At 41.7% G+C, this 57671-nt stretch carries 43 protein-coding genes and 5 tRNA genes (1 of these 48 running past the window's edge); 32 read left to right on the plus strand and 16 right to left on the minus strand.

The features are described 5' to 3' along the window. Positions 1–141 precede the first annotated feature (141 nt). The 5 genes from EMP01_RS06255 to EMP01_RS06275 all read right to left on the minus strand — a co-directional run bounded on the left by EMP01_RS06255 (position 142) and on the right by EMP01_RS06275 (position 11077). Positions 142–600, minus strand: a complete 459-nt coding sequence (locus EMP01_RS06255; RefSeq protein WP_129020661.1) for a hypothetical protein — start codon at positions 598–600, stop codon at positions 142–144. Positions 601–1029: 429 nt separating this feature from the next. After that, positions 1030–1563, minus strand: a complete 534-nt coding sequence (locus EMP01_RS06260; protein WP_129020662.1) for a hypothetical protein — start codon at positions 1561–1563, stop codon at positions 1030–1032. An 11-nt stretch (positions 1564–1574) separates the two neighbouring features. After that, positions 1575–6062 carry a glycoside hydrolase family protein gene (locus EMP01_RS06265; protein WP_129020663.1) on the minus strand — a complete coding sequence of 1496 codons (4488 nt, stop codon included), beginning with the start codon at positions 6060–6062 and terminating at the stop codon, positions 1575–1577. A gap of 33 nt (positions 6063–6095) precedes the next feature. Next, the gene (locus tag EMP01_RS06270) at positions 6096–9530 is read right to left on the minus strand and encodes a hypothetical protein (RefSeq protein WP_129020664.1); all 3435 of its coding nucleotides are present in this window, start codon (positions 9528–9530) and stop codon (positions 6096–6098) included. 32 nt (positions 9531–9562) lie between these two features. Continuing rightward, complete coding sequence (locus EMP01_RS06275) at positions 9563–11077, minus strand: hypothetical protein (protein ID WP_129020665.1); 1515 nt, start codon at positions 11075–11077, stop codon at positions 9563–9565. Positions 11078–11441: 364 nt separating this feature from the next. On the opposite strand from EMP01_RS06275, the gene EMP01_RS06280 reads away from it, so the two are divergent. The 9 genes from EMP01_RS06280 (at position 11442) to EMP01_RS06320 (ending at position 16575) form a co-directional block, all read left to right on the plus strand. After that, positions 11442–11798, plus strand: a complete 357-nt coding sequence (locus EMP01_RS06280) for a helix-turn-helix domain-containing protein (RefSeq protein WP_129020666.1) — start codon at positions 11442–11444, stop codon at positions 11796–11798. Positions 11799–11960: 162 nt separating this feature from the next. Beyond that, positions 11961–12323, plus strand: a complete 363-nt coding sequence (locus EMP01_RS06285) for a CHC2 zinc finger domain-containing protein (protein WP_129020667.1) — start codon at positions 11961–11963, stop codon at positions 12321–12323. A gap of 21 nt (positions 12324–12344) precedes the next feature. Next, positions 12345–12881 (plus strand): toprim domain-containing protein, encoded by a 537-nt coding sequence (locus tag EMP01_RS06290; protein WP_129020668.1) that lies wholly within the window; start codon positions 12345–12347, stop codon positions 12879–12881. 157 nt (positions 12882–13038) lie between these two features. Next, entirely contained in the window at positions 13039–13416 is a 378-nt protein-coding gene (locus tag EMP01_RS06295; RefSeq protein ID WP_129020669.1) for a plasmid mobilization protein, read from the plus strand. Beyond that, positions 13406–14359 (plus strand): relaxase/mobilization nuclease domain-containing protein, encoded by a 954-nt coding sequence (locus tag EMP01_RS06300; RefSeq protein WP_129020670.1) that lies wholly within the window; start codon positions 13406–13408, stop codon positions 14357–14359. Before EMP01_RS06295 ends, EMP01_RS06300 begins: the two co-directional genes overlap by 11 nt. An 11-nt stretch (positions 14360–14370) precedes the next feature. Continuing rightward, complete coding sequence (locus EMP01_RS06305) at positions 14371–14931, plus strand: hypothetical protein (protein ID WP_129020671.1); 561 nt, start codon at positions 14371–14373, stop codon at positions 14929–14931. A gap of 105 nt (positions 14932–15036) precedes the next feature. Next, the gene (locus EMP01_RS06310) at positions 15037–15249 is read left to right on the plus strand and encodes a hypothetical protein (protein WP_129020672.1); all 213 of its coding nucleotides are present in this window, start codon (positions 15037–15039) and stop codon (positions 15247–15249) included. 2 nt (positions 15250–15251) lie between these two features. Further along, positions 15252–15890 (plus strand): hypothetical protein, encoded by a 639-nt coding sequence (locus EMP01_RS06315; protein ID WP_129020673.1) that lies wholly within the window; start codon positions 15252–15254, stop codon positions 15888–15890. A 118-nt stretch (positions 15891–16008) separates the two neighbouring features. Further along, entirely contained in the window at positions 16009–16575 is a 567-nt protein-coding gene (locus EMP01_RS06320; protein WP_129020674.1) for a hypothetical protein, read from the plus strand. A gap of 152 nt (positions 16576–16727) precedes the next feature. Here the strand turns inward: EMP01_RS06320 and EMP01_RS15600 are convergent, their stop codons facing one another. The 3 genes from EMP01_RS15600 to EMP01_RS06335 are packed head-to-tail and all read right to left on the minus strand — an operon-like array spanning position 16728 to position 19006. Beyond that, positions 16728–17177, minus strand: coding sequence for a DUF6527 family protein (locus tag EMP01_RS15600; protein WP_202616013.1), 450 nt, complete (start codon positions 17175–17177; stop codon positions 16728–16730). Further along, entirely contained in the window at positions 17161–18342 is a 1182-nt protein-coding gene (locus EMP01_RS06330) for a ThiF family adenylyltransferase (protein ID WP_129020675.1), read from the minus strand. Before EMP01_RS06330 ends, EMP01_RS15600 begins: the two co-directional genes overlap by 17 nt. Beyond that, a complete protein-coding gene (locus EMP01_RS06335) occupies positions 18317–19006 on the minus strand; it encodes a multiubiquitin domain-containing protein (protein ID WP_129020676.1) in 690 nt (229 codons plus the stop codon). Before EMP01_RS06335 ends, EMP01_RS06330 begins: the two co-directional genes overlap by 26 nt. Positions 19007–19232: 226 nt before the next feature. Here EMP01_RS06335 and EMP01_RS06340 point away from each other — a divergent pair, with 226 nt between their 5' ends. From EMP01_RS06340 to EMP01_RS06360, 5 genes are all read left to right on the plus strand, one after another. Beyond that, on the plus strand, positions 19233–19820 hold the full coding sequence (locus tag EMP01_RS06340; RefSeq protein WP_129020677.1) for a sigma factor: 588 nt from the start codon (positions 19233–19235) through the stop codon (positions 19818–19820). Continuing rightward, the gene (locus EMP01_RS06345) at positions 19817–21451 is read left to right on the plus strand and encodes an ImmA/IrrE family metallo-endopeptidase (RefSeq protein ID WP_129020678.1); all 1635 of its coding nucleotides are present in this window, start codon (positions 19817–19819) and stop codon (positions 21449–21451) included. Before EMP01_RS06340 ends, EMP01_RS06345 begins: the two co-directional genes overlap by 4 nt. Then, entirely contained in the window at positions 21427–23064 is a 1638-nt protein-coding gene (locus EMP01_RS06350; protein ID WP_129020679.1) for an adenylosuccinate synthetase, read from the plus strand. Before EMP01_RS06345 ends, EMP01_RS06350 begins: the two co-directional genes overlap by 25 nt. After that, positions 23064–23696, plus strand: coding sequence for a DUF7002 family protein (locus EMP01_RS06355; RefSeq protein ID WP_129020680.1), 633 nt, complete (start codon positions 23064–23066; stop codon positions 23694–23696). Before EMP01_RS06350 ends, EMP01_RS06355 begins: the two co-directional genes overlap by 1 nt. A 130-nt stretch (positions 23697–23826) precedes the next feature. Beyond that, positions 23827–24708 carry a hypothetical protein gene (locus tag EMP01_RS06360; protein ID WP_129020681.1) on the plus strand — a complete coding sequence of 294 codons (882 nt, stop codon included), beginning with the start codon at positions 23827–23829 and terminating at the stop codon, positions 24706–24708. A 980-nt stretch (positions 24709–25688) separates the two neighbouring features. On the opposite strand, the gene idi is transcribed toward EMP01_RS06360, so the two are convergent. From idi to EMP01_RS06395, 6 genes are read right to left on the minus strand one after another with little or no spacing between them, the layout of a single operon-like run. Next, positions 25689–26216 (minus strand): isopentenyl-diphosphate Delta-isomerase, encoded by a 528-nt coding sequence (gene idi / locus EMP01_RS06365; protein WP_129020682.1) that lies wholly within the window; start codon positions 26214–26216, stop codon positions 25689–25691. A gap of 15 nt (positions 26217–26231) precedes the next feature. After that, positions 26232–27470, minus strand: coding sequence for a lycopene cyclase domain-containing protein (locus tag EMP01_RS15605; RefSeq protein WP_202616014.1), 1239 nt, complete (start codon positions 27468–27470; stop codon positions 26232–26234). Beyond that, positions 27470–27922, minus strand: a complete 453-nt coding sequence (locus EMP01_RS06380; RefSeq protein WP_129020683.1) for a sterol desaturase family protein — start codon at positions 27920–27922, stop codon at positions 27470–27472. The genes EMP01_RS15605 and EMP01_RS06380 overlap by 1 nt, the downstream gene beginning before the upstream one ends. A 44-nt stretch (positions 27923–27966) precedes the next feature. Then, positions 27967–28803: a phytoene/squalene synthase family protein gene (locus tag EMP01_RS06385; protein WP_129020684.1), complete on the minus strand. Its 837-nt coding sequence runs from the start codon at positions 28801–28803 to the stop codon at positions 27967–27969. Next, positions 28787–30280, minus strand: coding sequence for a phytoene desaturase family protein (locus tag EMP01_RS06390; protein ID WP_129020685.1), 1494 nt, complete (start codon positions 30278–30280; stop codon positions 28787–28789). The genes EMP01_RS06385 and EMP01_RS06390 overlap by 17 nt, the downstream gene beginning before the upstream one ends. A gap of 7 nt (positions 30281–30287) precedes the next feature. Next, positions 30288–30953 carry a MarR family winged helix-turn-helix transcriptional regulator gene (locus EMP01_RS06395; RefSeq protein WP_129020686.1) on the minus strand — a complete coding sequence of 222 codons (666 nt, stop codon included), beginning with the start codon at positions 30951–30953 and terminating at the stop codon, positions 30288–30290. A 116-nt stretch (positions 30954–31069) separates the two neighbouring features. On the opposite strand from EMP01_RS06395, the gene EMP01_RS06400 reads away from it, so the two are divergent. The 4 genes from EMP01_RS06400 (at position 31070) to arsB (ending at position 35790) form a co-directional block, all read left to right on the plus strand. Beyond that, positions 31070–33499, plus strand: a complete 2430-nt coding sequence (locus tag EMP01_RS06400; RefSeq protein ID WP_129020687.1) for a TonB-dependent receptor — start codon at positions 31070–31072, stop codon at positions 33497–33499. Positions 33500–33774: 275 nt separating this feature from the next. After that, the gene (locus tag EMP01_RS06405) at positions 33775–34248 is read left to right on the plus strand and encodes a DUF6428 family protein (RefSeq protein WP_129020688.1); all 474 of its coding nucleotides are present in this window, start codon (positions 33775–33777) and stop codon (positions 34246–34248) included. A gap of 45 nt (positions 34249–34293) precedes the next feature. Next, a complete protein-coding gene (locus EMP01_RS06410) occupies positions 34294–34710 on the plus strand; it encodes an arsenate reductase ArsC (RefSeq protein ID WP_129020689.1) in 417 nt (138 codons plus the stop codon). After that, positions 34711–35790, plus strand: a complete 1080-nt coding sequence (gene arsB / locus EMP01_RS06415) for an ACR3 family arsenite efflux transporter (RefSeq protein ID WP_129020690.1) — start codon at positions 34711–34713, stop codon at positions 35788–35790. Positions 35791–35939: 149 nt separating this feature from the next. On the opposite strand, the gene EMP01_RS06420 is transcribed toward arsB, so the two are convergent. Both EMP01_RS06420 and EMP01_RS06425 read right to left on the minus strand, forming a co-directional pair. Further along, on the minus strand, positions 35940–37868 hold the full coding sequence (locus EMP01_RS06420; RefSeq protein ID WP_161971237.1) for a sensor histidine kinase: 1929 nt from the start codon (positions 37866–37868) through the stop codon (positions 35940–35942). A gap of 34 nt (positions 37869–37902) precedes the next feature. Beyond that, a complete protein-coding gene (locus tag EMP01_RS06425; RefSeq protein WP_129020692.1) occupies positions 37903–38547 on the minus strand; it encodes a LuxR C-terminal-related transcriptional regulator in 645 nt (214 codons plus the stop codon). A 262-nt stretch (positions 38548–38809) separates the two neighbouring features. Here EMP01_RS06425 and EMP01_RS06430 point away from each other — a divergent pair, with 262 nt between their 5' ends. From EMP01_RS06430 to atpD, 14 genes are all read left to right on the plus strand, one after another. Further along, positions 38810–40945, plus strand: coding sequence for a T9SS type A sorting domain-containing protein (locus tag EMP01_RS06430; RefSeq protein ID WP_129020693.1), 2136 nt, complete (start codon positions 38810–38812; stop codon positions 40943–40945). Between the two features lie 133 nt (positions 40946–41078). Then, positions 41079–43907, plus strand: a complete 2829-nt coding sequence (locus tag EMP01_RS06435; protein WP_129020694.1) for a T9SS type A sorting domain-containing protein — start codon at positions 41079–41081, stop codon at positions 43905–43907. Positions 43908–44041: 134 nt separating this feature from the next. Further along, positions 44042–49252 carry a T9SS type A sorting domain-containing protein gene (locus EMP01_RS06440; protein WP_129020695.1) on the plus strand — a complete coding sequence of 1737 codons (5211 nt, stop codon included), beginning with the start codon at positions 44042–44044 and terminating at the stop codon, positions 49250–49252. A gap of 604 nt (positions 49253–49856) precedes the next feature. Then, positions 49857–50540, plus strand: coding sequence for a BclA C-terminal domain-containing protein (locus EMP01_RS15610; RefSeq protein WP_202616015.1), 684 nt, complete (start codon positions 49857–49859; stop codon positions 50538–50540). A gap of 48 nt (positions 50541–50588) precedes the next feature. Then, positions 50589–51581, plus strand: coding sequence for a T9SS type A sorting domain-containing protein (locus tag EMP01_RS06450; protein ID WP_129020696.1), 993 nt, complete (start codon positions 50589–50591; stop codon positions 51579–51581). A gap of 138 nt (positions 51582–51719) precedes the next feature. Continuing rightward, positions 51720–51806: transfer RNA gene (locus tag EMP01_RS06455), tRNA-Leu, on the plus strand. Positions 51807–51842: 36 nt separating this feature from the next. Continuing rightward, positions 51843–51917, plus strand: a tRNA-Val gene (locus EMP01_RS06460). Between the two features lie 116 nt (positions 51918–52033). Then, the gene (locus EMP01_RS06465; RefSeq protein ID WP_129020697.1) at positions 52034–52948 is read left to right on the plus strand and encodes a beta-1,6-N-acetylglucosaminyltransferase; all 915 of its coding nucleotides are present in this window, start codon (positions 52034–52036) and stop codon (positions 52946–52948) included. A gap of 92 nt (positions 52949–53040) precedes the next feature. After that, positions 53041–53115, plus strand: a tRNA-Val gene (locus tag EMP01_RS06470). A 20-nt stretch (positions 53116–53135) separates the two neighbouring features. Further along, positions 53136–53210 (plus strand) — tRNA-Val (locus EMP01_RS06475). 18 nt (positions 53211–53228) lie between these two features. Continuing rightward, positions 53229–53303: transfer RNA gene (locus tag EMP01_RS06480), tRNA-Val, on the plus strand. A 117-nt stretch (positions 53304–53420) separates the two neighbouring features. Next, the gene (locus EMP01_RS06485) at positions 53421–54245 is read left to right on the plus strand and encodes an AraC family transcriptional regulator (RefSeq protein WP_129020698.1); all 825 of its coding nucleotides are present in this window, start codon (positions 53421–53423) and stop codon (positions 54243–54245) included. Positions 54246–54344: 99 nt separating this feature from the next. Beyond that, entirely contained in the window at positions 54345–55601 is a 1257-nt protein-coding gene (locus EMP01_RS06490; protein ID WP_129020699.1) for a YCF48-related protein, read from the plus strand. Between the two features lie 961 nt (positions 55602–56562). Then, positions 56563–57671, plus strand: the 5' portion of a protein-coding gene (atpD, locus tag EMP01_RS06495; protein WP_129020700.1) for a F0F1 ATP synthase subunit beta. The gene runs 397 nt beyond the window's last position; the window shows 1109 of its 1506 coding nt (coding positions 1–1109); it begins with the start codon at positions 56563–56565; its stop codon lies off the right edge, out of view.

Raw genomic sequence — 57671 nt, forward strand, 5'->3', positions numbered from 1 at the left:
CTTTTCATTGAATATAGTTATCAATTTATTTCTCTTCCTTCTTAAAGGATAAGAGTATCCTCTAAAAATACTAAAAGCAAGCCGAAGTCTGCTTTTGTAAGCAAAAATATTTATTGATTTTCAATATATATTTTTTAAAAATCAATTCATTGTAACTCTAAATTTATTTTGAAATGCTTTTCTTGTTTTATATGTATTTTTCATGTATTTCTGAAATTCATATAATCCTTCTAGTTCAACTATATAGAGCCTATTTTCATAAATGAGGAACATCTCATCTAATGGAGGTACAAAAAAAATGCTTCCTTTGTCTAAGGGAATCATCTTATTTAAGTATTTAATTTTCGCTATAAAATTCTTTCCTGTAGGCCTTATTGTTACGTCGAAAGAAGAGGCTTTGGAACTTGTTAAAGGATACCAATTCATATTTTTTACGGTGTCTATTACCTGATGATTACAATAGTATTCCTCATCGGGCATTAAATTTGCAACGAATTTTTGCTCATTTAAGGTAAAAGCCTTTTTCATATCAACTATTGTAAAATAATTGGTATTAATTGTTGTCCAGTCATCGGGCAATTCAAGTTGAGGATTTTCCAATAAAATCTTTGTCTTTATTGCGTCTTATATCTCTTTTTGATAAATTATTGGATCGAGTTTTAATTGTGAAAAACCAGGAAGCGAACTCAATAACAATGTAATTGGTACAAAAAAATACTTAGCCATCTTTTTATTTTTATTAGAAATGAGTATTTGGAATAATCATAAATTCCAGTCTCCAGTGCTCCTGTTCCCGAAAAATACTCAGATCTATATTCTATCTTTCCAGGTGCAGGATTGTACTGTTTATTATGGAAATCGATCCACTTCAGGCTTATGTCTTCATGATACTAATTGTCCAAAAGTACTAAAAGCAGGCCGAAGCCTGCTTTTAGTGAAAAAAATGCTGATTGTAAATCAATGAACTTTTTATTAAAATCAATATACTTACAAAACAAATAGTGTGATCTTGACACAAGTTAAGAGCAGCTACTTTGAAGCATTTCTTACACAAAGAAAAGTAACTCCATCCTCAAAAACCAATAAATATGTTCCATCATAAGCTAGACTATAAGTAGTCGTATAAAGAGCTCCCGTGGAAGAATTTTTCTTTCTGCCTTCAAAGGAGATATCATTAATCTCTTTAGATAATTTATTGTATTGATTATCATCAGGTGAACCAACATTTTGTTGTAAAAAATATGTAGTACTAGCTTTCTGGGATTGAAAATGAGTAAAAGAAAAAGAGTCTGAAAAATGAATTATGGTATTCTTATCTATATATATATTCATTTTCATATATTTTAGAATCTTTTCTTTCGTTAAAGCTTGCCCAATAGATTCATTATAAGAAATAGGATGCCAAGTTCCGCTAATTTCATTTATTAAATCTATCTCTTGGGTAACAGCTCTATCTTTAATAGAGTTATTATTAACAATAGGTATTTTCTTACTGCTGGAGGTTCTACAGCTACTTGTAAAAGTTGAAAGTGTAATCAAAAATAAATTTAATGTCGTTCTCATTTTAATGCTATTTAAAAGTCTCTATTATAATTTGCATTCTTCCATATTTGGAATTCATCCATTCTGCGATTTAACAATCCTCTATGGTAATTTGTACCAGGACTACTGTACATATACCAAATCTTTTCTAATTCTGCATTGTTTGCACCTCTATTTACAGCCTCTCTTATTGTATTATTTCTAGAAAGTCCCCCTTTAACATTCATATCAAAAATTACAAGTGCATCGTATTGTTGTTGTGACAAAGCAACAGAAATATTTCTAGACACCCTATCCTCAAAAAATGCCATATCTGATCTTAACAATTCAAGTGCTTCTGATTTTGTTAATGACTTGTTGTCAAAATTTTCGCCATTTTTAATTTTATGACCATATCCAATTGTCCAATCACCATATCCAGTTGCATCATATTTTCCTGGTTTGAAATCCTCCCAAGCCATTATAAATCCATATGCTGCTTCAGACAAAGAACGCCGAGTTATATTTGCTTTTACATTAGTGTTTTTGTCGGGACCCCAATGTTCTGGATTAGTCAAATCTAAACTAGAAACAAAAGGAGCTAATATCGCAAACGCTAATTGAGCGCTAGCAATTGCTTTAACTTTGTTTTGTACCGAATTACTTTGTGCATTACCACCACCATAGGTAGCCACAATTTGACTCCACAATTCCCTGATCTGCTTGTCATGGTGAGACTCATCCATTGTCTGGCTCAGACTACGCATCATATCCGATACCCCACCACCTAGCAAATTGGCTCCAAACATTATAGCTTGTCCTTCCACAAATGCCAGGCCTGCAGGTGCCATATTCACATTCGGATTGCTCAAAGCCGCTAAATACTGTGGTGCCAATCCCATTGGATCTACCATTGTCGATGGGTTACAAGCCATAGCATGATAAGGACTCATTGTTTGTTGTCCCTCTTCATCAGCCATTGGGTCCAGACTTAAAAATCTACCCAATTGTGGATCATACTGACGGTTATGGAAGTCCATCCAGTTTAATCCTAAATCTTCCCTGTATTCATTGCTCTGATATCGGCTTTTGTTCGGTAACATGCCAGATGCTGTACTACCCATACCCACAATCGGTAAACCATAAGGATAATAATGCTTTTCCTCCAGCAGTACACCCGGTTCCAAAGTTACAGTAAGATTATCAAAATACGTTGGTTCGGTGCTCTGTGTACTAATATATGTAGCTACAAAACCATTCTGTGGTACTGCTATGGTCTCGCTGCCATCTGTACCGATACGGCTCCAGGCATCGGAACCATCGGCCTGCCAGATGCGGCAGAATTCCGGCATCAGTTGCATTTGCTCATCAAAGAACAGGAAATTCAGGTAAGCTTTTGGTTTGCTGGGATCGGTATAACTACTCTGCAGCGCATCATAAGCTTGCTGTAAACTGCTGCTATTGAGCATTTGCGCAACCCATTCATTCGCCAAAGATCCTTCTGTACCGCTCAACTGACCAGCAGCCTTTGCCAGACTGTTCACCACATGCTCAAATGTACCGGCGCTTACACTGCTACTGTTTGGTGCGATGCCACTTTCATAATAGTTATCTGCATTCAAGCTCAGTTTATCCCCTGACATTACTTTCAGCATCAGGGTAGTACCCACTGTAGCTGTATTATCAGCCTGTATTTGTGCTGCCTTTACATCAGTAGCCGATGTGCTTTCCGGCTTATCTTCGCTAACGGATCCTACATTATCAAAAGACTGCTCTTCTTGAGCTATAGTATTAATCTCATAAGTGGCATTATACTTCTGCGACTGTGCAGCCATGTTGCCTATACCACCTGTACCGGCCGCATCAACCACTACGGAGCGTATATTACCTAAATGGTCTTTTACATAATACTGCTCTTGTGTACTGCCTTTACTCATATCGGTACGGCCAACGGGTGTGCTAATCGATTGCAGCGTATCATTTTTATAAATTGCAGTACCAATATAGTTGCTTATCGTTGCGGGAGCAGGGCTGGGATTGATTACATATTCCTGCAATTTATTTCCTGCTGCATCATAGGTATAGCCAATCTTATTCGCACCGCCATATGCAATTGTAGCCGGCTTATCAAACCAGGTGTAGGCTATATTGCTGATGTTCTTGGAGACATCTGCGGTAAGATTACCAGAGTAATCATAACTGTAGCCTTGAGTTGCAGTATAGAGGTAATCTCCACGACCATAGTTAGTTGTCGTCGCATCTACGACTTTTTGCAGTTTATTGCTATTCGCAGTATAGGTGTACGTGAGATTATCTACATTAGTAGAAAATACCATCTGGTTGGCCGCTACTACAGCACGGCGCTGCAGGGTAAGGATATTGCCTCCCTGATCATAAGTGACTGTTTCACTGTAATCATTGGTACTATTGCTCCATCCTGTAGCCAGGGTATAACCCGGAGTGGTATTGCTGCGCATATAGGCTCCGCGCAGCATGCGTCCGGCAACATCATAAATATAGCCATAGCTGTGTGCTCTGGCATTACCTGCTCCGGAACCTCTCCATATCATTCCAGCTGCCAGGCCGTCGTAACGCAGACTGTCATATCCATAATCGTACCGTAATACCTCTCCGAAAGTCATGGACTGGCCATTATTGTTGCCTGTGAGGGTATAGGTCTCATTAATACCCTGGAGTTCTCCACGAATATTAAAGGTAAAGTTCTGTGTTTCGGCATTGGTGCCATAAGTAATACTGCTCGCCCGGCCCATGGCATCATATGTAGTGCTGCTCATTACCCTCCAAGGCTGTGCATTCACTTTATGTTCGCTCAGACTTACCTGCCCGGTCTGGGCATCATAGGTATTACGATACCACTCCCGAAAGGAAGGGCCAGACCCATTCAGATACTGATGCCCATGGGCAGTTATCAATACCTGTCCGGTATAACTATACTGCATGGCCATAGTATCCTTACCGCCCTTTGCATGCTGAGTCACTGAATACACCGGACGACGCTCCTGATCAAAGAAGGTCTTACTATAGGTCCAGTCCTGCAGATTAGTAGTAAAGCCGGAAGGTTTAACGGTTTTTATAGCAGAAGATGTCTGCAGACCATACGTACTCCCTCCCACGGCATAAGGTTCTGCATCTGTTGCACTACTCAGGAAGGTTTGTATCAGGCTATTGGTAAAAGTTTCCGCTGCCAATGGCTGACCAGCTTCATAACTATCATAATAATTAAAGCTCTGTATTTCCGTACCGGAAAAACTGGCAGGTGGATAAGTGTATTGGCCGCCTCCCCAAAGGTAATAATTAAGGCTTCCGGACGCAGGGTTCACTTCTGTATTGGCCAGCCCCTGCCAGTATCCAATACCCTGGTCATCGGTAAATAAGCCCGTTGCCAGTACGCGACCTGCACGGTCATAGAAGATCACTTCCCATAAATCACTTGTTGCCTCTGTAGTGCTGCGACGCATGATGACCTGCCCCTTTCTATTATACACCAGTTCTGTCCTTCCCTCACCAGGCTTATGTGTTTCATATTGTCTGCCTTTGGCATCGTATTTATATGAAAAACACAGTTCATCCACTATGGCCTGACTTACTGTACCCGATGCTGCCTCCATGGCTTCTACTGCCTTTGGTGGCAGTACATAACGCAGTCGACCCATAGCATCATATACATAATAGGTGCGGGCATAAGTTTTAGGGCTGTTTTTGATCAGACTGGCTTCGTAGACTGGTTTACCGGCACTGTTTTCCAGCACCAGCTTCTCTCCACCCTGTGCGGTAGTAATCAGGTTACCTTTAAGTATATTGGCATTATAATAACCGCCACTCTGAGGTAAACCATTACTACCAATTGTCCAGATGCGGATACCTGCCTGGGGTAGACCTGACCCGGTATTGGCATCATTGAATACAACCATCGTTTTCGCACCTCTTCCCTGCCCTATACGGCTGCGACCAGCTGCATAGGCCGTACTACTGCGTTCGGTACTGTTGGAAGTATTGCGCAACATAGATGCCGAAAGGCCTGCCGTGCTGACCTCTGTACTTCCTTCTGAAGGGTATAGGGTGCCATTGTGGTATTGTGTAGATTTATACACCGGATTAAACTCATAACTGTTTGCCGCTACATAGGGCTGAAAAGTATATCCCTCCTGCATATTACGCACATCCGATGGCTGTATCACATAACTGCTATTTGTCCTGCGTACACTCACCTGGGTAGGTTTAGCCTGTCCGCTGAATACGGTTGTTTTCATAGCCGCTTTGTCAGCCGTAGTCGCTGCGGTAAACTGGGAGGAAGTAGTATCACGGTACTTTGGTGTCAGTTGGGTTGAAACCTGCACCATATTGGTGAATAGAGCATTGTAATAGGCTCCGCGCGGAATAGGTACGGTATTGGTCACACTACCGGACACTGTTTGGGTAGCTGTGTTGGGTGTATTATTTTGCCCGTAGACCTTCCCGCTGCTGAGCAATGTCAGGACCGGCAGCACATACCGAAAAATATGGTTAACTCTTTTTTGCATATAAAATATTTTGACGGGCCTGCACCCGGTAGATTAAGGATTGGCGGTTGTTATGGTATAGATATTTTTGCTGAGGATCTGTCCCTGCTGGTTGCGTGTCAGCGTCTGACGACCGAGTTTATCGTATTCAACATAGGTAATACGACCAAGGGCATCAGTTGCTGAACCTGAGCCAAATAAAGGAATATAATACCAGCTCTGCATGGCGGCCTCTACCGGGTGTATGCGGATGTCTTCAATGCCCACATTGGCTGTTGTATGGAAGCCTATTTTCTGTCCGGCAGCAGATGGACTAAAGAAGGCTTCATACTGTTTGAAGCGACCCACTGTAGCAATATGCTTCAGGGTAAACTGTGCTCCATTTTCAATACCGAAAGAAGGAATCACATTATCTGTAGCCCAAAAAGTAGCCCGGTACTGCTTACCGGTGCTCAGGCTTGTGGTATACAGGTCTTTCTGACTGGTAGCGGTCAATACATACAGTCCCTTGCCAGACATAGCTTTTACACCGCTTACGCTTAAGGCCGGTTCATTAGGATTGCTTATGCCGGTACCAGGGAAAATAATATTAGCCTGCGTGAACGTAACATTTCCCTGTACATTCTGGTCAAAATCGGCATAAGCCACATCTGTTTTACGGGCGTTCATGACTTCCACAACTTTTTTATCATTGCTTTGATCAAACATAATCGTTTTATACTGATCGGCTCCTGGTATGTAAGTTTCTGAAACATTACCGCGCCCGTCAAATTCCTTTACCTGTGTTACGGGCACTACATTGGCCGGAAGGCCGCTAATATTAGTATAAGACAATCCAACATTATTGTACGGCTCTTCAGCAGGTACGGAAGATTGTCCGGTATAAGCAGTATAGGCTACCGGATCGGTTGTCTCCAGGTTAAAGACACCTTTCGTTACCGGAACATCACCATTCAATCCCATCGTAAACATAGATGCAGAGAGTAGTTGTGCACTCAACCATTGTTGTTCAGCAGTACCCGTACCCATTTTCCATTCTTCGTTTCCAACCAGCACTTCCATTCCATTGTCTTTCAACCCGGTAAGGTCTGTATTCTGATTTACGGTTGCGGCAGGCAGATCATAGTTATAAATATTCACCTGCCTGATCGTTTCGCCAAAACTGTTTTGCACCAGGCTTGATTTGATGTTATAACGACTGTCATAGCTATACTGAACGGAATCTGCCATAAAGCGGCTGTCGGATGAATATTTCTTATTCACAACCTTTTTAGCCAGACTCTGGCCCCGATATGGTTTGTACGGGTCTACAACTACATTAAAGTCTGCAATCCAGTCTTTGGTGTACTCATTGGCATCGGCAAACAACCAGCCGGTTGGCTTGGGTTCTACCATGCGTCTGCTCTCGTTTAAACCGGCCGTTACGGAACTGGTGGTATCAATTATGGATTGGTATTCTGTTGCGGACTCCATTAACAACAAACCCTTATTATCATAGGTACGTACCTTCAATGGTAAACCAATCTCCCAGTCACGGATACGTTGTTTTTGGGTAAAAGGTTTTTCAATGGCTACGGCACCACCGCCAGTCACCAGGACTTTTGGATCTGAAGAGCCATCTTTAAAGTTGGAGAAATCATATTCCGTACGGGATAATAATTGACCATATTGGTTTGTCTGGTTTACCTGTACATTGCTATATCCATGATTGGAACCATAATACAGTCCCATCGGACTTACAAAGGTTTCATACCAGTTGCGTACCGTAAATAAAGTGGTTGGCGCATCGGGATTACTTTTAACCCAGTCTCCATCACGGTACACCCCTTCGTCACGAATAAAACCTTTAGGCAGGAAACGCTGGCCTCCAGAATAATTAAAAGAAGTAATCAAATGAACAGTAGTATCATTAATATCCCTGATTGTTACTTTTTCAATTCTTACCCCGTCATTGGCACCTGTACCGACGAGATCAGGATCACTGCTCATCAGGGCGGAAGGTACATCTGTGAGCTGGTGCGCCCCATAAGTAAAATCCGCCCATCCACCGGTACCACTGTATATAGTTTTGAGTAAGCCATACTGGCCATAAGTGGCATTGTCAGTTTTCGTAGCTTCAGGGTATACCGAATGTGCCGCTACACCCATATTCTGGCCATTGAAATAGCCATAGAAGTCAAGGCCACCACCAAAACGGCGCTGAATAAAATTATTATAGTCAAAAGCATACAATAGCTGAGATAAGCTACTATCGGCCGATACTTGTCTGATATTGTTCAGCCTTAAACTGTAACGATCCCTTTCATCACCAAGATATGAATTAGTGATCTCCATCGGATTAGTTGCGGTAGGATTATGGAAATAGGTATATCCGAATATATACCGCATACTGTTTAACCCCTCTTTTACTACGACTTCTTTTAGTTTAGGGTATGTATTCGCATCATAAGTGTTGTATGGGTTGGGTGTAAATTCAAAACGGTAATTCTCATATTGCAGATCCACACGGATGCCATTAGGATAAGTGATTGCGCTGACTAAATCAATGTCCGTTTGATTAAAGGCCGGTGCAATATTTATTGCAGGAGTAGGCTGGTTGGTGGTTACCCTTTTTACCCATGAAGAATCCTGGGCAATATCGCCCGGAATCTGGTAACGGGAATAGGTATAGCGCACCATTTTAGTAGCATCATAGCGTACGGAATCCAGGTTCCAGCTGTTGGTCATCGGTAATGTGCCACCGCTGTAATATTCGGTCTGGTAGGGCTTGGCCATAAACGAGGCTTCACTGCGGAAATAGGCGGCGAAAACTGCTTCCCGCTTCGCTCCAGGACCAAAATAATAAGTAACATTTGTTTTTTTATCCCGTATAGAAATCGGCATTGCCGCAGCATTTAAGTTCAAAGGCATTTGACCGTTTTGCTCAGATGCCAAACGATATGCACCGTCTCTATAGAAACGGATCTCATAATCGGAGAAGCTGTTGGTGAAAATACCACCATTATCCCCCACATAAAAGGTAAAGCGCATATTCCCGGCAGAAACGTAATACTCATCACTTTCCGTATCACGGAAAACCTTGGTATCTGCTCGTAATGCACTCGTTTCCATTGCAGACTGCAAACGGCCTTTATACATATAGTATGTTGCCAATGGTGAAATTGGTCCCACACTCAACATATATTGTTGATTAGTATCAACAGGAAGGCGAAGCTCGTCTGGCAATCCCTTAATCACCCTGTTTATGTTCCCTCCGGTATTAAGGTTCCAGTGCAGACCGGCCGGGCCGGCCAGCTCGCGTACAGGAACACCTTTGGTGTTGTAGGACAGGGAGACACCCATACCATACTGTTCATAAATGGGGATGTTGACATTGACGGTGCCGTCAAAGAGATTGGGACTATAGAGCTTGCCCACATCCTGGGCTTTGCTCATCCCGGCAGACATCATAAAGAGGCCTGCAAGTAATAATGGTTTTGTGTGCTTCATACTACAAATAGAATTAGATGAAATGTTGTTATTTATAATTTATAGCCCAGCCGGATGATCCAGGGGCTGTTGATACCGGTTTTATCGTTGAGAAAATTATAGCCGATCAGGAATGTACCCTGCTGATTGCAGTTAATGCGATAGGTCTTCATCAGGCCTATATAAGCTGCATCCTGTAATAATCCCATAGCCGTGCGTACATTGGAGGTATTGCCATAATGTTCCTGCAACTGTACATAAGGTCTGTTCAAGGGTTTGAGGCTTTTCTCATAACCACCCTGCAGGCTGATGCCCCAGATCAGTTGTCCGTCGAGGAATACTCTTCCGGTTAGGCCTTCATAACTTAATCTCAGGTGCTGCCAGTCGCGGCCCAGTCCCAGGCTGGCATCCAGCCCTATACCTATACTGATGCGAGGACTATGGCGATAGGCCGCATTCAAGCCTGCTTGCAACATGACAGGCTTCTGCCCATTGGGCGATGCACGTTGTGTCTGCAGATTATACTGATACTCCCAGCGTTGCCAGAATGGTATACCCCGCATCGGATTCTTCAAATCATCCATTGGATTACGGAGGCCTTTCTTTGCTTGCTTGACTTTATCTTTAGTATTCTTTATAGTGTTCTTTGCCTCATTAATAGTTTGAGTAGCCTGTTTTACTTTGGCAGCTTGTTTTTCCAGTCCCAATTGTTTGCTGTAGTCCTGTACCTGTTGTGCGGCCTGTTGCTGTACCTGTTGTAACTGGTTGCCAAACTGTTGTTCCAGTGCCGCATTGACTGAGGATTTGGTCTGGTAGCCCATTTGCTTCAGGTCCTGCTCACTCAGGTTTGCGGAAGACATGCCCGGTAGTGATGAGCGGGACAGCATCTCATTAAATCCTTCTATACCCTGCAGCAGATCAAGGGCTTTCTCTTCTGTTGCATCAGGATCCTGTACAATTTTCTTCCAGTACCCAGCCTGCTGGGTGCCGTAGCCATACGCTTTATTGAGTCTACCCAGCTGGTATGCGAATGGTGATTGACCCAGTAAACGGTTCAGGGCATCGCTGCGTTTTTTAACCTGGCTCTTTAGGTAGTCCTGTGCATTCAGTTGGCTATTGAGTTTATCTATACCCGGTACAGGCAAGCCTGTGCCATCAAGTATTTTTTGCTGTATAAAGGATTGTATTTTCTTTAGGCTATCCAGTGCTTTAACCGGTTGCTGGCCAGCCAGCTTATTCAGTAATGCCGTATCCATTGCCGTTTTACTGATACTGTCAAAATTGGCCGCATTTAATTCCTGATACTGTGCATATAAAGTACTGTCGCTGTGTTGCAGTTTAGTTGCCAGACGGCACTCCTGTCGCTGCAGTTTGCGCAGCATGCGTTGTTGTGCGCGGGAAGCTTTCTGCTGGTATTGCAGGTGCTGGTGGTATTGCTTCTGGATATACACCTCTGCTGCATGCACCACCTCGGTGCTATCCTCAATTGAGAGTTGATTATCTTGGGCATAACTAGGTACTATGCTACAAGCCGAAAGAAAACAAAGCAATAATATACGGATGTTCAACTAACGAAATTTAGAATAATGAAATGGCTTTTATTGTAGAATTATCGAATAGTAAGGAGGGACTATACCTTTTTTGTGGTAAAATTATGAGAATTTTAGGAAATAAATGTGATTTTAACTATTGAATTACAGTGATTTTTTAGTATATGTATTCTATTTATACCAATTTCTTGTAATCGGAATTGCTTTTGACCGCTATGCAAAACCTAGCTAATCGCATCAATATTGATGTATATCAAATTTTAAAAGCTCAAAATTCTCTTTCATGTGAGCAAAAGTAAGACGGGTTTTTATAAATACTAAAGAAACCAGCTGGAAGTATTTCGGTTTAGCCTTACCTTTGGTTGGTTAAACGAAACACAATATGAATATCAATCAATTAACTGCATCCAAAATCAAGGAAATACGTATAAAAAATGGTTTGACAGCTGAGGCCGTTGCCCAGGCTTTACAAATTTCAAGAGGTTCATATAGTCAATTAGAAAACGGACATGTTGAAATTACGATAAATAGGGTTCAATTACTTTCGGAGATATTCAATGTACCTCTGGGGGAAATTATTCCTTCTACAACAACATACCATCAGAGTTATAACAATAATAATGGAGGAGTTAATGGGAACCACAATAGCACAAATACGCTGAATAATTTTTTTGCTGATAAGGAGAATATGTCCAAGTTCGCGGAAATAATTAAAGAAGCCTTGACAGCAAAGAAGTAGGTACCTAAATTCTTCTAATGTTGATATTTTACACATTCTACCAGTTAGCTAAAATTCAGCTAACTGGTAGAATGTGTAAATAATATTTCGTATTTTTGGGAAAATAACTATGTCTTTATCAAGCATGGTTATAGGTTAATAGTAGAGAAAGAATTGTGAGATATGGATAGATTGACCTTTGATCAACTACGTCAGTATGACCTGGTTGATTACTTTACTTCTTTGGGACTAAACCCTGCAAAAATTCAAAACAACACTTACTGGTATTTATCTCCTTTCAGAGAGGAGCGAACGGCATCATTTAAGATAGACCGGGAACTGAACCTATGGTTCGATTTTGGAATGGGCAAAGGCGGCAATATTATTGACTTCGGTGTGCACTACCATAATTGTACGGCTATAGATTTTCTGCATATGATGGACGGCACGGATGCCAAAAGCTTATCGCCGATTCCAGTAAGGACGTATCAGACAAATCCAGTCAAAAAATCTCCTATAGAAATTACCCAGGTTCGACCATTGTAAGACAGGAGATTACTATCCTATTTGCTCAGCAGAAAAATAGAACTGCAGTTTGCACAACAATACCTTACCGAAGTTTCTTTTAAGCTTCATGACAAAAGCTATACAACCATAGGCTTTAAAAACAACTCCGGGGGCTATGAACTCCGGTCACAATATTACAAAGGTTCCAGTACCCCTAAAGATACTACGTTGATCCCAGGTAAGGACGATCATGCTATTCATGTCTTTGAAGGATTTATGGATTTTCTATCCTACCTCTCTATAAAAGGAAAAGAAGCACAGCAGGATGCTTTCCTTATATTAAACTCCACAATACATACAGCTAAAAGCATTTCATGCCTACAGCACTATAACAAAGTAAGCATGTATCTCGATCATGATGATACCGGAAGGAAGGCTACCGAAGAACTACTAGAAGCACTACCACAAGCTACCGACGCATCAATGCTGTATAACCATCACAAAGACCTGAATGATATGCTGCAACAGAGTAAGCGTATCCTATCAAAAGAGACATTATATCCCAAACTAAACAACAGTCGTAGACCGAAGCTATAAATCGGAAGACCACTGCTATAGGATTGCGTCCTGAAAGGAGCAAGTTAATGTTTTTGCTATACAAAAACCCTTGTGCTATACCCAGCATAAGCTTTCTACTCCCAATGGTCGCCAAGAGCAAAGATTATTATCGTAACAACAATATAATCAGTGAAAGATGGAACAAGTGAAAGGGCCTGAGAGAACGGCCGTAAAATCCAAAGGAGGCCGACCAAAGAAGTCGGTCAGTAAAACAGCCATCATAATGATCCGGCTCAGTCCTGCTGAGCGGATCATTATAACAAACCGGGCAAAGATAGCCGGGATAAGCGCCAGTGAATGGTTCCGGCAAGCAGCAAAAAAAGCAGCCGTTAAAGCACGCCTGAGTAAAGAAGAAGTCGACTACCTGAGAAGCCTATCTGGTATGGCTAATAACTTCAATCAACTCGTAAAGCTAGCCCATACACAAGGCCTGATTAGCCTGGTAACCGAATGCCGGAAGCATATCCAACAAATAGAATTGCTCATCGAAAAGCTCTCCGATCATGATAGGTAAACCAATAACCGGCAAAAGTTTTGGAGGATGTATACAGTATCTTTTAAACCGGGATGAAGCTGTAATTATAGATTCCGAAGGACTGCAAACAAAGAATGCACAAACCATTTCCAGGGATTTTAATATTCAAAGAACACTGAATCCGGCATTAGGAAAAGTCGTCGGCCATACCATATTAAGCTGGAGTACTGCCGATAATATAAAGCTTTCAGATGAGATAATGACCAAAGTATGCAAAGAATATATGGATAAAATGGGCATTAAAGATACCCAATATCTTATCGTAAAGCATACCGATAGACAGCATCCCCATATTCACCTGGTATATAACAGGGTGAATAATCATGGGCAAACCATTAGTGATCAGAACAACTACAAACGGAATATTAAGGCCTGTAAAGCCATCACAGAAGCATATGGTTTTTACATGTCTCCGGGTAAACAACAAGTTAATCGGGCACAGTTAAAGGGTAGGGATCAAATTAAATATGCCATCCATGACCAGGTAAATAAAGCAATAGAAACATCCCGTCACTGGACTGAACTGGAACACAAACTACAGCAATTCGGTATCAAAATCCATTACACCTACCGTGGTAAAACTAGCCAGGTTCAAGGAATATCTTTCGCAAAAGATGGTATAAAATTCAAGGGATCAGCTGTAGATCGTAGCCTTTCGTACACCGCAATTCAGCGCAAATTTGACCAAAAACTCAGTAAAACCAACACCATTTTACAAGCAAAACCACAAACATTAGGCTCCAGATTAGACACAGAAAAGCAACAAAACCAACCAAACGAATCCATAATACAGAGCGGAAACACCCGATCAGAACTGTTAGATCTGCTTATGGGATACACCAATACACAAGAATATAATCCCTTCCAACAGGGTTTATTAAAGCGTAAGAAGAAGAAAAAAGGACAACAATTTAAAAGATAAAGGAGGAAATTATGATAGAGGAAAGAGACCTGATTCAGTCCAATTTGGACTTACAAGAAGCACTGGTAATATTATATCAAAGGCTTGATGGGAACAGTCAATTAGAGCAACAACAAAAGGCAGAACAAGGCGAACTGATTAGCCAGACACGGAAGCTAATAGCCGAATTAAAATCCAGTTCAAGACAAATTGAGCAGGCATCACATGATATTCCCCGAACTGTTTCAGTGAATCTACACCACCGGTTTGATAAGGCAGCCAAGTATACAATATTGGGATTAGTGGGAAGCCTTATTATAACAGCTATTTCTGTAGGAGGCTGGATTGCGACCAGCAGAACAAATACCGCCTTGGAGAAAAACGATTTAAAATATCGTTACCTGTTACTCACACAACCCGGATTAACGATGAATCTGGATAGCTTATACAGTATTAATCCCGAAAGATTTGAACAGGTTGTACTGGAATCAGAAGAGAAAAACAGAGCGATTCAGAATGCAGAAGCCCTTGCTAGGGCAAAAGAAAAGGAAACAAAAGAAGCTCAAGAGAAAGTCGAAAAACTTAAAAAATAAAGATTATATGCATGTTGTAAATTATAATATGAAAGATGTTTTGTTTAAATTTACGAAGATAGTTATCAGTGTAAATATGTATCCACCATATAAAATTAATGAAAAATGGGAACAGAAATTAAAGACGAATATCTCTTTAAAAGAGGTAGGATGAAAAAGAACCCAATTACAATGACCCGGGAAGAAAAGGCCAAATGGAACGATCAGGTCGAAGATCAGATCAGGACCTATTTATTCTCTCTTGGTCAGCCGTTGGTATATTGTAAAGATGGTAAAATGGTAGCAGAATACCCTAACGGAACCATTAAAAATGTGTGATCATGGCAACAATATATGTAATAGCCGGACCACCCGGCATCGGAAAGAGTACTTCCGGTGCCGAATATATTCCGGAAGATATAAAGATCCTGGACCCTGATCTGGTTGTACAGCGGTACAAAGAGCAGGGCTTCCAACAGTATAAAGATATAGGTAACATAAGGTTTGATACTTTACTCCGCCAGGAACTCAATACCTGTGAAGATTTCGCCATAGAACTGAACCTTGGCTACCAAAGCCATTATGATCTGCTAAAGAAAATAAAGAATTATAGTCTGGATAATAAAATTGATGTCATTCTTTTTTATACAGATAGCCTTGATCTATGCCTGGAGCGTGTAAGGATTAGGCATGAGAATGGACTACATCTCGTACCAGCAGAAACTATTGAAGAGATGTATAACAATACTTTACCCTTATTAAAAGAACACTTTAAACTTATTTCAAACCTAACCCTCCTTGATGTTAAAAAAGATGTTATTCAACCGGAAATTGTTTTGCTATCCAATGAAAACAAAATTGATCACGGATCTAATTATAAGTTTCCAAATTGGATAAGCAAGTTGCATATAAAATTGCCAAATAAAACTCTAAAAGTAAACACTGCTTCAATTAAAAAAGTTCCTCGCCAAAAGCCCTAGGGGAGTATTGTTTTGAGTACTAGAATTAAAATTCTAGTTTTAGCACTGAAATGAATGGACATTCATAATTTGAATGTTCAATCTATTATTCAAAATTAATTTGTGTCAAACATATATAATGCAAGAAAATAATATTGACTTTACTAAAGAAGATGTTGTGTACTCAAAAATAGGTTCAGCCCTAGTATCTGCCCAACGAGTTGAATTTCTTTCAGGAAAGCTACTTGAATTATTGGAGGAAGATGGTGCCGTGTATGGTATTATGACTGAGGACTTTACCAGCAACTCGGAAAGGTCAAAGAAACTTAGAAAGAAGACACTTGGACAAATATTTTACTTCTTGAAATTAAACCCAAAGCTTGTAATTGCAGAAGAGCTGGATGAATATGCAAGACTGAGAAATATATTAGCACATAAATTTTTTCCTATTTTTCTAACTACAAAATCTGATGAGCAAATGTGGACAGCTATAAAGTTTTGCTATGCTTTTGGGAGATTCTCAAATAGAATAGAAAAATTCTTTAGCGGATTTCTTTACTTTTTGTCTCTTAGGTTTGTAAAAAATGCTGATTTTCTTCCTGCTGAAATGCAAAAAAGAAGAGGCGATTTTGAGTATTTTATGAAATCACTAGATTATCGAAAGTTACAGGAAATAGAAGGAGAGAGTATTGACAAATTTGATTAGAAATGATTAAAAGGTTTAACAGTAATTAAAATATATCTAAAATTACAGCCAAACCTATAAATAAATAGTTGGTTTGGCTGTTAATTAAAATAGTATTAATTAATAATAACTAATAGACTGACTTATAAATTGGATAAAAACAGCTTTTGTTTTTATATTTCCTTATTTTTTAAAATGAAATTTATTAATTTCTTTATGAAAGCAAAGGCTTGATTTATGAAGCCAGTCTTTATAAGCCTAATTAGCGCATCCTTTACTTCATTTCGTTCATTATTATAAAAAAACTTCTTTGCATTCAGATCTTCAGCTCGCCCTTTCAATATTTCCTTTTTACTCCAACAACCGGCAAATTCAATTTTGCTACTTCTTATCCAATAGTGGGACCTACATTCAAAATTCCAATTTCCCATAGACGGATGAAGCGTAATAGATTTTCCATTAAATTTCAGCTCCCACTCTGTAGGAGACAATGGAGTGACTACTTCATTACCACAGCCACATACACACTTGTGTATTGCTGTGCAGTATTCGATTGAAATGTATAAAAGGCCTTCTTTAACTTTTTCAGGAATGAATTCAACGAACTTATGTTCTAACAACATCTTCATTAAAAATTTTAGACGTACTAATAGTATATGAGCTATGGTGTTCATTTTCCAAATCAACATAAACTCCAGATATTTTCTTCCATTTTAATATCGCGAAGATTGCATTCAGCGCATTCAGTTCTGCAATCTGAATATTAGTTGCATATTCATTATTATCTGAACCTTGTGAAAAGATACGAAGAGGTAGATGGTCATTTTTGCCACTAGTGGAAGAAGTAACTCTTAGAGCACCTGTAAGCTTACCATCAACGATATTAACACCTAAACCGACATCAGAAAATGAAATACCTATACGAACCAAATAATCTGTTATCATCTTCCTTATCTCATTTTTATCAACACAAACAAATACATAATCCATTTTATCTAAATCTAGTAGATTTTCTTCCTTCAAATAATAGTCATGGACATAAATATACTTGTGCATGTTAGAATATAGCCTTTGATAATATTCAGCTTTTCTCAGATTTTCATTGAGGTCACTCTTTGATGCTGCGCCTGGTGAACGAAAAGCGTTGTGTTGGCCAAAGCTATCCCCATCAAAAAGATGGATTTCCTTTACAGGTGCTTTAGCTACCATATCCAAAATATATGCTCCAGTACCTCCCAAACCAATAATTGCAATTTTCTGTCCTTCCAATTTTGCATTAACTGCTTCTATATTAGCTCGGCTCGAATTGGTGTCAATATATTGAAATACAGTTTCATCGGCAATGTCTGCTATCACCTTAAAGGTTTTTTCGGTAACAGAAGGGTCTATATATTTCGCAGGTGCGGAAATAATATCTGCATACCTTTTGACTTTTTCATAATAATTTGGATATCCTGTAGTAGGCTTATTAGAAAAGGATCTGTTTACAGTAATCTGACTATTCAGTACAGAGTTCACATTACTATGCTGAATAGCTGTTATTATTGTACCATCAATACTACAGGGATTATCCCCTATAAAATATATAACATGATTATCTGGAGCTGTTGTCATGTTACTACCACTTAACGTTAGTGTGCTTACCAACACTCCATATTGTATTTGCCTATTTTGATCGACAAATGGTATATGATGGATAAGTAAATATCCACCACTTACCTCGATCTCATAACCCTCGTCTCTTAGACGTTTAAGGTCGGAACTACGATTTATCAGTTTCTGTGACATCGAATATCATTTTATTTTTAATGCGAACAATTGAACCTTTAACCAGAGTGCCTTCTGGTTTAGGATCCCAACCTCTACTGTATGTAACTGTACAACCTTTGTTTGGGTTATTATCGTATGACCCAAAAGCCAAAATAACTAATTGTTCAAAAGAGATGTTTTCTTCTTTCCATGTGTACTGACGTGCATTGACAATAATAGTTACCTCGACTTGTCTTGGTTTAGAGAAGAATCTCTCTTTGCCAGGACGGGCTAAATCAACTATTTCATCATCAAATATTTGATCATCTTGCCAGCCTTCCTTGATGTCAAGGAAGATGGCATCTTCAGCAGGTATGTTACCCAGCTCTCTTATTTGTATACCTCTGATGTATTGTTTGTACCAGGTAAAAGGCTTATCATTAATGGAAAATTGAAGTTTTTTCTTTACAAAGAAATATTCAATTTCAAGCCGAGCTAGGTTAACTTGTTTCTCATTTTCAATAAGCTCATCTTGATAAGGTTTGCTAATTGACAAAAACAATTCTGTTTCGATTGGTATGCCAGCTTTTAATTTTAGTTCTTTTCCACTCCAATACTGTTGATCTGTATAAAATGTGCGGTTTTCAACCTTAAATTCTAGAAGCTGCTTACGGTTTCCTTGCTGATCAATTTGATTTTGCATATATAGTAAAGTTTATGTTTATAGTGAATAATGCTAACCGCAATGTATTTTTTCCTATAAATAAAATAATATTTCTTAAACCAATACCTTAATTCATATGATTAAAAAGTATATGTTTTTGGTTTTGTATGCGGAAGTAAATATTTTTTGACACAAAAGGGAAAAAAATTAACTTTAATAGCATATATATTATTATACCCAACTATGTGTTGATAAACTCTCATGAATGGATACAGTTTTTTGGGAAAATGTGATCACCCAATTATTAGCATATGCAGATCAGCTTTTAAAAACTCATGCCTGGTTTCGCGGAAAAGCATCAGATACGTCAATTAAAGGAAGGCAAGCTGAAGACTATGTACAGGAAACGATCGCTAGATATCTAGATGATCCTGATAATTATGACCCATCAAAAGGGGAATTGATAAAATATTTAAAATATTACATACTTCGTCGCCTTGTAAGTAATGACTCTAAAAGCTTGGAAAACACTGTAAATATTGATCTTTTCGGCTGGAAAAACGATGACTTGGAATCTGACATGGAGTTTTGGGAGAAATTGATGCCGGTGGAAGACTGCGATTTCGACTCAAACATCGATTTTGAGCAAATTTTAAATGATATTTGCCATAATTTAGTCGATGATCCTGAATGCACGGTGATATTTAACTTGACACGGAAGAATGGTTATAAAAGACGGGAAGTTATCAGAGAAGTAAGCTTTACCGAGGATCAATTCGATAACGCAATGAAGCGTCTAAATAGAATCTTAAAGAAAGTAGCAAAAAAATATAGTATAAATCAAACGCTATGAGCAAGGTAAAAAAAACGGATAAGTACGACTTCCTGAAGCTCATAATGTCAAATATTGAATATAATAGTTCAACGACAGAAAGAGCGAAAGAATATTTGAAGGAGGTTGGATATAATGTTGACGCCGTAGTATCTCGGAATCTGGCTAAGGTTATGGAGCTTCAGATGAAAAAAACGAAGGAATCAACATCGGAAGAGAAGATTGTTCAACACAATGATCATAAGTATATATCCAACGAGTGGTACTGGACACATCCATCAGTACTAAGATTAATTAATGAATCACAAAATAGAGATCCAATCAGTGCAATAAAGGACCGCGCAAGGGAAGCTGTAATAAAGGGATTTGAAATGGGCTGGGAAGGTCCTCCATATGACCCAATTGCCTTGGCTAGGCTTTTAAATATTGATATTTTTCCTAATGATCAAGTAGCCGATGCTTGTATCAGGACAACTTCAGCTTCATCTTATCAAATTCAATATAACCCACAGCAAAAACAAACAAGAATCAACTTTTCAGTTGCGCACGAAATTGCGCATACTTTATTTAGCGATTGCGCACAAGCAGATATTAGACATCGAGAACAATATCCTACGGCTGAAAACCGTCAATTAGAACGATTGTGTAATGCTGCAGCCGCCGAGATTCAATTACCATATGCAGTGTTTTCTCATGATGCTGATATTGTAAATCCTTCTATGAAAGGCCTAATTGAATTGGCTATGAAATATAAGGCGTCTTTAGAGTCTGTTTTTATTCGATATACAGAGGTTATAAATAGACCTTGTGCTGTAATTATTGGCATATTCGATTCGGTTAATAAAATCAAACTTGATTATCATACTGCATCAAAAAGCTTCCCTGTCGATTTAAATAAGGATTTTAATGTTCCTATTGATTCTGGAGCTTTTGATTGTTATACACCTGGACATACTGCGGAAGATTTAGAACCATGGGTTTTATCTAATGGAATGCGCTTTTATGCATCATCGGTTGGGATATCAGCTTATCGAAAAGATAATAAACCTCGAGTTGGAATTTTACTTGTTCCAGAACATATTGCTGTAGCCAATATGGAGGAGCGAAAGGTTATTATTGAGTATGGTGATGCTACAAAGCCACGTGGTGGTGGAAATAAAATAATTGCACAAGTTGTAAATACTAGTGGAGCTTTGGGTGCGGGATTTGGCAAATCCCTATCAAAGAATTATCCTCAAGTTAAAGACGCTATACTGAAATGGAAAACAGATAAGAGTAGTTTTATTTTAGGAAACTCCAATTTTGTTGATGTAGGTGGCCAAGTCTATCTTTTCCAAATGCTGGCTCAAAAAGGGCTCATGGCAAAAAATAACGAAATTCCTTTAAAATATGATGAACTGAGAAAGTGCTTGATTCAATTGAGAATTAAAGCTTTAGAGATCGGAGCTTCTGTTCACATGCCAGCTATAGGAGCGGGTCAGGCGGGAGGAGATTGGAATTTGATTGTCGGAATGATCCATGATGAATTAAGTAATTACAATATAAAAGTACATATTTATCTTTTGCCTGGAAAACCATTTAATCCCAAGCAAAAATCATCCTTAACCCTCTTCAATGAACCTTCAACATGGGAGACAAAAAAGTTATTCTAGTTCTGTCGGGAGAAATTTGTACTGGGAAAAGTACATTAACAGAAAAGCTGAAAGATCGATTTGGTTTTAGGCATTGTAAAACGAAAGAAGGATTATATGATTTCGCACAAAGAGAATTGAAAGGAAAACCCCCTGATCGGACATTTTTACAGCAATTCGGAGAGAGGCTGGATAAAGAAGATGGTGGCAAATGGGTCCTTGAGTATTTTCAACATCTTTTTTCATCTAATTTTACAGAACATGCATTATATGTTGTAGACTCTGTAAGAATTTTAGAACAGATCCAACATATTCGGTCTGCTTATAGTTATTTCGTCTACCATATACATTTAGAAGCATCTTCGGAAACTCTTAAGAGAAGATTTTTGCAACGTCACGAAGATGGTGGCTTGGAAGAAAGTGAACAATATGAAAAATATAAAAAATATAAAGCTGACCAAACTGAAACACAAGTTAACAAGCTCAGTACAGAAGCAGATTTAATTATTGATACGGACAAATGTAATGAGGAAGATGTATTTATAAGGGTAGCGAGCTTTTTCAAACTTCTCCCATCTACAGAAAACAGTCTTGTCGATGTGTTAATTGGAGGCCAATTCGGCTCTGAAGGTAAGGGCCAGATTGCTGCACATATTTCTCCTGAATATGAATGTTTAGTTCGCGTTGGGGGACCCAATGCAGGGCATACAGTATATAACGAACCCAATAATCATGTTTTCCATCTTTTACCTTCGGGTACTTTCCGTGCACCTAATGCCAAAATTCTTATTGGCGCTGGGGCTGTATTAAATTTAGAGAGAATACTTGCAGAAATTCAGGCATTTGAAATTGAAAAAGGCCGTTTAATTATAGATGAGAATGTTAATATTATAACTTCTGAAGATATAGCTATGGAGCAAAAGATTAAGGAAAATATTGGATCTACCGGACAAGGAGTTGGTGCTGCCACAGCCTCTAATATTTTATCCCGTCTTTTTGCAAACGAGAATCATAAGGCTAAAAAATTTCAGGAGCTTAAACACTTCATTGGGGATACTGGTGCAGAGCTAGAAAAATTATATGCTCAAAATAAAAAAATTCTGCTCGAAGGTACTCAAGGATCTGCTTTAAGCTTACACCACGGTACCTACCCACATGTCACCTCCCGCGATACGTCAGTATCTGGATGTCTTTCCGAAGCAGGAATCTCCCCTAGACGAGTTCGTAAAGTAATAATGGTGACTAGAACATATCCTATTCGAGTTGGAGGAACATCAGGGCCTTTTGGTAGTAATGAAATAGATTTCGCTACCATTGCTCAACGATCAGGAAAAAAACTTGAGGATCTAGTAAAAAAAGAGATTACAACTACAACGAAACGGCCAAGAAGAATTGCCGAGTTTAGCTGGGACTTGTTTAGAAAGGCTTGTGAATTAAATTCACCAACAGATATTGCACTAACTTTTACGGACTATATTTCAGATTCAAATGAACTTGCAAGACGTTATGAAAATCTTACCGAGGATACACGTAAATTTATAGAAGAAATTGAGCGATGCTCAGGTGTAAAAGTATCCCTTATAGGGACTAAATTTAACTTCCGATCTGTTATTGATCGGAGAAATTGGAGCTAATGGAACTAAAAAAATTTATAAATGATAGATCATTCCTGTATCATTTAACTAATGAACAGAATGCAAGTAATATACTTAAAGAAGGCAAAATATATAGTGCGAATACTATAATAGATATGTCTAATGATAAAACTTATAATTTGCACAAACGTTCACGAAGAACTGGGCATGTACAAATTGTAAGTAAAAAAGGGATTATTTCCCTCCGAGATCAGAGGCCAATCTCAGAGAAAGCGTTGGCAAAATGTCTTACTAATGATTGGAGTGTTGGAGATTTCCTATACCATTTAAATGATCGGGTATTTATGTGGCCTACACTAGAAAGACTTTGGAGGCATTTCAAAAGATATGAACATGAAAAACCAACTATTTTTCGCTTCAGTACTAGCGAAATTATATCAGCAAATCCTCATGTTAAATTTTGTAGGCTAAATTCCGGTGCTACTAGAGCTAACTCTCATTTGGGGGGAAAGCCCCCAGCTCGTGGGATTGATACTTTTCTTTCTGCTGATCACTTTAAACAATCCGTCAGAGAGGTGGCTGAAGTTACATTTGAGGGTTGTTGTATTATTAATGGTCCTATTTGGATAGGAGAACGGCCTGATTCTGTATTTAAGCAAGTAGATACATAATTAATTATTTTTCCAATATCATTTTAAATTTAAGAATGATATAATTCTAGCAATAGCGGCGGAGCTCTTAGCGAACTAATGAGCTTTTATTGTAAAAGAAAATCTAATTTACGTGATATAAATTTAGTTAATGGAAAGACATGAAAAATCAGATTGGAAGTTTTTAGTCGGTACTTTAGCACTAATTTTTGTTCTGAAATTAATTGGTCTGAAATTTCCAGTTTATTTTTTTGACTTCTTTACCTTTCTTTCTGTACTGACTGGTATTGGTCTACTTGTTTGGATGGCCCTTAAAACTGATAAACTCGTAAGATTATCTCTAGCCAGTCTGTCTATTTTCCTATTCTTGCATTTAGTTGTATTTCCCTTTTTATATCTGATAATCATAAGCCGAAATCCTGAATCAGTGGAATTTGATGGTTACGTATATAAAACTGAAAAAGCGAAAGCCATTAATGCTCTAAATACCTTGTTCAGAATTGATAACCTTAAGAAGCAGATCTCCCTCTTGCGTTTAATAGAATCTGCTCCTGATAGTATACGAAATATTAAACTTGAGGAACTAAAAAAACGCAAGGTGTCTTACAGGGAATTTATTATTGGACTGAAAATGAAGCAGCCTATAGGAAGATTCAAAAGACCTAATCAGATGGAGTCATTAGTCTTTTATAATTCTAGAATGACTGAAATAACATATATTCTAAATAGACCTGAAATATATGTCGGCGATGACAATACGATTGATAATTACAGACTAAAATTTCAAAAAATTTACGAAAGAGCTTTCCGAAGCTACAATTTAGAATATCGGGCTATTAATCGATCACATTTTTGGGGATATAAAAATATACTTCCATTCACACTCAATATAACTCTTGGTGGGAACATAAAATGTCGAAGCGCAGGTGCCAATATTATATACTTCTTCCATTACTCCCTTGTTTGGATATTTCTTATTGGATTTCTCTCATCCCTAATGACCGATTTAGTTAAACGATTTAGTAAAATCTAAAACTGACAATCGACCGCACTAACAAGGGTTTTAAGCTCCAAGAATATATATCCCTGGTTTGTGGTACCCATCTTCTAAATATAAGAGTTGTGTAACTGTTGTGATGCCTCTCTTATGGTATTTTGCTATTATTTTGGGTGTAATATATCCTATTCGGCTAATGCAGTTGTTCTTTAAGTTTAATGCTACAATTGGAATTAAACGGGTATTCCTGGCAATGAGCAATCTTGTAAATGTCAGTGGAATGCTTTTGCAGAGTATTTCTTTAGTTTGTTACAGCAGTACTGCAACTTTTCTATCAGCAGATGAGACGTTGCTTCTTTTCTGCTCCAACCCACCCACATTTGCTCATCAGTGATGCTTTCTCTCCAATCCTTTATTGGTAGCACATTCTGTAGCTAATTAATTTGAAACAATTGCCACGCTTTGTAGGAACAATTGACAGAAGTATGCAATATTGAAATAGAAAGTTCCATGTCCTTGTTTTTATAACTTTAGACGTGGAGTTAACATGGAAAGGAGTCAAAAGTATATACATGCCTTAATAACTTTAACTGTTTATTTTTAGATGTGATTAAATTTTTTTTATTGATGCTAAACATTCCTAAAATCCTAGTTTCAAACTGCCCAAAAAACTTAAGATCGGTATTAAATGTTCGATTAAACTCCCTCTCTCTCCGCAAAGAGCTTCACAGAAATGTGGAGCTCTTTTGCTTTATGCACCATTTGCATATATGTCTGAATGCTGTTTTTTATTGGTGCTTCCTTCGGGAATGAACTGTGCACATAGCATTTCTTTTTGCACCCCCTAATCAAAGAACTGAGCAAAGTGGCGTATCTAAATATTTATTTCGCGAAGAATAAAATTTTATTTATTTCCTGAATGAAATGACGGCTTCCTGTTGTGATGGTATTGGGTACAAGATTTTGATATCATAAAATCTTACAATAGTCATCGATGAGAATGTTAGCTGTGCAAATTATTCTTGAAGATGCCCAATGTGATTAATAACCCTATTGTATGCTATCTTAAACCATGTAGTAAATTTTTCGGGGTAATGCAGCATGATTTCTTTTAATGGCTGTAACTTCATCCAGTAATAGTTTTGAACTTCTGAGGGATCAGGATTGGGATGTACATCTGTGTAGCCAATGAGTACATGATCGTATTCATGCTCTATTAAATTATTTTCTACAGGACTATTGTATATAAATGAAAAGGCATGTTCCAATGCACAATTTATACCCATTTCATAAAATAGCCGCTCCTGAGCACTGGCGATTACTTCCTCGCCCCACTGCGGATGTGAGCAGCAGGCATTAGTCCAAAGGTGAGCACCATGGTATTTATTCGCTGCCCGTTTTTGTATGAGCATCTCTCCTTTCGAATTAAAAATAAATACTGAAAATGCGCGGTGCAGCACGCCCTTTTCATGCGCTTCCAGTTTGTCCATTTGCCCAGTAGGGTTATCATGTTCGTCTACAAGTACTACTTTACACCTATCCATATTCCTGATTTATTTTTATTGTACATAGGGATTATCTTTATCCTGCTTTACCCAGATAAGCCTGGTCGTATCATAGCCTATGCTGGCTGCCTGATCAAGAAAAGATTTTCGCACGGCTGCAGGTATTGTCTTTTGGCGTGATAATACCCACAGATAATTAAGGTTGCGGCCGGCTACTAATGCATAGGTATAATCTCTGTCTATAGCGATCACATTATATCCGGCATAAAACGGTTTGAAAAATGTTACTTTCAGAGCGGCTATATCCGTATCGGATCTGAAGCGGGCACTACCTGTTGCAGATTTCCATTTTTTTGACTGTACATTAAATCCACTATTTTCTACCCGGATCGTTCCGTTGGGGTTAAGACTGTACTTTGCTACAGTATTGTCCAGGTTGCGTTCAAAGCGATAATCAAATCGGGCCAGCTCAAACCAGGTACCCAGGTATCTGTCCTTATAAAAATTGGAAACTGGCTTTGCTTTTGAAGGCATTCTGTTACAGGAAGAGAAGAACAGCAGTAGGGCTAGCAGGGGTGTTGAAAATTTAAGTGCAGTTGTTTTCATATTTTTTCTTTTAAAGAGGTTAAAGAAATATATAAGCCATAAAAACTGTGTATACCCATACACAGCATCTTCAACCGGTATGGTGAGCATACGGATATTCAGGATCTCTTTGGGATTGTAATTGACTATGGGGGACTCAAGACCGGTACCCGTAAGTATACCATTGACGGGAAAGAAACCAAGCATCAGCACCAGGTATACCAGTGATGCCTGTCCGATCCAGGGCTTACGGGCTATAAAATGCAGGTATACCATGCTTAGTAAAAGTGCCAGGGCGGTAACCAGCGTATACAGGCGGTCTGTGTACAGCAGGGCAACCAGTATAGCTACTACTGTTGAGGCGAATACAATGATATTGTTGAAAGCATTAGCCCAACTGAGGTTAAAGAACAGGGTAAAACAGTGATAGGTAAACGCACAGGAAAAGGGAATACAGATAAAAAATAACCATTCTTCCAGAGGTAGTCCGCCTATTATACTGCCAATAGTATAACTGGTGTTGAACCACCATACACCCTGTTGGGTAAACAGTATATCCCATATAATAAATGGTATACCCACTACCAACGCAGCTTTAAGAAAGGCCGGAAAGTAGCGGTGGAACTGCACTCTTCTGTCGAAAGAAGCAACAAAGCAGATAATTATGGTGAAGAAATTGATCAGTAAATAAGTAAATGGCTGTAACATTATTGCTTATTAAAATACATTCTGAAATATTTGACAGGTACCCACAGGAAGCCGAAGCATTCACCATCTTCCTTGCTCAAGTGTTTATGATGTTGTTTATGTGCTCTGCGGATCGCCAGCAGGTAAGGGTTTCGCGTATGCCGGAACAGATGCATACGCTGGTGAATGAAAATATCATGCACAAAGAAGTAAGACATGCCATACAGGAATATGCCTAAGCCGATATAAAACACATAGTTTAATCCGGCCTGAACACCGTAGTATAATAGGATAATCGTGGGCACCGCAAATATGACAAAAAACCAATCATTGCGTTCCAGATTTCCTTCGTGGCTGTGGTCGTGGTGGTCGCGGTGCAGGATCCACAAAAATCCGTGCATGATATACTTATGAATGAGCCAGGTCAGGCCCTCCATCAGAATATAGGTAACCAATATAATCAACAGATTCATGTTTTTACAAGTTTAAATGTGATGAGTACTCATAGTCTATCGCATTACAAAGTCGCTATTTTCATCTCCAGGTAACTACGCATTGCTAAAGACAACTTCTGTCCATTCGGGATGCGCACCCTTTCGCTAAGGATCTTCTGTGCAGGTGTATTTTTGATTTTCCGGAACAAAGACCAGTAATAGCGGTGGGCGAGGTAGACCCCAAAGCGGGAAGAAGCCGGCAGTTTTCTGATACCTGTTAGGGCTTCCCGAAATTCTGCTTCTATTTCTGCTTCGATCCGGCGCTTAACCTCATTGTCAAAATGTTTCATTTCAATATGAGGAAAATAGCTGCGGCCCAGGTCCTGGTAATCAGCATTCAGGTCCCGGAGAAAGTTGACTTTCTGAAAAGCAGAGCCCAGCTTCATGGCATAAGGTTTTAAAGCGTCAAACTGCTCTTGATCTCCATTTACAAATACCTTCAGGCACATCAGTCCTACCACCTCAGCAGAGCCCAGTATGTATTCCTGATACAACTCATCTGTGTACTGTACCGGGTTCAGATCCATTTCCATACTGTGCAGGAACTGCGCGATCAGCGACTGTTCAATATCGTAACGGAGTACCGTATCCTGAAACGAGTGTATAATAGGGTTAAGCGAAATGCCTTCCTCCAGCGCTTGCATGGTCTGCTCCTTGAACCGTTCCAGCAACTGAGGTTTATTGTACTGGTGAAAACTATCTACTATCTCATCGGCCAGCCGTACGTATCCGTAAATCGCATATATAGCTGGTCTGATAGTTGGGTTCAGGGCCATGATACCCATAGAAAAACTGGTGCTGTATTTCTGTGTGGTGGTTTTGCTTACCGAGTAAGAAAGTTCATCATATAGCTGTTTCATGTGGTTCTGCTTTAAGGTTATGTAATTCCCCGGCAACAATCTTACCCGAGATAATAGAAGGAGGGACGCCTGGTCCGGGAACGGTGAGCTGACCGGTATAAAATAAATTGGACAGCTTTTTATTCCTGATCGAAGGCTTTAATACTGCTGTTTGGCCCAGGGTATTGGCCAGGCCATAGGCATTGCCTTTATAAGCATTATAGTCGTGTACAAAATCCCGCACACAATAACTTCTCTGATAATCCAGCCTGGCCTTCAGGTCCTGAGCTCCGGTATGCAGCTCTATGCGCTGCAACATTTCATCAAGGTATCGCGCTCTTGTTTTTTCTTCATCATTGAGGCCGGGAGCAAGTGGCATTAGCAGGAAAAGATTTTCATGCCCTTCGGGTGCTACTGACGTATCTGTTACGGAAGGACAGCAGGCATAAAAAAGCGGTTTATCCGGCCATTGCTTATCGGTATAAATAGAATGAATATGATCGTCCAGGTCATGTTCAAAGAACAGTGTATGGTGCCGTAATCCGGGTATGCGCTCCTTAAATCCCAGGTAAAAGATCAGGCAGGAAGGTGCAAATACTTTTTTATCCCAGTACTGCTCACTGTAGTTACGGTAAGGTGCTTCTATCAGGCTTTCGGTATGATGATAGTCTGATGAGGCAATGACCGCATCAAAGTGCCAATCCTCTCCATTGATCAAAAGTGTATGCACCTTGCCCTGCTTCACCTTTATCTGCTCAACGTTATGGTTAAAATAAAAACGGGCACCCTGTGCCATTGCAATATGGTGCATGGCCTTGATCAGCTCGTAGAAACCTCCCATAGGATACCAGGTACCCAGTGCATAGCCTCCGTAATTCATCAGGCTGTATAGTGCCGGTATCTGTTGCGGTGAAGCACCGAGAAAGATTACCGGAAACTCCATCAATGTCCTGAGTTGGGGGTGGGAGAAATAACGCGCCACATAATCACGAAAGTTTGAGAATAAATTAAGCCTGAGGGCACTGAGGGCAATGCGTGGACGAACGAATTCCCACCAGCTCAGACAGGGCTTGTATACAAATTGCTGCATACCCACTTCGTACTTATATTTAGCCGCTTTAAGGAAAGCTTCAAGCCTCGGACCACTGCCTGGTTCTATCTCTTCAAATAACGCATACATATCCTCTATGCGCGAGGGCATGGATAATGTACGATCAGGAAATAATACATCAAATTGGGGCTGGAGGGATACTAACTTATAGAAGTCACAGATCTTGTAGCCAAAGTCTGCAAAAAAACGATCAATTATATCTGGCATCCAATACCAACTCGGCCCCATATCAAATGTATAGCCATTAGGGGTAGTAAATTGTCGGGCACGGCCCCCGGGTATATCATTCTTTTCGAAAACATAGACCTCGTGACCCTGCTTCGCAGCGTAAGCAGCTGCTGAAAGACCGGAAATGCCGGAACCGATTATTGCGATTTTTTTTGCCATGTGGGGCTTAGTTTTCAGTTAAAAACTCCTCTGTCACTCTTTTTATTAATTCATTGCTATCTATATTTTCCAGGTATATAGGCTTGTGAAAGTGATCCAATTTATACAACAGGCGTATAAGATCCATCTTTTCGGCGTGTGAGAGTGGGCCGGTAACAATTCTTGTGGCTAGCCTTATCTGGCTCATTTGCTGTTCCAATGCTTGCCTTCCGGAAGCCGTAATCTGTACAATTTTACTTCTCTTGTCTATTTCCGAATCTTGCTGCTCCACCCAACCCTGATGGATCAGGCGATTGATAATCTTCATGCCCGAAGTTTTTTCCTGGATATTATGCTTGATTAATTCCATCTTGCTCATAGGACCACTGGCTATGAGGTTGATCAGGTAAATAAACTCTTCCTGTGTTGCAAAGCCGGAGCCCTGTATAGCAGATTTTGAATAAGAACGGGCATACCTGTTCATATGCACTATAAGCGTATTGATGACACTATCCGGACCCCTTCCCGCATCCTTGCCTTCCCAGTCCGGTTCCGCGACCGTAGCATTATCTGAACTATCGGCGATCCACTTTTTGAAGCCCTTTATATCCTTTTCATAGATGCTGCCCAAGCCGGAATCGGCTTCAAAATCCTCTAATAATTGGATGAGGTCTTTCATAATGCTATAGTCCATAATAACTAAATTGATGATTATTTGGTATAATATTGTACCATTAATTATATCAAAGGTATAAAAATATACTTTATTTTACCAAAAGGAATAATTTTTGGTTTAATTTTGAACCAATTATGAGACACACAATTACCCTTTGCGCGCTTTTAGTTGCAGGAATACAATCATATGCTCAATCTGTAGCAGGACGTATTTCCGGCACGGTTACCGATAAAAACACACAAGAATACCTTGGTGGGGCTACGGTTTCTATATTTGGGGAGGATACAACGACTACCCTAACGGATGAGAATGGTAGCTTCAACGTGAGTGCGCCAGTAGGAAAATATAATCTCTCTGTAAAGCTCATTGGCTATGAAGAGGCCCTGGTCTATAATATCAATATCAATTCCGGCAATGCCCAGGTCCTAAGTGTAGAACTGCAAAACAAATCTGAGGAACTGAAAGAAGTAGAGATCAGCCTGGCCCGCTCGGCACAGGCCACTAATATGGTTACCCCCTTATCTACACAAAAACTTACTGCTGAGGAAATACGGGTAAATCCTGGGGGCAATTTTGATGTCTCTAAAGTGATACAGGTACTGCCGGGTGTGGCAGGAGGTACTACCGCTAACCGCAATGATATTATTGTACGTGGCGGAGGTCCGAGCGAAAATGTCTATTACCTGGATGGCATTGAGATTCCCGTACTGAATCACTTCCAGACACAGGGGGCCAGCGGCGGGGCAACCGGTATCCTCAATGTATCTTTTATCAATGATGTGCAACTCACTTCATCGGCCTTTGACAGCCGTTATGATAATGCACTTGCATCCACATTCGTTATTAAACAGCGCAATGGTAATCCTGATAAACTCGGGGGCAATATGCGCCTTTCGGGAAGTGAATTTGCCGCTACCCTTGAAGGTCCGCTCAGCAAAAAGACAACCTTCCTGGCTTCTGCAAGAAGATCTTATCTTAAATACCTTTTTCAGGTATTGGACCTGCCTATCCGTCCCGACTACTGGGATTTTCAATATAAGATAAACCATAAGATCAATGCTAAAACAGAGCTCAATTTTATTGGCATTGGTGCTATTGATCATTTTCGCCTGGTAGCCCCAAAAACAGCCGATGCGGAAAATGAGTACATTCTGCGCTCTAACCCGCTGATCGACCAATGGAATTACACTGTAGGCGCTACGCTGAAAAGGCTGGTGCCTAATGGATATTACACCATTGCCCTGAGCCGGAATATGTTCTTTAACGGCGCGCAGCGTTACGAAAATAATGTACAGCAAAGCGGCAATAAACTCTTTGACCTGAAAAGTCATGAAATAGAAAATAAGCTGAGAGTAGATGTGAATAAGTTTATTAACGGATGGAAAATCAGTTATGGTGCCGGAGCACAATACGTGAAATATGATGTAGCCAGTTTTAATACACTGAAGCAGGCGGTTAAGGATGCTTCTGGAAATATTATCAGCCCTGCGGTGACCGTTGCCGGCAGCAATGCTATTGAATTCTACAAAATGGGTGCTTTTGTGCACAGCAGCAAGTACTTTTTTTCTGAGCGCTTGCTGATCTCAGCCGGACTACGCACAGATATGAATACTTATACTGCCGAGGGTTTGAATGCACTTAAAAACCTTTCTCCACGCTTGTCTTTATCCTATGTCCTCAACCCCAAATGGAACATTTCCGCTTCTACAGGAAGCTATTATAAATTGCCTTCATACACAGCACTGGGTTATAAAGATGCAGCGGTAGTATTGGTAAATAAGGATCTGAAATACATCAATTCTATTCATTACACACTGGGTACACAATTCGTTCCCCGAAATGATTTCCGATTTACAGTAGAAGCTTTCTACAAACAATACCGTAACTATCCCGTTTCAGCAACAGATGGCATTTCTATGGCCAATATCGGAACTGATTTTGCAGCTATCGGTAATGATGATTATACTGCAATAGGGAAGGGCCGTGTATACGGGATGGAAGCATATGTACAGCAAAAACTGGTAAAAAGATTGTTTTACGTACTTAGTGCGACGGTCTATAAATCTGAATTTACAGGGGCCGATGGTGTCTACCGTCCATCAACCTGGGATTACGGATACGTGGTAGCCGCAACCTTAGGATATAAGTTTAAGCACAACTGGGACCTGGGGGCCAAGTACCGCATTGCAGGTGGGCAGCCCTATACACCTTTTGACCTGGACCGTTCACGAGCGGCCTACCTGACTACAGGTAGGGGAGTATATGATTACAGGCAATTAAATGAAGAGCGTCTGCCGCTGTTTCAGCAACTTGATCTGAGGGTAGACAAGAAGTTCAATTTCCGCAAGACCAGTCTGATCCTTTTTGTGGATATACAAAATGTGTTTTTATATAAAACACCGTCCTTACCCAATTACACTTTTGAACGCAATAGCGATAATACAGGCTTTGCTACAGTAGATGGCAATCCTGTGGCGGCAGATGGCAGCAATGCTATTCCCCGTATCCTGCAGGACCGCAGTGCAACAGTGGTGCCCGCAATCGGATTTATCTTCGAGTTTTAGTAAATAGCCTCGTTCCTTATTATTGTTAACCATCTGTTGGTACTACTGAAAGCATTGTATAGTCGATTAGACTTTCTTGCTCTTCGCCAAGGGCTCACAGCAATGTGAGCCCTTGGCTTTATAGTTCTTGATAAATAATAAAATTTTTCTAACGGACGATTGGCGTGCGCTGTCGAATTCGGCTATATTAAGCTCTTGAATTTTTTTTGATTGTTTAAATCAATTAATCGTAATATTGCAATTAAGCGATAATTTTAATCTTTAAAAATTTATCTATGAAACTTTCAGAAATTAAAACAATCCTTGCAACTGCAGGAAGCGTAAATTTTCAATTGCCTGATGGTACCCTGGTGCCAGAGCATTTTCACGTAACAGAGGTGGGTATAATCACTAAAGATTTTATTGATTGCGGGGGAACTGTCCGTCATGAAAAAGTGGCAAATTTCCAGCTTTGGGATGCCAATGATTATGAACATCGTTTGAAGGCAGGTAAGCTGCTCAGTATTATTGCCCTTTCCGAAAAGGTGCTGGGAATGGAGGATCTGGACATTGAAGTGGAATACCAGGCTGAAACTATTGGCAAGTATGATCTGGGCTTTGATGGAGTTCATTTCCAGTTACTGGCTAAACAGACTGCTTGTCTTGCTATGGATAAATGTGGTGTGCCAGAGAAAAAGACAAAATTGAACCTGTCGGAACTTCCCGTATCCGGACAGAATAGCTGTACTCCTGGCGGGGGCTGCTGTTAATCCGGGATTTTTATTATTATAAAAAGCATTAAAATCATATAAACAATGAAGAAAATATTAGTACTCTGTACCGGAAACAGTTGCCGTAGCCAGATTGCTGAAGGGTATTTGCGGTACTTTGCCGGCGACAAAGCACAGGTATATAGTGCCGGAGTAGAAACCCATGGTGTCAATCCCAAAGCTATAACAATCATGGCAGAAGATGGAATTGACATCTCCGGGCATACTTCCAACAATATTACCGAGTATCAGGGAGTAGATTTTGATTATGTCATCACTGTATGCGATCATGCCAAAGAGCGTTGCCCCTTCTTCCCCTCAAAAGCGAAAAAGTTTCATGAAAACTTTACAGATCCGGCTAAAGCTGCCGGTACTGAGGAAGAAATCAATGAAGTTTTTCGGGCGGTAAGAAATACCATTAAACAATATGCACAGCAATTCGTAACAGATAATCTTAAGTAAATGTCAGCAGATCATTGTGCTCCTGCGCACGAACGCAAAAAACTTAGTTTCCTGGACCGGTACCTTACCCTCTGGATCTTTCTGGCTATGGCAGTCGGTGTCAGTATTGGTTACTTTGTCCCTTCCTCTGCTTCCTTTATCAATTCTTTTTCCAGCGGTACTACTAATGTGCCCCTGGCGATCGGACTGATGCTGATGATGTACCCTCCATTGGCGAAGGTGCGTTATGAGCAAATGGGGAAGGTGTTTAAAAACACTAAGGTGCTGGGTACTTCTCTTTTCCTGAACTGGATCGTTGGACCAATCCTGATGTTCGTCCTGGCGATTGTATTTATGAAAGGTTATCCGGAATATATGACCGGATTGATACTGATCGGGCTGGCCCGCTGTATAGCCATGGTCGTGGTCTGGAATGAGCTGGCAGAAGGTAACCGGGAATATGCAGCAGGACTGATCGCATTGAACAGCATTTTTCAGGTATTGTTATACAGTGTATATGCCTATATTTTTATTACTGTATTGCCCCCATTCTTTGGTATAAAGGGACTGGAAGTAAATATTACTATTGGTGAAATAGCCAAAAGTGTAGGTATATACCTTGGTATTCCTTTTGCCGCAGGATTGATCAGTCGTTATGTACTGATCAGGCTGAAAGGATCAGATTGGTTTCAGCGTACATACATTCCTTTTATTTCGCCAATAACCCTCATTGCACTCTTATTCACTATTGTGGTCATGTTCAGCCTTAAGGGAGAATTGATTGTACAAATACCGATGGATGTGGTTCGAATTGCCATTCCGCTGGTTATCTATTTCATTATTATGTTTGTCGTGAGCTTTTTTGCGGGTAAGCGGATGGGGGCTGATTATTCCAAAAGTGCCTCAATTGCCTTTACTGCGGCCGGAAACAATTTTGAGCTGGCGATTGCAGTAGCTATAGGTGTATTCGGGATCAACAGCGGGCAGGCATTTGTAGGCGTAATCGGCCCATTGGTAGAAGTGCCGGCACTGATTGCCCTGGTCAACCTGGCTTTATGGCTGAAGAAAAAATATTTCAATTCTTCTGTAGCGAAACAATAACCATAGGACTCATCTTAACATAACAGGTCATTATTTGAATTGATACGGTTAAGTTACGGGCAATTCAAAAGGAGATAATAAAGGCCTCACAGCACTGTGGGGCCTTTTGCTTTTGGGCTGATCTTAGGTAAACAATTCGGATAGGTTCTTTACATTGACAGATGAAGTGGAATCGTTACTACAATTTCCGTTCCCTCCTTATCCGAGCTGATGCCAAGCTTTGCCTTAAGCTCTGCGCACCTTTCTTTGATGCTTGTCAGACCAATCCCCGATTTTGATCTGCTCTCAAGCCCTCTGCCATTGTCTTTTATGCGGAAGACCAGGTGCTCGAATTCCTCATATATAAGGAGCATAACTTTAGTACATCTTGCATGTTTGAGTACATTGGTAATAGACTCCTGGATGATATACATTAATTCTATTTTGGTAGACAGCGGTAAGGTATTCAAGTGGTAATCATCAATAGAAATCTCCTTTTGAAACAGCTCGTCCGGCAAGGCATTCTGCACAATGCCGCTTATTTTAGCTGCATAAGATGTATCTTCTTTGATCTTGTACCAGTCATGACTTTTATCCCGGGTTGTTTCGTAAGCAGTGTTTATTAATTCATTTATTTTAGTAAGAGTATTTATGGTACCGGGTTTGCCAATATCTAAAATGGCTATTTCACTAAGCATTTTCAGGTGTGCCAGCTGGTTTGCCAGGCCATCATGCAGTTCCAGCCCCAGCTTTTTCTTTTCTAATTGCTGCTCTATTCTGTTTCTTTCTTCCAGTTCGGCTATCTGCAATGCAGTCGCCCTGTTTAAGCCATCAATTGATTGCTTTGCCTTTCTTTCTTTGGCCTTGCCACGATAATATAGCAATGCAATGATCAATATGAGTATTATAGCGCCGAGCGTTGCGATGGCGCTTAATTTTCGTTTTTCTGCAAGGAGCAGCGTGGCCTCTTCTTTTTTATCTTCAGCAAGTGCCTGGGCATACATGTTTTCGGAGATCTCTACCGTTTTTCTTTTTAAAAGGGTATCCGTTTTCTGAAAGATGGACTCCATAGTACTGAATGCACTTTTATAGTCGCCGGAGAGGGCCTGTATCTGACTTCTGCTCATCAGCAATGCCACATCATCTTCAATAAAATCAACACCTGCCAGCGTTTCTGCAATTTGCTGATACTTTCGGGCACTGTCAATCTCTTTTATAGAAATGTAAAAGTCCAGCAATTGACCGGTAACATTTTGCAGCAGCTGTTGCTGTAGTTGTTGTTGCAGAATGACTTTTCCGGTCTCGAGCTTGTCTGTGGGAAGGCTGGCATAAGCGATTAACTCTTTTAATACCTTCTCCGCCGAATCGGTTTTATTTTGCTGCCGGTAGCCAAAGCATTTTGTAGCCCTTAACAACGCATAACACATCTGCTGATCCCAGGACGAAATTCCTTTTATCTTAATGAAGTTGTGATAAGTCTGTTCAGCCATGCTGATCAGGTGGGATAGCCGGGCAGAATCTTTTAACTCGAAAAAAACGGGTGCCATCTGGTAGAAAAGAAACTGATCAGACTGAGGGTCTCCTTTATAGGTTCCATTAGCGATTTGATTGGGTATGCGATTGTAGTATAGAGTATCTGCCTCAAAAGCGGCAGCAGCATTATTGATATCACTTGCAGCTACAAAGAGCTGCATTTTGATTACATTGCGGTAGTGACTGGGATCATTGGCTCCCGGTTCTTTTACAAACTTCTCAACATAATATAGTTCCTTTCCACTCTGACCATTGACCTTCGCATTAGCGATCAGGAAATAATAATACCTCCTGCGCCGCATATTTGTCGGATCATTTTTCCAGACCAGCTCTTTGTACGTTTGCAAATACTCTTTCAAATGAGGGTTTGCTATATCTGTCATAGTAAGGCTATCCACTATGTCCAGGTACCGCGCCGATTTTATGGCTCCTTTTTTATACTGCTGGTTGAGCCTTTGCCAATGCTGATCAATTGTATTGGTCTGCTGCGCATACAAGCCGGAAGGAAAACAGCAGGTAAATGTCAACATGCACAGTACCCATAGGAGCATACAATTATATTTCATAAAATATTGCTGTATTAAGTTGTTTGGTAAGCCGCTAGATAATCTTATGCTCAAAGGCATATTTCACCAGGCCTGCTGAGGTATGAATACCCAGTTTATTCATAATGCTTCTGCGATGAGCAGAGACCGTATGTGGGCTAATATGCAGTATAGCAGCCATTTTATCAGTATTGTGTCCGGCAGCGATCAGGCGCAGGAGGCCCAGCTCCTTAGGTGTTAAGCCCGATTCTTTTTCGAAAAACATGCTGGATACCAAACGACCACTCAGGTCGCTGCTTATATACGTCTGGCCTTTATACGTTTTTTCTAATGCCATTTTGAACTCAGAGAAGTTTGTCCCTTTACTCATATATCCGTTTACATTATAGCTGAAGAATTTCCGGACCGTATCGGTTTCAATCACACTGGTCAGCATGATAATAATCAGATCAGGGTAGTTTTTGCGGCAGTAAATAACAAACTCTTCTATATTGTCGCCGGGTATTATCACATCACAAAGCAGAAAATCGTATGCACTGAGTTTCATTGCAGCCTTGGCCAGGTCTACCTGGGCATACGCATTGATCTCCGCAGCAGGCATCATGCGCTTTAATAACTCGATTAAGCCTTCCGTTAAAAGTAAGTGATCATCTAATATAATGACCTTCAATTCATTAAGCTTGCTAAAGAAATCTGTCATCCGTTTTTACAAAGATTTATTGATTTTAAGAATATGGACATAGCATAATGTAAGTATGTGTCTACTATTATTATGGTATAAAATATACAAAATCGGGGGATAAAAAGTGTTTTTTTAGCCCGATAATTTTGTGGCCGTATAGAAGAGATAAATTATTTGCAAGACTTGTTACTATAAATGAAGAGATAGTAACAGTCATAAAATTACCGAAAAAAAGTAATTACCTGCAAATATTCATTAATTATTAATTGAGCAGATTTAAATGAGCAATTTTATCAAACACAGGTTTGAGCCAACTTTTATGGCGCAGACGATTATGGGTATCCCCCTAAGACCCAGCATTGTAAAATGGTCTATGTTATGTGCCATGCTGGCCATTCCTTTCAAAAAAACACTTGCAGCGGCCTCTGTACCATGTGCTACTACTGAACTCATGGCCGATACCAGGTTTATTTTTACGAACATTCCGAGCGGTACGGTTAGTATAACATCACTCAACTTTAATGGTTGGGTGGCTTCAGGGAGTGGGATCATTGATGTCGGATCCAATGATACATATATTCATGACAATTCCAATACGCAAACATTTACCCATGCTTTTACAGGCGTAAATCCGCTGGGTTCAGGTGCTGTAGTGACCGTAAACCTTGGCGTCAGAAACGGGATTGCAGGTTCTCCGGCAATTAGCAATTACGGCAAGGCGAGCGTACTCTCCGTTAAGTATGGTGGAGTTACTTATGCAACCGTTACTACAGATGGTACTACGGCTACCGACGGACATATTGCTACCGTTAATTATTTGAATGGAGCAACAGGGAGTGTCGCGAATGGATACACTTTTGACTATGGAGCAAGTCCGCAGCCATTTGGCGTCATTAATTTAGCCAACTGGGAGATAGCGCTACCATCCTCTGTGCCCAATAACAGTAATCTCGTTATGGAATTTGACCCGGGCGGTACTTCATCGGGCGATGCAGCAGATGACTTCGGTATTGCCTCGGTAAGCTTAACGGCATGTCCGATCACTATTTCCGGTCATGTGTATGACGATGCAAACGGACTGCAGGGTACACCCGCTAATACTGTAGATGGTACCGGTACAAATGCCGGAGGCCTGAACGCTGTTTTATATGATTTCACTACAGGAAAGGTCGTGGCCACTGTACCGGTAAGTGCCAGCGGTGCTTATAGCTTTAGTGTAAAAGCAGAAAATAATTATAGTGTATACCTTACTTCTAATATAATTTCAGTAGGACAAACCACGGTGCCGGTTATAGCTTTGCAAGCTGGCTGGGGAAACACAGGCGAGCAAAACTGTGTGGCCAGTGCAGGCTGTGCCGGTAACGATGGTGCTCCGAATGGGGTACTGTCTCTGGGTACGGTATCGGGCAATATTACTCAGGCCAACTTTGGGGTGGAGCAACTGCCAACCGCTACAGCAAAATCATTTACGGTAGCATCGGGCGCTTTTGCAAGTTTACCACAAGCAGGTTATCCGGCTGTGGCCGGATATGTATCCATTGCCACATCCAGTACAAACCTAACCGGGTATAATAATACCGGCGGACAACTGTCTGGTAGCGATCCTGAAGACTGTCTTGCAGCGGATGCCTGTAATACAGGTAAAACCTTTACTGTCGGAGCGATTAACAGTAATACAAAATTGTATTACAACTTCGGTGCAGGACCTGTATTGCTTACCGCCAATACGGTAATCAGCAACTATGATCCTGCGAAACTGGTGATCTACGGACAAGTGGGCAGCGGTATTTCTGGTAGTCCGGTTGGATTTACGTACTCCATTACAGATGCTGCCGGGAAAACAAGTCCACTTGTTTCCTATACGATTACCTCATCAACACCATTACCAGTATCACTCTTGTCCTTTACTGCACATGCAGAGTATGGTAATACTGTACTGAACTGGATAACGGCTCATGAGCAAAACCTCAGTCATTTTGAAGTAGAGTGGAGTGCTGATGGAAATGATTTCTATAAGGAGGGTACCGTATTATCTGCTCAGAATAGTATTGAACCTAACTATCATTTCAATTGTGCACCGCAATCAATCACCAGCTATTACAGATTGAGAATGGTCGATGAAGATGGGTCCTATACCTATAGCAATACCCTGAAAATAGGAGCTCCCGGTAACAGTGAACTAAACATAAACATATATCCAAATCCTGTAAAGGATAGGCTACATATAACGAATCTTCATAAAGGGGAGATGATTAAAATCTTCGGAATAACGGGTCAGTTAATACTGCAACAAATGGCAGCAGGAAGCAATGAACTGCTGGACCTGAGCAGCCTGGCCACCGGTACTTATCAGGTCATTGTTACCGACGGTACGGAACAAGTCATCAATATTAAGTTGGTAAAAGCAGGATCGTGAGTTGAGTGTTATTCTTCAATGTGGCTGGCTAGCATAATAGTCAGCTACATTTTCACACGGTTACATTGTGTTTAGTCAATAGGACTAAATACGATCCTGCCCTTATTATTCATAAACTAAATAATACCTTGAAATGAACGTAAAACAAAATCGCACTATGCTGATCGCAGGTCTTGCCTTCCTGCTTTCATTAATCGGCATGCCAGGCAGTTATGCCCAATGCCCTGCAAGCATCAGTATCAGCTCTGTAAATGTCACTACGGCATCATGTCCGTCTAACGGAGGCTTTACGATTAATGCCACAGCCGGTACAGGAGCTACTTACCAGATCACGAGCGGCCCTGCAGGTTATCCTACTTCGGCACAGAATAGCAATGTATTTATTGGCTTGTTGCCTGGATCTTATACCGTTAAAGTAGCCTGCCAGGCAGACCCTGGTATTTTTGCGACAACGGGCATCACTATTCCCAACAGTTATACTCCGGTGGCAGCCAGTTCTACAGTAACCAATGTATGTAGTGGCAGTGCTCCGGGCGGTACCATAACTACATCTGCGACAGGAAGCAGTACACCGTTTACATATGCCTATTGGCAGGGGGATCCTGCAGCTGCAGATGGAACATTAACCTACACTGCGGCCAACACGTTTACAGCTCCTGCTTTTGGTACTTATAATGTACGCACCAAAGATGCCTGCGGGGTATTTGTAACCCAACAAGTAACGGTAGCAAATCCTTACCCGGATAATCTTTGTATCGCACAATTACAGTTGGAGTTCGGAGATTTAACTTGTGCACAGTTGCAAGACTCTATTTATGCCCGGTTTTATCTGAGTAATGCAACACTTTCTTCCCTTCCACCGGCAGGGATAGACTTAGATATATATGAAAATACCGGAACCTGTACAAGTCCCATCCAGGGGGGGCTGATAAAAAACTATCATTACAATAATACCTCGACCGACGCTCGTGTAAAAATACCTAATGGCATAAACCTGTTGTTTAAAGTCACTACAGCATGTGGTATTTCCTGCACTTATTGCCATACCTATACTCCAGCAGAAACAGCATTTTTACAAAATGCCTCTCTGGTGTCCAATGGTTGTGTAACACCAGGCAGTCCTATTACTTATTCCCTGAATGTGAATGTCAACTTATTTTATACATTCCCGGTTGTCTGGGTAATTAAGAACAGTGCCGGTACTGTTGTTGGTACATATACTGCAAATAGTCTGGCAGATCTGCCTCATAGCTTTGATGGCTTACCAGCAGATGCTTATACCTCTACAGCTACAGATGCCTGCGGCAATACGGTTAGCGATGTATTTACATCACCTTCGGGTGCTCCGAATGAGCTGACCGTAGCATATATCGGAAGTAATGCAGGGTGTACATCAATAGAAGGAAGAACCAGTATGACTTTATATGTAGAAGGAGTTATGGCCAATTTTTCGAATGCTATAGCTACGATCATTGCTCCCAGCCCCAATATGATTGGAGTAACGAGTACAGGTAGTTCAGGTTACTTTGGTTGGCAAAATGTAATACCAGGTGCTACTTATTATATTAAGATAGAGAATGGTTGCGGTCAATCAGACACCGTTACTGCGGTAGTACCCTCTAATATAAGCGACATTTTAGTCCAGCATACCAATGCCAGTGTTACTCAGCTTTGCGGGGGAACCGGAGATATAGTTGTGGACGCAGCCTATAATGGTTATGGTGCTTTTAGCTACGTTATAACCAATAGTGCCGGTACTCCGGTAGGAGCGGGTGTTACAGGAAATGCTACTTATAGCAATCTGCCTGCCGGCACCTACACCATCACGACCAATATGGCTGGTTGCGGTCCTTATTCATACGCCTCACAGGTTACTATATTGCCTGGAGGTTCAGGTCCTCAAATTGTCAAAAAACTTGGTGTGGTTTGTGAAAATGCCGCTGGTACGCCACTCTCAACCGGCAGTGCGATATTCTCATTTATAGGAGCAGGTCCACTGAAGGTAGATTATAAAAAAACGTCGCAGACCGATGCCAGCTATATAAACCTGACTAATAACTCTGACGGAAGTGAGACCATAACAGGCCTTAGCGCAGATACTTCTTACACTGTAAGGATAACCGATAACTGCGGTACCGCTACGGTTACAGAAATCACTATTGGTCAACTCAGCCAGCTGCATAGCGTAAATACGATGCAACCTTGTGTCGGAAGTCCATATACACTTAGCGTTCCGGATATGGTAGATGCTACTTATAGCTGGAAGAAGAACGGAACACTTATCTCTAACAGCAGGGAGATTGTTTTCCCGAGTTATTCTGCCGGAGATAATGGTACTTATGTATGTACTGTAGTTATTGCAGGTGGCTGCGTTACACGCAATGTGGCGGTTACTTTAAATTCTACACTTTGTAATACACCGCTGCCTGTCAGCCTCCTTTCCTTTGCTGCAGCTACAATAGATTGTACCACCGAATTGAGCTGGATAACGGCTCATGAGCAAAACCTCAGCCATTTTGAGATAGAGCGCAGTGCAAATGGTGGCGATTTTTATAAAGAAGGTGCCGTTATGGCTGCCCGTAAAAGCACAGGGAATACTTATCATTTCAATTGTGCACCGCAATCGACTACCAGCTATTACAGATTGAGGATGGTCGATGAAGATGGGGCCTATACCTATAGCAATACCCTTAAGATAGGTGCTCCATGTGGCAATAGCCGGAATATAAGCGTATACCCTAACCCTGCAAAAGATAAGATACAGATTGCCAATCTGCATAAAGGAGAACTCATTAAAATCTTTGGAATAAATGGTCAGTTAATCCTGCAACAAAAGGCAACCGGAAGTAATGAACTCGTGGATTTGAGTAGCCTGGCAGCCGGCACTTATCAGATCGTTGTTGCCGATGCCAATGGTACAGAACAAATCATCAATATTAAGCTGGTAAAAGCAGGATCGTGAGGTGAGTGTTAGTATTCGATGTGGCTGGCTAGAGTGATAGTCAGCTACATTTCGATACTGTTATACTTGTGTATAGTCAATAGCAAAAACACGATTCCTGTCCTTTTTATTTATAACTAAAATAGTACATTAAAATGCACGTAAAACAAAAACGTACCATGCTCATGGCAGGTATTTTGATACTGCTTTCATTAATCAGTACGCAGAGAAACTATGCCCAGGCACCCACAATCAGTTACCCCACTGCAGCCGAGGACCTTACCCGGGGCTACAGTCAAGGTAATCTTACCGTTAAAGTTGTATTTAATGGTGCCTGCACCGGTGCTACAACCGTAAAGGTAGCCTTACCAGCATCAGTTACTTATGCAGCAGGTACCGTCATTAAAACAGGAGGTACTGCAGCAATTGGTATTGCGGAAAGCAATATTTCCGATCTGCGTAATCCGGTCTTCAGCATCAGTGGTATTGCAGCCACCGGTGATTATATAACTTTTACCATAGCGCGCAGAGCAACCTGTGGCAATCTTGCTACAGCTAAGGATAGTGTGTATGTATTTACAAGTGGTGGTTGTAGCAATGGCAGCGAGCTGGCGGCTATGGTAAACACTTATAACCTGCTGTCGCCATCGCTGGCACTTACGCCACCGGCAGCGCTTACCAATGCAGTAATCGGTACCACCGCCACCCGCACCACCACTATTACTAATGGTGGTAACGGTGCTACCGATACTGTACGGTATTACATGGTATACCCTGGTGGTGGCATGATCAATACCAGCGGTACCAATGCGATTACTGCCAATGGCGTATCGTTCACACCCAGCAGTACGAGCGGTGATACGCTGTTTTACAAAATATACGGAGCAACAATATTTGGTGGTGACAGCTGGCTAAGCAATGGTGAAACCGTAATTATTGCTGAACCCATTAAAGTGGCAAAATGTAATGCTGCTACTGCTTACGGTGCCGGATGGGGCAAAACAAAAGCTTCACAATGCCAGATTGCAACCGCCACCAGTGCGGTGACCATGGCCACAGGTGTACCCAACCTAAGCATAGCTACAAGCGATGTTACACTCGTGGGCGCCTGTGCTACTGCACCAGGTATTTCAAAATCGGTGTTTACCAATAATGGCAACGGCGGCAATGCCGGGGCTATGTACAATGTAATTGCCAACTTTGGTTTTACAGATATTTCCAGTCCGCTGTTTGTTTCCAGCAATGGTGAATTTTTGTCCAATTTTACTTTCGGAGCAGCACCTGGCACAGGCATTCCATTGATTGTGGATACCCTAGGCACTGCCTACTCTTCTAATGCAAGTGTGCGTGCAAGACTAAGCCAGTTTACCGCCATAACAGGTGGTGACCCTGATGGTGTTGGCGTTGGACTTGATGACCTGGATGGCGATGGCCAGTACGATGACCTTGCCCCCGGTAAAAGTTTTACAATATTCTTTAATCGCAATTATAAAACAAGCACCCTTTGCCCAAGGGCAAATTACAGCCACCAGGTTGGCGCTACCGTTAACTATACGGATATGTGCGGTACATCAGTTACCAGTCTTGTTGGTAATGGCAGCGGTGGCCAGCGTTCTTTATATACTATACCTAACCGTAACATCAGCACTGTTCCGCAAATTTTTAATGGTGTACCATTTACGGTTACCATCAGCCATTATTCAGCAATGATAACGGCGTTAAACCAATCTGTAGACAGTTTAGAATTGACCCTTACGTTGCCAGCGGGGGTTACTTATGTACCCGGTACCTTCTTTTTTAGGGGATTTGCCCGGGCCGATGCTGCTAATGTTACCGTTTCGGGTTCTACGGTGCAATTCCGTACCAAACTTAATGGAACAAATAACCTGTGGTATCAGGATGATTTTACGTTTGATTTAGTGTACAACTGTAGTGGCGGCAGCTCGGTAAGTTTTTCCTGGGAAATGGATTATGTAAACACCCGTAGCTGTGGCGATATTGTAGAGCGGCTGTATTGCGGTTCGCAAACAATACCTGCCGTTTGCCCTGCGCCATGCCCCGGTGGGCTGGCCAATATTTTCACCAAGGCCGAACGTACCTCGCTGGGCTTTACCGATGCCACGCTTGCTACAAGAATAACGCCATCTAGCATACCGGCCTTGCAACTGGCTACCGTATTGCCTTACGATACTGTGGTGGTGACCAACAGTGCACAGCAATCGTCTGTAGCGTATAACAATGTGCATTTTAATTTTGAGCTGGATAAAGTAAGCGGGCAAAACACGCTGGTGTTCATCAGCGGCACATACAATCATAAAGCGGCGGGCACCGGTACCATTACCAGCGTGGCCATGCCTGCGCCAACCGATCTGAGCACTGCCACGCATACACAGTGGGATTGGAACCTTACCGGCTTGGGCGGACTGCCCATCACACTCTTTACTGGGGATAGTGTATGGGTATCTGTTACCTACCTCGTTACCAATACAAACAGCGGGCAGTTGTTATATGGCACTGTACCCACTTATGCGCCCAATGCCAATTCTTATTTTTATAGTAACGATGCCAGCACTGTAAAGCAATATTGCCTGAACCTGGTACCCCTTATTCGTTTTATAGGTTTTGCAAACGTAGGAACCTCATACTGGGGAGGAGGAGCGAGTACACTGGTGGGTTGTGGACCAGTATCACCTCGTGCTTCCTACAGCAGTGGATATAGTGCAAATTACCGCGTATTCAACAATGAATTCCGCCCTAAGCACCGGGTAGATTCTGTAGTGGTTATATTGCCCACGGGCGTAATTTATGATGCCAGCGTTAACCCACAGATAAATTATAGTAGATGGGCAGATATATATAATGGGAGTACTGGAACATTTAATATTGCTCCACCAGTAATCAGCGGGCAAAGGCTCACCTTTATCAACCCAGGCAACTGGCCTTTGAATGACCTTTCTGCTGGAGGAAGTCAGGAAGATAGCCGCATTTTATACAGCCTCAAATCTACCTGCGAAGCAGGCAGCAGCACCGGCCCATTGCCATTGCTGGTGCAATATTATGGTAAGACTTATTATTACGATAATCCTGGTGTACCTATGACTGTTACTACCAGCTATGGCAACGCAACCACCTTGTTGGCTATTGATGGTAGCAAACGCCCCAGTGTAACAGTACAAAATAATACCGGTGTAGTGCAGGGCATACAATCCCAACAATACTGGGATGTGCAGATAAATAACCCCAGCACGCAAACAGCGCCTTATCTCTGGCTGGCACTGGAAAAAGCTGCCGCTAGTGGCATTACTATAGACAGCGTTGTGCTGAAGCCAAGTAATGTAGTGCTTCCTGTTGCATCTATCTATGGTACCGGCAACAAATGGTATCAGGTAAGCACAGCAGGTTTAACTACCGGAAGCACACAGCAGGCAAGAATATATTTCAAGTATACCAACTGTACATCAGATAGCATATTGCTGAAAGCAGGATGGAACTGTAGTGGTTATCCTGCGGGAGATCCATCTGCCTATGCCTGTACCGCAGCACAAACATGGTTGAACGTTGATCCTCAGCCGAGCCAGATTCAGTTGAGTGTAGCGCGTCAGCCAGGGGCAGGGAGCACTATTGATCTGTGTACTACAGACAGCACTTTACTGATCGTAAACAGTGCACAGGCGGCTAACCTGGTAAATCCTTATGTAATCTTCTATCCACCAACAGGTATAATAATGGCCTCTACCATACAGGTAGAATATCCATTGGGTAGTGGCAACTATCAGCCAGCAGCGATCAGCTCAATTGGTGGTGGCGGCTATAAGATAGACCTTACTGCTCATACTGCCATCGGCATAAACGGTATACTGGGTACGGCCCTGGCCAATCCCGCTTTTAGCCCGCTGGGTGGTGACAGACAAGCAAAAATTAAACTGGACTTTACAACGACCTGTGGCTTTACTTCAGGATCATCTTTCTCTTTTAATGCCTATGGCAACCAGCCTTGTGGCTCCGTTGCAACAGGTAATGGAGTTACGGCTACTACCGCAGCATTAAATATTAATGGCGTTACGGTTTCCGGATCGGCAGGTGTAACCATTGGTTTTGGCAGTGCCACCAGCGCTTCTTGTGGTACTACCATTCCCGTTTCGCTTACGACGACACCTACCAGTGTCGGCACCGCAGCCGGTGATACAATGATGTACACCCTGCCTGCAGGTATGAACTATGCGGGTGGACTGACCTCCGGATTTACTGCCGATGTAACTACTGCTGGAGCAACTACTATTGTGAAAGTAGCCATGCCTTTAGGCGTAGCCGCCAGCACACCGATTAATTATAGCTTTAATGTGGTACCCGGTGGTGGTGGTGGTTGTGGCAATGTAAACATTACTGGAGCCTACAAGCGCGACATTGCCCCCCTGAGTTGTAATGGCACCCCTTGTACCGGTAGTAGTGTCGTGATCGCATCAGCAATGTCGCCAGCTATTACCTTGAACAAGCCGAGCCTCAATATAACCGGTATGAGTACCGGCACAACAGGCTGGACTACCAGTACCAGTCAGACGATACACCTTACGTATAGTAATACCGGTACACAAGCATCAGTTGCCAATATCGATACCGTAGAGTTTTTCTGTGGCAGCAGTACCGTACCATTTGCAAAACGTGCCCTTACCAAAAGTGTAGCTATTGGTGGCAATGATTATGATGATTTTACCCTTACGGTGCCAACCGGCGGATTCTGCACTACCGGTGCATTAGTAACCGCCAGGATACAAACGACTACTGCAGCGGGTACAGCACAGTGCTTATGTGCACCTGGTAGTTATACCATGTCTGGCGTACCATTACCGGTTACGTTTATCAGAACAGGAGCTACTGCTGACAATTGTGCTGTAAATCTCAGCTGGGAATACAAGTCAGACAATAACAGCGTACCGCAATTTGTTATAGAGCGCAGCAGTAACGGACAGGCGTTCAGTAATGTCGCTACACTTCCGGCCACTGCAACCAGCTATATAGATGTTGTGCCTTCATCCGGCAAATGGTTCTATCGTATCAAAGCTACAGAAGCAGGCGGTAGTGCAGGTTACAGTCCTGTTATGAGTATAAATGCCGTAAAATGTACCAGTAACAACATAAGTGTGTACCCTAATCCTGCGAATACTGAAGTGCATGTCGTACTCCAGGGCAATAGTACCAGCAATGTATATGAGTTGCGTGATGCGCTGGGTCGTGTGCTGCGGAGTGGTAAGCTACAGGCCAATGCCAACAATATGATCAGCCTTCAGGGGATTGTATCGGGTGTGTATATGCTCAGTATATGGACAGATGGAATCTTGCATACACAACAGGTAAATGTTATTCAATAATGCTAATAATCTCCCTTCATAACTCTCTTCATTAGCTCTCTCATAAATCATGGACTAAGCAGATTTTTGGTTAATCTATGAGGAGAATGGCCGGCTATTTCTATAGCCGGCTTTTTTATGTTGAGCATTAGTTGCAGGTACACTGTTGCCTTTTCTGGTTCCAAAGTCAACCGAAAATGTTTTCACTGCTGCTTATTTGACGAGGATCAGTGGGATAAATGTTAAAGTATCTTTTTAAATCAGATGTATGTTAGTGATTTACATATCTTTGCTGCCAAGATTTTTGTCCCGCTGTTAGTATTTAAGAGTGTTTACAGCATACAAACTAAACAAAAATCTTCGGGCATAGCCGGCTGGCTATGCCCTTTATATTGCCCCTGTCATAGGACAAGCATTGAGCCTTTATTTAGCAATTATGTTATTTAATTCTCTTATTTGTGTAATTGCATTTTGATATAATTGCTGTAAATGTTTGCTGGTATTTATTTTATTGCTCCTTATTAACTTTCGTTAATCTTTAAAAAATAATTATGTTTCGCTTATTTGTGTGAAATATTGTTCTAATGGGTACCTTTACACCGAAACAATTAACCACTAGCAAATTATGAAACAAAAGTTTATCCTTTTGTCAGCCTTAGCCGGGCTGACATTCTCCGCCGCGCGCGCGCAGGTAGGTATCGGAACCCCAACGCCTAACTCCACTGCCGCATTAGACATTCAATCCACCACAAGAGGTCTGCTTATTCCTCGTATGACGGCCACACAGCGTACCGCTATTGCTACACCGGCACAGGGACTGATGGTGTATCAGACAGATGCGCCTATTGGTTTATGGACGTACGTTAACTCTCAATGGCTGCGTATGACCACTACCGCAGATGCAGGCTCCGGCTCTCTGGCAAAAGCTTCAGCAGCCAATACCAGCAGTTCGGTAGTTGCAGTTGTATTGGGTGGTACGAATGTTCCGCTCCCTGATGCTCAATACCTGAGCGGTATTACGGTTAATGGTAGCAACACTGCCTTTACGGTGTCTGCTGCAGGTGCATATCGCATCAGTTATAACGTGTCTACTACGGCCTCATTACTGTTAAGTACACGCGTTACTGTAAATGGTACCGGTATTGCTGCCCTGACAATTTCTCCGACGATTTCATTGAACAACTTCCGTTCAGAGGCTATCGTGACGCTTGCTGCAGGAGATGTACTGCAGTTGCAGATGTTCGGCCTGCTGGGTGCGGCCACATTAAGTGGTGGTGCAAGTAATTATATGACGATTCAGCAACTGTAATGGTTGCCAGACAGAAAAACTATTTGAAAATCATTAAATAATTACATTATGCACAACAAAATATGCGGCCTGTTGCTGGCGGCAGTTTTGCCTGTATCCTTGCATGCACAACTGAGCGTCGAAACTTCGGGTATGACGATATTGAGTGGTACAACCTTAAGTGCAGATGAACTGGTGTTGGTTCCTTCTTCGGATCTGACCCTTACATCAACTGTACTGACCAGGACAGCCACTCCTGTTGTCGGCACTAGCGGAGCTACCAGTATCGGAAGGGTATTTAACTTTTCCAGTCCGGTGGTATATAATGGTAATGCCGGCTTCTTTTATAATATTTCAGAACTGGGTACCAATACAGAAGCCTTAATGCAGGTGGCATTTACTTCTGCAGCACCCGGCTCTACCTGGACACAATGGACCACTACAACCGGTAGTACGGTTAATATGGGTTCCAGCTTTATCAGTCAGGACTTTGCAGGAACTACACTGGGTCGTGTGACCAGTACTTCCAGTGCACTGCCATTGCCACTGTATCTGCTTGCATTCAATGCAGAGAAAGGTAAAGGGCGTACAGCTGTTATCAACTGGACCGTAACCGAAGAAGGTTTTGTGCCGGTATACCAGATAGAGCGCAGTCGCGACGGCCGTACCTTTGAGCCCATCGGCTCACAGAAAGGTATCGGTAATGGTATGCAACAATATGCATTTACAGATGCCAGCCCGGCAGAAGGTAATAACTACTATCGCCTGCTGCTGACCGACGAAAATGGTGGCCGTACCTACAGTAATGTATCTGTACTGCAATTTGGCAGAGCTGATGCAGCATCTGTTGCGCCAAACCCTTTCGATCAGTCGTTTGTAGTGTCAGCTCCTGATGCTTCCCTGGTGGGTACTAAAGCAGTATTGACCGATCTTTCCGGAAAGGTTATACGCCAGGTTACCGTGAGTAGCAATGCAGTTCAGGTAAATACTACCGGACTGGCTTCCGGCCTGTATATCCTGACATTTGAAAATGGTACTGCAATTAAAATGATCAAAAAATAAAGCCTGTACTTTTTTATCTTTATGGCACTGCTGAACAGCAGTGCCATTTTTTATGCAGACGGGAATGCAGAAGTCAAAATATTTTTGTTATTCTGAATCTTATCCTATACCTTTGCAATCCACTTTTTTATGGTGTGAGCCCAGATGGCGGAATTGGTAGACGCGCTAGACTCAAAATCTTGTTTCGGCAACGGAGTGCAGGTTCGATTCCTGTTCTGGGCACCAAAAATAGTTTGAAAGAATTATTTTAATCAAAAAAAGGGAAGCATAGCTCAGCTGGTTCAGAGCATCTCGTTTACACCGAGAGGGTCCGCGGTTCGAATCCGTGTGCTTCCACAGAAAGGCAGATAGCATTCTATCTGCCTTTTTTTATGTCCGCTATATTCTATAACATGTTGCGCTTGGCACCTGCGTTGCTTTTTCCTATTTTCGTTTCCTAAACCGGATTATCCTTGAAACAGATTTACCTTATCCATGCACATAATCACCTGGAGTACCTTAACTACCTGATCGACTGTTTGTCCGGTCCGCAGTCAGTGGTGTATGTTAATATTGATAAGAAGTCTGCTATGGACTGTAGTAAGATCAATCCTAAAGCAGTACAGGTTAAACAACGTGTATCGATTAACTGGGGCGGCTGGTCTCAATGCGAAGCGACCATAAATTCGCTGAGGCAGATCAAGGCAGAGCAACCACAGTACGGTCATGTTATCTTCCTGTCCGGACAGGATCTGCCGGTGTACACTACAGCCGAGATTGCACAGCGTCTGCAGGAAGGGCAGCAGTATATAGATTATAGCAGCATTGATGAAGACTGGCCGGAGGTCAAGAAAAGGGTAGGGCACTTTCACCGTAGTGAACTGACACGCCTGTATATCCGTCGCAAAGGACTTGCCGGTTTTGCGGGTAAGGTATTGTATAAAAGCGTTTACTACCTGGTCAATGGTACTTACCGGCTGTTTAAGGGGCGCTGGCGTGTGCTGCCTCTGGGACTTAAGGCCTATGGAGGATCACAATGGTGGATGCTCGACCAGTCCTGCATTAATTATATACTGGACTATATAGACCAGCATCCTGAACTGATCCGGTTTTTCCGCACCACATTTTGTGCAGATGAAATATTTTTTCAAACCGTCATTCTCAACAGTACATTCAGAGACCGCGTAAGTCCGATACTGCGCTATATAGATTGGGCCAACTCTCCGGATGGTAAGAGTCCTAAAGTACTGGACCTTGAAGACTATGAAGTAATAAAGGCGTCGGGAGCATTGCTTTGCCGCAAAGTAGACCCGGTAAAGAGCCTGGCACTTATTAACCATACTGCATCTGCAAATGGATTGCCCCTATTTAATGCAAATCAGATTTAAGAATTGTAGTAAAAAATTTGGTTGTTCGGATTTCAGAGTTTACCTTTGCAATCCATTAGTGAAAACAGTATGTCACCATACAGTTATTACAAGGAAGCATAGCTCAGCTGGTTCAGAGCATCTCGTTTACACCGAGAGGGTCCGCGGTTCGAATCCGTGTGCTTCCACTAAAAGTTCTTTATTTCCCGGAAGCATAGCTCAGCTGGTTCAGAGCATCTCGTTTACACCGAGAGGGTCCGCGGTTCGAATCCGTGTGCTTCCACTACTTTCTTTTATTTCAGGAAGCATAGCTCAGCTGGTTCAGAGCATCTCGTTTACACCGAGAGGGTCCGCGGTTCGAATCCGTGTGCTTCCACTACATTTTTAAACCCTGCATATTGCAGGGTTTTTTTATGCCTGTATTTTTCCGCATCAGCCGCTTGTGTCCCAGCCGTAAATGCAGTAACTTGGTAGGCCCAATCAGTAAACCATCATGAAACAGGAGCATTACGAAGTATACAAATATTCGGAAGATGAAGTCCGTAGCAACATTGCACGGTATGTGTACCTGGACAATCCTGAAAGTTACCCCTTCGACCATTATCACGGACATGAATACAATGAGATTATGGTCTTCCTAAAAGGTGGTGGTACACACAACATTAGCTTCAAAGACTACAGCATCGAAGACCAGTCGATACACCTTATTGCTGCGCGCGATCTGCATTGGGTAGAACGCAGCATGCATTCTGAAGGATTCGCCATTGTATACAAAGATCAGTTGCTGGACAAGCTTTCCATCCTGAATGCAGAAATAGACTTCCAGGATATATTTAACCGCTCCCGCATTATTAACCTCAATGAAGAAGATCAGGTGAAGTTTGCCATGCTCTTTCAGGAAATGCAGGCCAATAAAAGCGACAAGCTATATATGCTTCAGCTCATCGGTGCTTTCCTGACCAGGATCGCAACTGTTTTTCATGATGTACCCGGCACTTCCCGCACCAATGATCCTTTGCTGAAGCAGGCAGTCTCGCTGATCCATAAACATTTTAAAGACCGCTGGACACCTGATCAGTACGCTGCTGCGCTGCATGTCACTGCCAGAACATTGCAGAATCGTATCAAACAAGCTTCAGGCAAAAGTCTCAGGCAGCTGGAGCAGGAACGCCTGCTTAAAGAAGCACGGCAACTGCTGATGACTTCAGGGCTGTCGGTCAATGAAATAGCACTGGAGCTGGGCTTCAAAGAAACCGCACATTTCAGTAACTGGTTTAAAACGCAGTCGGGACAGAGCCCTACGGAGTATAAGGCCTGATGTGTTTTTTTGCAATTTTATTACGGGTATTTGCAAACAGTGTACACCGATACTGCCGACCTTTGTAGGAGTAATTATAACCCTATAAATTCAGCGATCATGAAAAAATTATGCCTCATCCTTTTATCCGGGATACTCGCGCTTAACGCAAATGCCCAGTGGGTCATGCGTTCCCCTTCCTTAACCAGCGGTATCACAGACCTCAATGTACTCAATCAGGATACCATCTTTGCCAGTTCTTCAGAAAGCATGGGATTGCTGAAATCGGTAAACGGTGGCCAGACCTGGGATACCATTACCTTTGGTGCGACCACAGCGCTCAAAGTACATTTTACAGACCAGCAGCACGGATTCGCAGCAGGCTTTGCCTCCTTTGCTGTAGGCCCCAGCTGTTTCAAGACCAGCGATTGCGGGCAGACCTGGCAACCGATGTATGATACCATCAGTGGCGGTGCTTATTTTTATAAAATCCGTTTTCTGAACAAGGATACCGGTTTCATCAGTAATATGGGCACGCTGTCCCGTACTACTGATGGAGGCGCTACCTTTACCCGCCAGGAGCTGATACCTGATTATCATTATATAACCAATATTTATTTCATCAATCAGACGACCGGCTTCGTAAGTCTGGCCCAGTACGGAAATGTCACCAACCTGGATCGCATTTTTAAAACAACCAATGCCGGGGTATCCTGGACGGAAGTATACAGTGATACTACAGAACCTCAGCAGGTGTTTGTATATGATGGTATCAGCCAGATGCATTTCTCTGATGCGCAGCACGGATGGGCTGTAGCTACCGGTATGCCCGGCAAAATACTGCGGACGGTCAATGGCGGAAATACCTGGACAGAACTGACCGGCCATACCTTTACAGATATGTCGCTTACAGATGTTCACTTCACCAGTCCCCTGGAGGGATATATAGTGTATGCACAATCTATATATAAAACGACGAACGGTGGGCAATCATGGACCAAGCAACTGACCAGTCCGCAGGATATGCTGATACTGGAAATAGAAATGCTGAACGGGCAGCTTGGCTTTGCCAGCGGACACGGGCTGTTTAAAACCATTAATGGCGGTGCGCCGACTTCATTAAAAGGTATTCCTGCATCAGAAGGTGGTTTCCGTTTTTATCCCAACCCATCCCGGGATATTGTATATATCCAGAATGAGCAGCAGAAGGAGATTCAAAGCCTGAAGCTTTATGACATGACCGGCAGAGAATGCAAACGTTACGATCACCAGATACCGTCTGCGCTTTCCCTGGCTGGTATGGCAGATGGCATGTATTTTATGATGATACAAACCAATAAGGAATTATATACCGGCAAAATACAGCTGATGAAATAATATTATCTGACTATCCGCATGTAGTAACCTTTTTTCTTCGTCCTTTTGTCCGGCAACAAAAGGACCAAAAGTGCCTTTGTTTTCATCAAGGCGATTGCAGAGCATCGCCATTTTGTACCGTTGCGTGCATTGATCGTCTGAGCTTAACGTGCGATGCGTTCTGTGCTCAACGATCGCAGCTCCACTCCAAAATGGCTATCGCTGTGATGAAAACAATAAGCGATCCGTACAAGTACAGATCGCTTAGAAAGGCCTTATAAATCCGGCGTTAGTAAAATCATTGGCTCGGTCGATAAAGTCGGAAACCACTGTCTGAGCGCAGCGAGTCTGCGTTTGCGACCGACCGACACATTGATTTTTAGCCAGGGATTTATACAGCCTTGATTTTTTGGCGGTACCTTTTGCATCAAGGCAAAAGGTAGCAATAGATATAAATTGACTACTTAAATCATAATTTTAGACTTTGTTTCCTTTAAGCTGATACTCAGTTAATATTATTATCTCGATCCATGTTTAAAAATTGTATATTTATCCCCGCATTAATGCGGGGATATCGTTTTATTATTTTTTAATATCAAGTCAGGTGAAAAAGCTATTCTTATTGTTGTTAATGACTGGTGGTTGTCGTGAAAATGATTTCTGCGCCTGCCATAACGCTGGCCAGTATCAGTGATGAGGGCAAGATTAGTCTCCAGAAGCTGCTGGCCCAGATTTACTGCTGAGTATAACAGAATGGTCAATGAGGTGCAGGTGGGGGATGTCATTGTTTTTTCTGAAATACAGTGTTTAAATCCTCAGAATGAACAGCAGAAAAGCCTAAATCCTTACATAAGTGTAGAAATTAAATGACAATCCATTTAAATATGAATTAAATCAGAATAAAATTTTATTTTTTGCTAATAGAGTCATACTTTTGCACCCAAATTGAAATATTACAATTCTTAATAATTAAATTTTAGATATGCCAAACGTTGGTAAAATTAAACAGATCATTGGTCCAGTTATTGACGTACATTTCAGTGCTGAAAATAAGTTGCCAGAAATTTTCAACGCCTTAGAATTAAAGCGCGAGAATGGAGACAAATTAGTTTTGGAAGTGCAACAGCACTTAGGAGAAGATAGCGTTCGTTGCGTAGCGATGGATGGTACAGAAGGTCTTGTACGCGGTATGGAGGTTGTTGATACCGGAAAAGCAATTGCAATGCCTATCGGACCTCAAATCAATGGCCGTTTATTCAACGTAACTGGTGATGCTATTGATGGTCTGCCTCAGCCTAATAAAGAGAATGGCCGTCCTATCCACGCTAAACCGCCTAAATTCGATGAATTAAGTACCTCTACAGAAATCCTGTTCACTGGTATTAAAGTAATCGATCTGATTGAGCCATATGCAAAAGGTGGTAAAATTGGTCTGTTCGGTGGTGCGGGTGTAGGTAAAACCGTATTGATCCAGGAGCTGATCAACAACATCGCTAAAGGACACGGTGGTTTATCAGTATTTGCCGGTGTAGGGGAGCGTACACGTGAAGGTAATGACCTGATGCGTGAGATGATCGAAGCTGGTATCGTTAAATATGGCGAGAAATTCCTCCACTCTATGGAAAAAGGTGGCTGGGATCTGGATGCTGTAGATATGGAAGGTCTGAAAGAATCTAAAGCAACATTCGTATTCGGTCAGATGAACGAGCCTCCAGGGGCACGTGCTCGTGTAGCATTATCTGGTCTGACTATGGCTGAATATTTCCGTGATGGTGAAGGCGATGGTAAAGGTAAAGATATCCTGTTCTTCGTTGATAACATCTTCCGTTTCACTCAGGCTGGTTCTGAGGTATCTGCCCTGTTAGGCCGTATGCCTTCAGCGGTAGGTTACCAACCAACCCTGGCTACTGAGATGGGTCTGATGCAAGAGCGTATCACTTCTACTAAAAACGGTTCAATTACCTCTGTACAGGCGGTATATGTACCTGCGGATGACTTAACGGATCCGGCTCCTGCGACTACTTTCGCCCACTTGGATGCTACTACCGTATTGTCTCGTAAAATTGCCGATCTGGGTATCTATCCTGCGGT

Source organism: Edaphocola flava (assembly GCF_004118155.1).
Classification (GTDB): Bacteria; Bacteroidota; Bacteroidia; order Chitinophagales; family Chitinophagaceae; genus Edaphocola; species Edaphocola flava.

What these genes read in the sequence shown, in the direction of transcription:
- EMP01_RS06260 (WP_129020662.1), bottom strand. Translation starts at nt 1,563, where the DNA reads ATGAGAACGACATTAAATTTATTTTTGATTACACTTTCAACTTTTACA.
- EMP01_RS06265 (WP_129020663.1), bottom strand. Translation starts at nt 6,062, where the DNA reads ATGCAAAAAAGAGTTAACCATATTTTTCGGTATGTGCTGCCGGTCCTG.
- EMP01_RS06270 (WP_129020664.1), bottom strand. Translation starts at nt 9,530, where the DNA reads ATGAAGCACACAAAACCATTATTACTTGCAGGCCTCTTTATGATGTCT.
- EMP01_RS06280 (WP_129020666.1), top strand. Translation starts at nt 11,442, where the DNA reads ATGAATATCAATCAATTAACTGCATCCAAAATCAAGGAAATACGTATA.
- EMP01_RS06285 (WP_129020667.1), top strand. Translation starts at nt 11,961, where the DNA reads ATGGATAGATTGACCTTTGATCAACTACGTCAGTATGACCTGGTTGAT.
- EMP01_RS06295 (WP_129020669.1), top strand. Translation starts at nt 13,039, where the DNA reads ATGGAACAAGTGAAAGGGCCTGAGAGAACGGCCGTAAAATCCAAAGGA.
- EMP01_RS06300 (WP_129020670.1), top strand. Translation starts at nt 13,406, where the DNA reads ATGATAGGTAAACCAATAACCGGCAAAAGTTTTGGAGGATGTATACAG.
- EMP01_RS06305 (WP_129020671.1), top strand. Translation starts at nt 14,371, where the DNA reads ATGATAGAGGAAAGAGACCTGATTCAGTCCAATTTGGACTTACAAGAA.
- EMP01_RS06310 (WP_129020672.1), top strand. Translation starts at nt 15,037, where the DNA reads ATGGGAACAGAAATTAAAGACGAATATCTCTTTAAAAGAGGTAGGATG.
- EMP01_RS06315 (WP_129020673.1), top strand. Translation starts at nt 15,252, where the DNA reads ATGGCAACAATATATGTAATAGCCGGACCACCCGGCATCGGAAAGAGT.
- EMP01_RS06320 (WP_129020674.1), top strand. Translation starts at nt 16,009, where the DNA reads ATGCAAGAAAATAATATTGACTTTACTAAAGAAGATGTTGTGTACTCA.
- EMP01_RS15600 (WP_202616013.1), bottom strand. Translation starts at nt 17,177, where the DNA reads ATGTTGTTAGAACATAAGTTCGTTGAATTCATTCCTGAAAAAGTTAAA.
- EMP01_RS06330 (WP_129020675.1), bottom strand. Translation starts at nt 18,342, where the DNA reads ATGTCACAGAAACTGATAAATCGTAGTTCCGACCTTAAACGTCTAAGA.
- EMP01_RS06335 (WP_129020676.1), bottom strand. Translation starts at nt 19,006, where the DNA reads ATGCAAAATCAAATTGATCAGCAAGGAAACCGTAAGCAGCTTCTAGAA.
- EMP01_RS06340 (WP_129020677.1), top strand. Translation starts at nt 19,233, where the DNA reads ATGGATACAGTTTTTTGGGAAAATGTGATCACCCAATTATTAGCATAT.
- EMP01_RS06345 (WP_129020678.1), top strand. Translation starts at nt 19,817, where the DNA reads ATGAGCAAGGTAAAAAAAACGGATAAGTACGACTTCCTGAAGCTCATA.
- EMP01_RS06350 (WP_129020679.1), top strand. Translation starts at nt 21,427, where the DNA reads ATGGGAGACAAAAAAGTTATTCTAGTTCTGTCGGGAGAAATTTGTACT.
- EMP01_RS06355 (WP_129020680.1), top strand. Translation starts at nt 23,064, where the DNA reads ATGGAACTAAAAAAATTTATAAATGATAGATCATTCCTGTATCATTTA.
- EMP01_RS06360 (WP_129020681.1), top strand. Translation starts at nt 23,827, where the DNA reads ATGGAAAGACATGAAAAATCAGATTGGAAGTTTTTAGTCGGTACTTTA.
- idi (WP_129020682.1), bottom strand. Translation starts at nt 26,216, where the DNA reads ATGGATAGGTGTAAAGTAGTACTTGTAGACGAACATGATAACCCTACT.
- EMP01_RS15605 (WP_202616014.1), bottom strand. Translation starts at nt 27,470, where the DNA reads ATGTTACAGCCATTTACTTATTTACTGATCAATTTCTTCACCATAATT.
- EMP01_RS06380 (WP_129020683.1), bottom strand. Translation starts at nt 27,922, where the DNA reads ATGAATCTGTTGATTATATTGGTTACCTATATTCTGATGGAGGGCCTG.
- EMP01_RS06385 (WP_129020684.1), bottom strand. Translation starts at nt 28,803, where the DNA reads ATGAAACAGCTATATGATGAACTTTCTTACTCGGTAAGCAAAACCACC.
- EMP01_RS06390 (WP_129020685.1), bottom strand. Translation starts at nt 30,280, where the DNA reads ATGGCAAAAAAAATCGCAATAATCGGTTCCGGCATTTCCGGTCTTTCA.
- EMP01_RS06395 (WP_129020686.1), bottom strand. Translation starts at nt 30,953, where the DNA reads ATGGACTATAGCATTATGAAAGACCTCATCCAATTATTAGAGGATTTT.
- EMP01_RS06400 (WP_129020687.1), top strand. Translation starts at nt 31,070, where the DNA reads ATGAGACACACAATTACCCTTTGCGCGCTTTTAGTTGCAGGAATACAA.
- EMP01_RS06405 (WP_129020688.1), top strand. Translation starts at nt 33,775, where the DNA reads ATGAAACTTTCAGAAATTAAAACAATCCTTGCAACTGCAGGAAGCGTA.
- EMP01_RS06410 (WP_129020689.1), top strand. Translation starts at nt 34,294, where the DNA reads ATGAAGAAAATATTAGTACTCTGTACCGGAAACAGTTGCCGTAGCCAG.
- arsB (WP_129020690.1), top strand. Translation starts at nt 34,711, where the DNA reads ATGTCAGCAGATCATTGTGCTCCTGCGCACGAACGCAAAAAACTTAGT.
- EMP01_RS06420 (WP_161971237.1), bottom strand. Translation starts at nt 37,868, where the DNA reads ATGAAATATAATTGTATGCTCCTATGGGTACTGTGCATGTTGACATTT.
- EMP01_RS06425 (WP_129020692.1), bottom strand. Translation starts at nt 38,547, where the DNA reads ATGACAGATTTCTTTAGCAAGCTTAATGAATTGAAGGTCATTATATTA.
- EMP01_RS06430 (WP_129020693.1), top strand. Translation starts at nt 38,810, where the DNA reads ATGAGCAATTTTATCAAACACAGGTTTGAGCCAACTTTTATGGCGCAG.
- EMP01_RS06435 (WP_129020694.1), top strand. Translation starts at nt 41,079, where the DNA reads ATGAACGTAAAACAAAATCGCACTATGCTGATCGCAGGTCTTGCCTTC.
- EMP01_RS06440 (WP_129020695.1), top strand. Translation starts at nt 44,042, where the DNA reads ATGCACGTAAAACAAAAACGTACCATGCTCATGGCAGGTATTTTGATA.
- EMP01_RS15610 (WP_202616015.1), top strand. Translation starts at nt 49,857, where the DNA reads ATGAAACAAAAGTTTATCCTTTTGTCAGCCTTAGCCGGGCTGACATTC.
- EMP01_RS06450 (WP_129020696.1), top strand. Translation starts at nt 50,589, where the DNA reads ATGCACAACAAAATATGCGGCCTGTTGCTGGCGGCAGTTTTGCCTGTA.
- EMP01_RS06485 (WP_129020698.1), top strand. Translation starts at nt 53,421, where the DNA reads ATGAAACAGGAGCATTACGAAGTATACAAATATTCGGAAGATGAAGTC.
- EMP01_RS06490 (WP_129020699.1), top strand. Translation starts at nt 54,345, where the DNA reads ATGAAAAAATTATGCCTCATCCTTTTATCCGGGATACTCGCGCTTAAC.